Raw genomic sequence first — 55,157 nt, 5'->3', positions numbered from 1 at the left:
CGGGCGTCGTCGCGTCCTCGAGTTTGCAGCCGACGAAGGTCGCGACCTCCTCCCAGAAGGGGATGATGTTCTGTTTTCGATCTAACTCGACGCACAGTTCGACGTCCCGGAGATTGTATTCGAGCAGCCGCTCAGGGTCGTCCCCCCAGAGGTCCCCGATGTTGCCGGGATACCGCTCCTTGCCGACCCCGAGTTCTTCCTCGCCGACGGCGTCGAGACGGTACGAATCAAGTTCGGAGAACTGGGTCCGCTGGTACGCATAAAGGAGATCGAAGACGACCCGGCCCTTGATGTTCGGTCCACCCCAGCCCGAATCCCAGACCTCGTCGATGCGCGACAGCCGATCCGACTGGAGGGCCTCGTGTCGCGACGAGAGCCGGTCGATACGGTCGATCAGATACGGCGCGTCGAAGTCGTCGAAGTTCCACCCGGTCAGCACGTCCGGGTCGGTCTCGTCGATGTAATCGAGATAATCGACGAACATCTCGGCCTCCGCGTCGAACGATCGAATATCGACCGCGAGCTCGCCGTCGCCGATCGGCTCGTATCCGGGAACCGCATCGGGTGCGGCCGATCCGTCCGGGTCCTCGTAGAGCCAGATCACGTACTCATCACGGTAGGAATCGTGCGCCGTCAAACAGATGACCGTCTGCTCGCCGTCCTCCGGGAACCCGTGGCGGTCGTCGACCTCGATGTCGAGCGTGTGAACGCGGCTCTCGGCATCGATGTCGGTCGGCACGACTTCCGTGTGGTGGACTTTCAAACTCCCGTCGTCGAGCCGTCGGGCGGGCAGGCGAACACCGCTCGTGATGTCCTTGTCGATGAGTAGCCGGTTAGGAAAGAGGATGTCCGCCTCGTAGTGCTCGAACCGATCCCGGAGTTGCCCTACGTCGCGCGGCGTCTGGCCGAACACCTTCACCAGCGAATCCCCCCTGATCGACTCGTAGACGACGAGTTCCGAGTCGTCGTGGTCGCCGGTTTCGAGCCCGTCAGCCGCCCGATCGCCGTAGGTTTCGAGCCCGGTCAACCGCTCGTGGTCGAGTCGCGAATCGACGACATCGGCGTCCGTGAGCGGATCCTCGGCGTCGACGGCGAGGTCGAGCGTCGAGATCGGCGTATAAAAATATGGTCGAAACCCGTATACCCGAGCGTGGATTTGCCGATCAGCGCCGCTGTCCGTGGGAACCCGACCGAAGATGTGGAGGACGGGGTGCTCGTCGTCGCCGTGGCCGTCGACGGTGTAATCCACCTGCGTGACGGCGAACTCGACGGCACCGTCGGCGTCGGGAAACTCCTGCTCGGAGATCTCGATGACTGGCGCGTCGCCGTCGTCACCGCCCGCGACCGCCGCGGCTTCCGCCGCCGGCCTCTCACCGCCGCCGTCGCCCGAACCGCCGAAGTCCCCGAAGGTTCCCTGTTCCATGGGTTCATTGCTTGTCCCTCGGCGCTAAAAACCCCGGTGGTCCGGGGCGAGATATATAAATCAATCCCTGGGATCGGGACGCGTGTCACTCCCCGACACCGGGCCGGAGACTATATGCTGCGGCTTCATATCGCGGCTCAGTGACATACCGTGTCCGATACGAATACCACTAACCTCGAGGCGAGTCGCGTCGAGAGGGCGGGCGGGCCGGCGGTGATCGATGCGGTTCGAACGACGGAATCCTACGAAACGGACGACGGTATGGTCTTTTACGACGCCGAAAACCCGTTAGCGTGGATGCTCTCGGATCACGTCGTCGATCTCGACTCGTCCGCGTAACTTTTCGTGCCCAAGCCCGTCGGTTCATCCGTGAACTCGCTCGAAGAGGACGAATCGGACGCGTGGCCCGACGAACCGGACGAGTTCGACCCCGAAAACATCGGCCCCGAGATACCGGACACGGAGCCGACGCTCGATGAATCACTGAAGGCGACCGAGGGCGTTTCGGAGGAGCTCTTTCGAGCGTTCTGGGCGGCCGTTCTCCTCTTGAACGTCGCGCTTGCGGCCCTCTCGATCGGCGCGATGTTGATCTACTTCCGAAGCGACTACCGAACCGGTGGCCCGGTGTTACTCATCGGGATCGTCGCCGGGATAGCCACGTTCCGGTACTACTGGGGTGCAAAGACCGGGCGGTACGCGGACGACGATCCGTCGAACGAAGGAGCAACACCCGGACAGACCGACGAGAGGACAGAATGAGAGCAGTCGAACACGACGGGAAGGAGTACCTGCTGATAAAACGATCGAGTGACTCGAGCCTCGTCCGGGATCCCGAGACCGGTACCGAGCGCTATCTCCCCAACGACGAGTTGACCGTGAGTGGCGACTCACCGCTCGCGATCGCCGCTCGAAGCGTCGCCGAACCGCAACGTCGCATCGTGACAGCGGTTCACTCCGAACGACTCCTCGGATTGCTCGTCGAACTCGATACAGACGGTCCGCTTTCGGTCCGCGAACTCCTCGATAGGTACGACCTCTGTGAGTCCGATCTCCACGGCCACGTCTCGGAGCTTCGGGCGGCCGGGCTCGTTCGGGAGGCCGAACGCTTCGGCGAGCGTGGATACGCGACGACGGAACTGGCACGCGAGGGGCTCGACGCCCTACGGTAAGGCCTCGGCGATCGCCGAGCGCTCGATGCTCGATCGGTTCGTCGTCGGATCCTTCCTGACCGCGACCAGATCGTCCGCAGCGCCGACCAACTCCTCGTCGTGGCTGACGACGACGATCTGTTCGACGCCGTGCTCGGTCATGGATTCGATGAGTTCGACGAGTTTCGAGACGTGACCGGAATCGAGAAACACCGTCGGTTCGTCGAGGATGAGCGGCGGCGTCGGGGCCCGACCTTCGATCCCCTCCGAGAGGAGACGGTAGATCGCACAGCGAAGCGAGAGGTTGAACAGCGCCCGCTCGCCCCCGGAGAGTTGGTCGGGATCGAGTGGCGTTCCATCTTTTTGATACACCGTCAGTTCGTACTCGCCGTCGAGTTCGATCCGCGCGTACGAATCGTTCTGGTAGACGAGGTCGAACGTCTCGTTGAGCATCGTCTCCAACCGATCGACGTTGCGCTGTCTGAGTTCGCGTCTGAGTTCGCCGTACGTCTCTTGGAGCCGCGCCGCCTCGTCGTAGAGCGACTCCAGCCGCTCGACGGTCGATCGCAGTTCTTCGCGCTGTTCTTTGAGCGACGCCAGTTCGTCGAGCTCGTTTTTCACGGCACCGAGCCGGCTCTGGAGCTCGTCGCGTTGCTCCCGTTTGTCCTCCAAGAGCGGTTCGAACTCGGTGAGATACGACTTCGCCTTCCGCTTTTTCTCCACGGCCGTCTCGACGGCGGACTCGTCGAATTCGGTCTCGAGCTCCTCCCGCCGTTCGCGCTTGTCCGAGAGCCGTTCTCGTCGTTGATCGTTGAGTTCAGCCCTGTTCGCCCGTCGCTCGCGTAGCGTCTCGATCTCTCGTTCGGTGTCGTCGATCTCGTCGAAGAGTTCATCGATCCGTTCGAGTCGCTCCCTTCGTTCGTCGAGTCGCGCCTTCTCCCCGTTCAGTTCGCCGATGGATTCGCGGGCCGTTTCGGCCTCGCGCTCACGCTCGGTTGCCCGTTCTTCGAACTCCGAGGCGCGGGCCTCGTGGTCATCGGCCGCCTCTCGAAGTGATTCGATCCGCTCGACCGTTTCGGCCACCCGCTCACGGCGCTGCTCGATCAGCCGCAAGACGTTCTCGCGGTTCTCGATCAGCCGATCTAGTTCGGTCGCGGTCTCGCGTAGCTCGTCGGCGCGTTCGACGGTCCCTTCGAGCGTCTCGATCTCCGATTCGACCGCCTCGATCTCCGATTCGAGATCGGAGACGCGCTCGCGGTCGGCCTCGATCCCCTCGACGTGCGGGGAACCATCGATCGGCTGTCCGCACTCCGGACACTTACCCTCATCGAGCAGCCGTTCGGCTTCCTGCACCGACTCACGGGCGTTTTTCAACTCCGTTCGCAGTTCGGCGAGTCGCTCTCGTCGCGCGGAGAGGTCCTCGCGAACCGAGTCGTGATGCGCTTCGAGTTCGTCCCGCTCGGCCGGCGCCTCGTCGATCGTGACGCGAAGCGCCTCGATCCGTTCGTCGAGTTCTTCGATACGGTCGCGACGCTCGTCGAGTTCCGATCGTCCGGATTCGACTTCGGACTCGAGCCGATCCGCTTTCTCGCGTCTGTCCTCACTCTGTGTACGCAGCTCGACGGCGCGTTCTCTGGCGTTTTCGACGTCGTTCACGTGGTCTCTCGCCTCGAGCCGGCGCTCTTCGATCCGATCGCGTATCGAGTCGATCTCGTCTTCGATCGCCTCCAGACGCGCTTCGACGGCGTCGCTGTCCGGAGTGCCGAGTTCCGTCTCGGCGAGTCGTTCGTCGAGATCGGATTCGAGTGATTCGATGGTTTCCCGGAGCGAGCGAACGCGTTTCTCGATCGCCTCGCGCTCCCGTTCCGTCTCCGCGATCGTGGCGGTCAACTCCTCGATCTCCGTTTCGAGTTCGTCGATCTCCTCGCGGCTGGCCTCGTACTCCGAGAGCGTGTCTTCGGCATCTTCGAGCGCTTTTTCCGCCGCGAGACAGCCGCGCTCTTTCGTCTCGATCTCGTCCGTCACCGCCGATAGATCCGATTCCAGTTCGTTCAGTTGGCCGTGGAGGTCCGTTTTTTCCTTGTCGGCGATCGTTTCCTCGCGGTCGGCCAACAGCTCTCGCTTTCGGTCTCGGACCCGTTTGACCCCGACGCGGGCGTCGCTGGCCCGTTCCCGGTACGTTTCGAGCGTTCCGAGTTGGAGCAACTCGTCGATCATGTCCTGGCGTTCGCTCGGCGAGGCGTTGATGAGCTTGTTCACCTCGCCCTGTCGGACGTACGCGCAGTTGACGAACGCCTCGGCGTCCATCCGCAGTAACTCCTCGATGTGGGCCTCGACGTCGGTCACCTGTTCGATCGATCCGTTCGGTGTTTCGAGCACGCAGGTCGTCGTCTGCGCCGTTTCTCCCCTTATTTTCACCTCCCGATCGACACGATAATCACCACCAGCGTGCGTGAACGACAGCGCGACCGCCATGTCCTCGGCCCCGTTAGCGATCGCGTCGTCCAGCGTCCCGTCGATCGCCGAGGCGCCGTAGAGAGCGAAAAAGCAGGCCTCGAGGAGCGACGATTTTCCGCTCCCGTTGACGCCGTGGATGACGGTGACGCCCGGCCCGAGGGACAGATCGGTGTCCGCGTGGGATTTGAAGTTCCGGATACGGACGCGTTCGAACTTCATAGGTACTCACCCATCGAGGATTGACTGTCCGGTGATCCGTCTGTTTCCGGGGGCGAAGCGTCCGTAGCAGTGGACGATGCGGACGCGGATTCTGCGTCCGACCCTTCGTCCGCGTCGGACGCAGAATCGTGTTCGAGAGCCGGTTCCGGACCGGATGCCGCGTCATCCTGTGACACCCCAAACGAGTCCGGATCCGAGAGCAACTCGTCGACGCGTCGTTCGACCTCGCTCGCGACGTTCGAATCCGCGATCGAAGACGAGCGGATGGTCTCGTCGAGGTCGCGGGCGGCCCCGCTCAGTTCGATCTCTCGGAGTCGCTCTCTGACGGCCTCGTCGGGATTCGCAAAGGAGACGTCCACGTCCATCGTCTCGCTGGCGAGTTCGCGGCGGTCTTTCACCCGAGCCACGAGGGCACCTTCGTCAGTTGCGAACGATTCGATGCTGGCCGGAGAGACGGATTCGCCGTCTCCCTCCAGTGAGACGTGGACGACCGCGTCCTCGAGGTCGTACTCGCGAAGTCGGCCGTGTACGCGTTCGATACCCTCGTGTTCGCCGAGTTCCAGATCGACGAAGACGAAGGACCGCGTTTCGAGGCCCCGGCGGGAGATCCGCACGTCGCCGTCGAACTCGACGAGGTTGTACCCCCGTTCTTCGCGTTCGCCCGCGCTGGCTCGTTCCGTCGAACCGGGGTACGTGACCCAGACGTCCGAAACTTCCTGCGTCGTGGGGACGTGTTCGTCGCCCAACAGCACGGCGTCGAACTCGACGGATGCGGCTTCGAGGATCTCCGCGACGTTCCACTCGACGTTGCCGTAGTCGGGGACGAGCGGTTCGAACCGCCCGTGCGAGACGAGCGCCGCTGATTCCGCGTCGTGGGATTCGAATTCGTAGTCGAGGTCGTCCCGTTGGGCGCGCGGGACGAAGTCGAGCCCGTAAAAGGCGGTCTGTCCGACGACGACCGGTTCGTCACCGAGACGAGTCGCGAGCCCCATCACCTCGAAGAGGTCGAGCCACTGCGCCGATCGCTTGGCTTCGTGGTTGCCGACGACGGCGAGAAACGGAATCCCGGCGTCGGAGAGCGTTTCGAGCACCTCGAGCGTACCCAAGAGATCGGAGAGTCCCGGTCGGCGATCGTGAAACAGATCGCCGGCGTGGACGACCGCGTCGACGCCCGACTCGACCGCGTCCGATGCGACCTGCCGGAACGCGTCGAGAAAGTCAGCCTGCCGTGCTGGACTGTGGTACTGTCGATACCCGATATGGGTGTCCGCAGTGTGAAGCACCCGTGTCATTGGGGTGGACGTTCGCCGTCTGCTCTTAAATCGGTTCCGCGACCGCGGTGGAAGTGATCGTCGGTCGGTGAAGCGTCGCCCGCCGCCGCTCGCCGGAAGCGGCGGAAGGCCGCCAGTACTCGTCGGCCGCGTTCGCCGAGTTCGGGATCGTCCGTTGCATCGACGGCCGCGGCCAACTGGTCGAGGCCGCACCGATCGACGAAGCGGGCCGCGTCGCCGAGATCGTCGACCGACTCAGCGCCTCGCTCGATGACGGTGGCTGCGTCCGGACCAGCCAAACGGTTCAACGAAGCTTTCACTCGCGCCGTTTCCAGGGGATCTTCGGACACCACGATAAGCGGTGATGGCCGCGCGTTCGTATAAAAGCGTTCGTCGATTCGATCGGACGCTGAACGTTGAAGGTCACTCGATGGCGAGCGAATAGACGCGCTTTCGGGCGTCGGTGAATGAGAACCTTGCGTCCACGGCGTCTACCTCTTTGAGTCGCGTGAGGGCGTACCGGACCGTCCGGGGGGGTAACATCGTCTCGTCGGCGAGTTGGCTCTGCGTGAGTCGGTCGTTGTACTCGAGTACCTTCGCGACCAGTTTCGCACTCGGCGGGAGGTCGGTGACGGCGTCCCAACCCACCGTTCCGGCGTCCGGGTCGAATTCGGTTGCGCTCATTGTACCACCGTTTTTCATGAGAATGGATAATAGTTACTATGTATATATTACTTTTAGTTATCTGCCGGACGGTCGACGGGGCGACAGCTATCGGGAGACCACCCCGCAGAATGGCGTAACACGGCTACGACACGGAACGACGCGTGGCACGACCCGAAGCCTCTTATGAGTACGGACGCTACGAACCCGGTAATGACCGACACTGTGGACGACATCGACCTGCCGTACGGGGACGGTGCGTCACAGCAGCAAAAGGTGGAGGCGCTCGAGGAGCGTCTGGAGATTCTCGAACAGCAGAACGACGAGATGCGGGACAAACTCCTCGACGCCAACGCGGAGAACAACAAGTACCAACAGAAACTCGAACGGCTGACCCACGAGAACAAGAAGCTCAAGCAGTCGCCGCTGTTCGTCGCGACGGTCCAGGAACTGACCGGCGAGGGCGTCATCATCAAACAGCACGGAAACAACCAGGAGGCGCTCACCGAGGTCACGGCGGAGATGCGCGAGGAGCTCTCGCCCGATGCCCGGGTCGCGGTGAACAACTCGCTGTCGATCGTCAAACAGCTCGACAGCGAGACGGATGTCCGCGCACGGGTGATGCAAGTCGACCAATCACCCGACGTCACCTACGCCGACATCGGAGGTATCGACGAGCAGATGGAAGAGGTCCGCGAGACCGTCGAGATGCCGATCGAGAACCCCGAAATGTTCGACGAAGTCGGGATCGACCCGCCGTCGGGCGTCCTGTTGTACGGGCCGCCCGGAACGGGGAAGACGATGCTCGCGAAGGCCGTCGCCAACCAGACAGACGCGACGTTCATCAAGATGGCTGGCTCCGAACTCGTCCACAAGTTCATCGGCGAGGGGGCGAAGCTCGTCCGCGATCTATTCGAACTCGCCCGCCAACAGGAGCCAGCCGTCGTCTTCATCGACGAGATCGACGCGATCGCCGCCAAACGGACCGAGTCAAAGACCTCCGGGGACGCCGAGGTCCAGCGGACGATGATGCAGTTGCTCGCCGAGATGGACGGCTTCGAGGAGCGCGGCCAGATATCGATCATCGCGGCGACGAACCGCTTCGACATGCTCGATCGAGCCATACTCCGTCCCGGTCGATTCGACCGACTCATCGAAGTCCCCAAGCCGGAGTTCGAGGGTCGCAAGATGATTTTCGAGATCCACACGCGCGGAATGAACGTCGCCAACGACGTCGACTTCGAGGATCTCGCAGACCTCGCCGTCGGCGCATCCGGTGCAGACATCAAAGCGATCTGTACGGAGGCGGGAATGTACGCGATCCGCGACGATCGTCTCGAAGTCACCACCGAGGACTTCGAGCAAGCCTGGCGGAAGATCCAACAGACCGACGAGGACGAGGACGAGATCTCGAAGACGTTCGCTTGATTCGTCGATCCCACCGCCTCATCATTTTTCAGAGCCGAACGAACGCGGTCGCTGTACTCGCTGTCACACCACCAACGCTCGTGGCGGCGTCGATCCGAGGGACATCAGTCCGTATTCGTGACCGTGATCGGCACGGATCGTCACCCCCGAAGATGTCGTGAACCGCCACCCCCGGACCCCTCCGATGTTCAGTTATACGTCACGATTAATATTTATGTACGACCCCACAACTTTCGCGTATGCCCCACGGACAGGACATCGAAGGTGAGAACGATCCGGAATCGCTCTCGGAGTACGAATGCATGCAGTGCGGCAAACTCCTCGAAGCGAAAACCCACCCAGGCGAGTGTGAGTGCGGCGGGGAGTTTCAAAACCGCGCAAAGTCCCTCGAGTAGCGATCTGAACGGCACACGAACTCGCGGATTCCCGCCGGTCGGCCCCGTTTAAAACAGCGAGAAGACGAGATACGGGATCCCGAAGATCACCAGCGTCATTCCGAGGATAATGAGCACGTAGGCGGCGACGGTACTGCCCGCAGTAACGAACGAGGAGTGGCTAAGTTCCGATTTGAGTTCGGACGCGTTCATATCCGAGTGTGTGAACGCGGCCGCTTATACGTATCGCCTCGACGGGGAGTGCGACACGAGCGAGTGGTGTTTCATCGAGAATCCGCTCAGCCGAGGATTTCGGTGATCCGTCGCGGTTCACCCGAGAGACTCGGGTTCTTCTCGATCATCTGGAGAACCTCGTGGTCGGTCACGTCGGGGTAAGCCTTCTCCGTAGCCTCCTCGATGAGCGTTTTTTCCATTCGGAACTCGGTGCCCTCGTAGATGACGTCAACGCCCTCCTGATCGAACGAGAGAACAGTCATATCCCGAATTGGTCGTTACCGAATATAAGTACCACGAGTGGACGGAGCCGGCGTCAGACCCACGTCAGACGCCGCCGGAGGGGTTAAGACGCCTGCCGAACACACTCCGAGCGTGTTCGGGTCGGATCCACTCGAAGCGCTCGTGATCCCGGACGGGACGCACGTGAAAGAACACGACCTCGTCACGGACGGGGACGTGCTCGTCGGCGGTCAAAGCGTCCTCGAACTCGGAGTTCGCGGCGGGAGCGTCGTCGCCGGCGAGCGCGTCGCGTTCGGCGGCGATATCGAGGCAGAGGGCGACTGCCGACTCGACATGTGGTGTGAGGTTGAAGGCAACGTTCTCGTCGGCAGCGACGCCTACCTAGGCGAGCGAACCCACATCACGGGACAACTCATCGTCTCCGGGGACCTCGATATCGGTGACGACGTGGATATCGAACGCGGCTTCGAGGCGAACGGCTGGATCGTCATCCGAAATCCGATGCCGACGATCGTGTTTCTGTTCGTCTATCTCTCGCACTTGCTCCACATCGGCGAAGAGGAGGCCGCAGAGAAGGTGGCGGCCGAAGCGTTCGCCGACGATCGCGATACAGAGCCAGCGTGTATCCCGCGTGGATCGCGGGTGTCAGACGACGCCTGGCGCGTCTCGACGCCGGCGTCGATCGGCGAGGACTGCCGACTCCACGGGAACATTCGCGCCGCCGAGATCGCGGTCGGACGAAACACCGAAATCTTCGGGAGCCTCCGGTCGAAGGGATCGATCCGCATCGGCAGCGGAGCGGTCGTTCACGGCGACGTGACGACCAGAGACGGCGACGTTGCCATCGGCCCCGACGTCCGCGTTCGCGGCGACATCTCGTGTGACCGATGTGAGCTCTCCGAGGCCGCCGACGTCGATGGGACGATCCGGGCGCGTGAGGGGATTAGATTCGAGGACCCGCCGAGCCGAACGGTCGAAACCGATTCCGATCGAGCGGCGTCTCGGACACCGCCGACTCGGGGAGAAGACGGAGACGGAGAGAACGTGAGCGGCTCGGAGGTCAGCGACGGCGACGGCGACGACGACGGCGACGGCGAGTCCGATTCGAAAAAAGCCGCCTCACCCGCGATCGTTCCGATCGGCGACGGAGACCGTCCGAAGCCGAGGTCGGGTCCGAGTGTGACGGTGAAAACGGCGGCGGAGACGTATCCCGACGCCCATCCGATCGCCACGGTCGTCCCCCTCGACGAGAGTGACGTCGAGTGGGACGCGCTCGACGATAGACGGTCGAACGGGACCGAGGCGGACGACGACGTTACGGCGATCGTCGCCGACGCGGAAGTCGATCCGGAACGGGACGGACGGTAACAAGTCGGCTGCGACCGGGACACATATACGAGTGGCTCGGGTAGCCGAGGTATGCTTTCGGTCGCTCTCGCCGGCAAGCCCAATGCCGGCAAATCGACGTTCTATAAGGCCGCCACGCGGGCGGACGTCGATATCGGCAACTATCCCTTCACCACGATCGATCCGAACCGCGGCGTCAGCCACGTCCGGACCCGGTGTCCCTGTCTCGATCTCGAGGAACGCTGCGACGACGAGAACTGTCACGGCGGCAAACGCTACGTACCGATCGAACTGCTCGACGTGGCCGGATTGGTCCCGGGTGCTCACGAGGGGAAGGGCCTCGGTAACCAGTTTCTCGACGCGTTGACGAACGCCGACGTTATCCTCAACGTCGTAGACGCCTCGGGCGGCACGAACGAGGAGGGCGAGCCGGTCGAGGTCGGTTCCTACGACCCCGTCGACGACGTGCAGTTCATCGAGCGGGAGATGGACCTGTGGCTCGCCGGAATCGTCGATCGAAACTGGGAGACGATCGAACGACAGTCCCGTTCGCCCGACTTCGACATCGAGGCGTCGCTCACGGAGATGCTCACCGGAGTCGGGGCCAGCGAGCACGACGTGGCCACCATTCTCAGAGAGTTCGAGTACGACGACGATCCGATGGCCTGGGACGGCGACGACCGCGAGGAGCTGGCGCGCCTCGTCCGCGTCCAAACGAAGCCGATCGTCGTCGTCGCCAACAAAGCCGATATCGCACCCGCCGAAAACGTCGAGCGACTCCGGACGGCGGCCGAACGTGTCATCCCGTGTACGGCCGAGGGCGAACTCGCGTTGCGCGGCGCGGTCGAAGCGGGCGTGGTCGAGTACGATCCCGGCGATCAGATGTTCACCGTTGCGGGCGAGCTATCCGGGACACAGCGTGACGGCCTCGAACGCATTCGGACGGTCATGGCCGAGCGGGGTGGCACGGGCGTACAGACCGCGCTGGACGACGCGGTCTACGACCTCCTCGGTCGGATCACGGTGTATCCCGTCGAAAACGAGACCCGGTGGACGGACGGACAGGGAAACGTTCTGCCGGACGCGTTCTTGCTGCCGACCGGGGCGACGCCGAGGGATCTCGCCTTCGCCGTTCACTCGGATATCGGTGAGGGGTATCTCCATGCGGTCGACGGGCGGGAGAATCGCCGAATCGGGGAGGATCACGAACTCGAGGAGGGCGACGTTATCAAGATCGTCTCGACGGCGAGTTGATCGAGGAGGGCGTCCGACTCTCGGGAGTACAGTGACTACGGTCGGTGCTCCAGCGAACGGTAGCGGGCGAAGTTGACCGCGACGAAGAGCGCCATCGTCGTCGGGAGCGCGATCGTTATGCCGAACAGCGCGGCGTTTCCCGGTGTGACGGCCACGGTGAGGAGGATCGCCGCGGTCGAGACGACAGTCGAGACGGCAAGCACGATAACCCACACCGACTGTCGCAATAGGAGATCCGTCGGCTTGCGCGTAAAAAGTAACCTGTCGATAACGACCGCGAGGAAGGCGAGTGCGACGACGACGAGGCCGAGCGTGAACGCGATAGCAGCGAGAGACGGTCCGGTTTCGGGGGACGAGCGCGTGAGTGAAAAGAGCACAAAGAGCGTGATCGAGAGCCCGAGGTACAGGAGGATCCAGAGTCCGATCCCGGTCGTAATCCCCCGCCAGCGAATCGAGCCGTCGTTCATCGCTTTGGACGGGGAGGGGCAGGGAGTTAATCGTTTGCACCGGTGCGGTCGATCACGGGCGGCGGTCCGAGCGATGTGGCGGCATGCTTTTGTACATCTGGCTGAAAAGCCGCGTCGATGGCCGTTCTCGAAACGCTCGTCGTTGGCGCGCTCTTCGGACTCGCTCTCGCCGCACCACCGGGTCCTATGAACGCGATCATCGCCGAAGAATCGGTCCTTCGTGGGTGGAAAGCCGGGTTCAAAACCGGACTCGGAGCGCTGAGCGCCGACGTGTTGTTCTTCCTCTTGGCGCTGGCCGGCGTCGTCACGTTCGTCCGGGAGTTCCCGACGCTCCAAGCGGGAATGTTCCTCGTCGGTGGAGGGTTGATGTTGTACTTCGCCTACGGGGCGGCGCGGGCGGCGAGAGAGCAGTTCCAAAGCGCAGAGCCCACCCGGAGTCGCGGCTTCTGGAAGGCGTTCGTGTTGTCATTGAGCAACCCCTACCAGATTCTCTTTTGGCTCACGGCCGGCGTCGGACTGTTGACGCCCGGAAGAGTCGACGTCCTCTCGTATGCGAGTGACTCGCTGTCCGGTATCGTCGTCGTCGAGACCGGAAGCGCGGCGCTGGTCGTCGGCCTGTTCTGTGGCGTCGCCGGATGGATCGTGGGCTTTCCGGCGGCGCTGACGGCGGCGAAATCGAAGACCGAAGCGCTCGCGCCGATCGTCGCCTACGGAAGCGCAGTCGTCCTCGGCGGCTTCGGCGTCTACTTCGTTGCGAACGTGCTCTTATTTTAGATCAAAATCAGCGGGCTCGGCCGGTTCCATCCCGGCGATCTCGTCCTCGAGCCACTCTTTGAACCATCGGACGCGTTTGATCCGCTGGTGGGCCATGCTTTCTGCGGTCTCGGATCGGACCCGAGAGATGGCGTCCTCCCCGCGTTCGAGGACGCGGCCGACCATCTCGTTGGCGTCCATGTGGGTTCGCGATTCGTACCCCATCCGCAGAAGCATGAGCGTCGTCCCGTTCGCGCCGACCTTGTCCAGGAGGTCCGCCTCCATGAGACACCGGGTTTCCAGCGAGACGTTCGCCAGATCACCCTCGTAGGAGTGTTCGGCGACGGCGTTGCACACCTGCGTGATGAACGATTCGGGGTAGTCCGTCCGAGATCGGAGATACTTGCGGGCGACGCGGGCACCCGCCTCGGCGTGGACGTCTTGATCGGCCTCCAGTTTGGCGATATCGTGAAAGAGGGCGGCGACACGGGTGACGTCGACGTTCGCGCCTTCCTTCTCAGCGATTTCTGCCGCTAACTCGGTGACGTTGAGGATGTGATTGTAGCGGTACTCCGCCGAATGCCACGGGTACCACCGCATTCGGCCGCCCTCCTCTTCGCTCTCGATACTGGCGGCGAGGTAGTCGTACACGAACCGCTTCATGTCCTGGTACTCCTCCCCCGAGACCGGCGACTCCGCTATTTCGACACCCATGTACCCACCTCCACGGTGTGGAAAACGAACGTATCAGTCATCTTGTCGGTATGAAGGGTAGTTCGACTCTTTAGGTTTACGACACCGTCGGCGTTCAAAACGGACATGTGCAGGCTGATTCGCGATCTGTGCTCGAAGGGAGCCGAGAGCCGCGGCCAACGCGGCGGCGGGCTTATATTTACTCAACGCGTTTGCGTGAACGTATGATGCTTCCGACGCACGCGCTCGTGGGGATGGCGCTTGCGCTCCCGATCGCGATGTTGGCGCCTGATCTCGCTCCAGCGGCGCTCTTGGGCGGATTCCTCGGCGGGATACTCCCCGATCTCGATCTGTATGCGGGACACCGACGAACGCTTCACTTCCCGACGCTGTATCCCATCGCTGCCGTTCCAGCAGCCCTCTTAGCGTTCCTTTGGCCGACCACCGTCGCCATCGCGGTCGCGTTCGTACTCATCGGGGCGGCCGCCCACTGTCGGATGGACATCTACGGTGGCGGCTTGGAACTCCGCCCGTGGGAAGGAACCTCCGATCACGCTGTGTACGACCACGTCGCCCGCAAGTGGCTCCCGCCGCGCCGATTCGTCGCATACGACGGGTCGAAGGGGGATCTCGGGATAGCCACTCTGGTCGCCGCACCGCTGGTGGTGCTCGTCGAGTGGCCGTTCGTCGCATTGGTCGCGGGAGCGATCGGTATCGGGGTCGTGTACGCGCTCCTCCGCCGACGGTTGGCGGCGCTGGCGCCGGTCGTGTTCGGCCGGGTCCCGGACACGCTTTCGCAGTACGTCCCCGCCCGGTATCGAGACGATACGTCGGAACTGAGGCCCTGAAACAGCCGCCCTGCACGGCAGCGTCGCGGCTATCCGGTAGCTATCCACACGGTTTTCCGCCCGAATTGATCAAACGTCCACATTTGCGCGTCGACATTTGGTTTTATAATATCACGTGCGGAAACTGCTGTCATGGAGATTCGCGAAGCCACGGCTGAAGACGGTCCGGCAGTTCGCTCTATCGCCCTGCGGTCGATGGAAGCGTCGTACTCGCTGAGTCCGAGTACCATCGAAAGCGCGATCCAACAGTGGTACGGCGAGGAAAGCTTCGACGACCTCTTGTGGGACGACGACGTGATGCTGCTCGTCGTCGAACGCGACGGCGAGCCGGTCGCGTTCTCCGAGAGCGCACTGGTCGACGGCCGGGGGGATATCCATTGGATCCACGTCGCCGCGATGCACCGCGGTGAGGGGATCGGTCAGACCCTCTACGAGGCGACGCGCGAACGCCTCGAAACCGACGGCGCGGAGACGATCCGCGGGCTCGTTCTCGCGATGAACTCCGAGGGTAACCGCTTTTGGGAGGAACGCGGTCTGCGAAAAGTCGACGAAGGAACCGTCGAGATCGATGGAACGCCGTTCATCGAGAACGTCTATGTCGATGAGGACACGGCCGAACTCAAGCCGATCGTCGTCGACGGGCAGGAGCTCTACATCGACCGCGGTGACGCCGAACGCGGATCCGAGGGACCGTTTTATGCGGTCTACACCGACGAGGACCGCGAGAACCGCTATAGCTACTACTGCGGTAACTGCGAGACGCTCATCACGGCGATGGACACCATGGGTCGGCTCTCCTGTGACGAGTGTGGGAACCAGTTGAAGCCAACCCGGTGGGACGCCGCGTATCTGTGAGTTCGACGACGCGATATGAGTGGTCGGCGATCCCGAAGCGGAACCCTTGTTAGCGACCGCCCCGCCAGTATTCCCAATGAGTCTTGTCGATAGTCCCGCGGTCAAGCGACTCGCCGACTGGGACGGCGACCGCCTCGAACGACTCGCCGCGGCGCACGATACCCCGCTGTACGTCACCGACCACGACCAGATCCGCGAGAACTTCGCGCGGTTCGACGCGGCGTTCGAGTTCGCACACGTCATGTACGCGGTGAAGGCCAACACCGGACGAGCGGTCATCCGGACGCTGTACGACGCCGGAGCGGACATCGAGTGCGCCGCCGCGGGAGAGCTTTATCGGGCGCTGAAAGCCGGCGTCGCTCCCGAGGACCTCCAGTACACCGCGGTCAACCCGCCCGACGGCGACCTCGACTACGCCGTCGACCTCTGGGAAGAGACGCCCGAACTGACGATCACGGCGGGCGCGGAGATGACGCTCGATCGACTCGAGACACGTGGCTTCGACGGTCGTCTCGCGCTCCGCGTCAATCCGGGGATCGGTACCGGCCACCACGAGAAGGTCGCCACGGGCAAGGACGCGAAGTTCGGCGTCCCGTACGACGAAGTCCCGGACCTGGTCGAAGACGCGCGTGAACGCTTCGATTTCGTCGGGCTGCACGCTCACGTCGGCAGCGGCGTGCTCTCCGACGGCCTCGACGATCACCGGCGAGCGCTCCAAAAAGTGGCCGATCTCGCCGGACGCGTCGGCGATCTCGAATTCCTCGATCTGGGCGGCGGCTTCGGCGTTCCGTACCGTCCCGATGAACCCCCCCTAGATATCGGGGCGGCCGCGGAGATGATCCGGGAGGTGACCGCCGACGTGGACGCGACGATCGCGCTCGAACCGGGGCGCTACCTCGTCGCCGACGCCGGCGCGCTCCTCACCCGCGTCAACACTACCAAGCAGACACCGGAGACGCGCGTCGTCGGCGTCGACGCCGGACTGACGGCGCTGATCCGCCCGGCGATGTTCGACTCGTATCACCACATCAGAAACGTGACCGGCGGCGACCGCGAACCGGTCGAATCCAGCGTCGGCGGCCCGCTGTGCACCAGCGCCGACGTGTTCTGTACCGATCGGCCGATACCGCGTCCCGAGGCGAACGATCTGCTGGCGATCGGCAACGTCGGAGCCTACGGAATCAACCTCGCGAGCCAGTTTCACTCCCAGCCGAAGCCCGCCGAAGTCGCCATCGAGGGCGACGACGAGCGCGTGACGCGACGGCGGGAGACGTTCGAGGATCTGACGCGTCTCGAGGATGAAGCGCCCGGTGATCGATCCTAATCCGAAAGCCGACCTCGGATCGCTCACCGAGCGACACCGGAGGTGAGGACCCATTAATACGCTCCAGAACAAAGGGGGAGTATGTCGCTTTTCGACGCGCTTCGCGACGATCCCGAATCGGTCGTCTCGATCATCGAACACACGAACGTCGATCCGGCGGCGACCGAAGCCGAAATTCGAACGCTGTGCGAAGAGGTGCTCGAATACGGGTTCCGATCGGCGGTCGTCGTGCCGTATCACGTAGAACTCGCACAGGGGATACTCGGAGATCGGGCGAACGTCGTCGCAGTCATCGGTTTTCCGTACGGGATACAGAACTCCACGGCGAAGCGAGCGGAGGCCGACGCGCTGCTCGAACACGCCGACGAACTCGATATGGTGATGAATCGAACGGCCTTTGCGAACGGCGACGACGAGTCGGTCGTCGAGGACGTTCGGGCGGTGAAAGACGCGATCGACGATCGAACGTTGAAGTGCATCATCGAGTCGCCGACGTTATCTCCCGAGGAGATCCGACACGCGGCCACCCTCGTCGAGGAGGGTGGCGCGGAATTCGTCAAAACGGCGGTCGGATACGACGGGCCGACCGATCCCGTCGAGATCGAGGCGATACGCGGGGGGCTCGATTCGGACACCGAGATCAAAGCCTCGGGCGGGATCTCGAGTTTCGAGGAAGTGTTGGAGATGGTCGAGGCGGGGGCGACTCGAATCGGTGCTTCCTCCGGCGTCGAGATCTACGAATCGACTCGGTAGCGAAACGGGGCGCTATGAGAGTTCGTCCACCAGCTCGTCGCCGAAGCCGACGTACGTCGCCGGCGTCAGCGCGTGCAGCTCTTTTCGAACCGATTCATTTACTTCGAGGTCGTCGAACAGGTCGCGGAAGTCCTCGAGCGTGGCTCGCTGGCCGCGGGTGAGCGCCTTGATTCGCTCGTAGGCGTCGGTGTCGCCCTCCCGTCGGAGGATCGTCTGGACGGCCTCGCCGATCACCTCGGGGTTGGCCTCCAGTTGCTCGCGCATGATCTGCTCGTTCGGCGTCACCTTCGAGAGGCCCGTGGCGGCCTTCCGGTAGCCGATGAGACAGTGTGCGAGCGCCGCGCCGACGTTCCGTTTGACCGTCGAATCCGAGAGATCCCGCTGGAGCCGCGAGGTCGTGACGTAGTCGGCGAGGAAGGTCAGATCCGAGTTCGCTTTCGTCAGGTTCCCCTCGCTGTTCTCGAAGTCGATCGGGTTCACCTTGTGGGGCATCGTCGAGGAGCCGGTCTCGCCCGCGACCGCCTCCTGGCCGAGATACCGATCGGAAACGTATAGCCACACGTCGAGATCGAAGTCGCGAAGGACGTTGTTGACGCCTCGAAGCGCGTCGAAGACCGCCGCGAGGTCGTCGCAGGGGTTGACCTGCGTCGAGAGTGGGGTGTGTTCGAGCCCGAGGGATTCGACGAACGCCCGGGAGAAATCCCGCCAGTCCACGTCGGGATAGGCGGCACGGTGGGCCGCGTAGGTCCCCGACGCGCCCGCGAGCTTTCCGGAGAGATCGGCGGTCGCGGCCCGGAGTCGACCGAGCGCGCGACCGAGACGTGCAGCGTAGACGGCTAGTTCCTTGCCGTACGTCGTCGGGGTCGCCGGCTGGCCGTGGGTCCGAGCCAGCATCGGGACGTCGCGGTACGCCCGTGCGTCGGCCGCGAGGTCGTCCCGAAGGTCGCGGATCGACGGGACGAGAGCCGTCTCGACTGCGGGCTTGAGCAACAACCGGTGGGCGAGGTTGTTCACGTCCTCGCTCGTCAGCCCGAAGTGGACCCACGGGCCCTGCGTCTCCTCGTCGGGGAGGTGCAGTCGGATGAAATACTCGACCGCCTTCACGTCGTGATTGGTCGCGGCGTAGCCGGCGTAGCCCTCCGTTTCGAGCCGCTTTATCGCGTCGGCATCGTCGGCGTCGAAAGCGGTGTAGAGCTTCCGAAGCGACGATCGCGTCGCCTCGTTGATTTCCAGCGGCGTCGCGTCGAGATCCGCCAACGCGACGAGATACTCGACTTCGACGTGGACGCGCGCTCGCATGAGCGCGGCCTCGCTGGCGTATTCTGTGAGCGGTTCCGTATAGCGTTCGTATCGGCCGTCCAGCGGCGAAACGGCGTATAACGGCCCCCGATCTGTCATACGTGTGGCTCCGGAGAGCCGCTGAAAAAGGGTGTCGATCGTCGGTTCCGCGACGGCTTTCATCTCGACACAGATAATGCATTATCGTGTATATATAAAGACATCAAAAACACCTGTGCCGAAGAAATATGCACATGGCTGCACTATCAATCGCGCGCAACCGCAACTACTTTGCGTTGGGCGGAGTCGACTTCAGACATGAAACTCGCCGGTATGGCTTCGAACCGCGGTCAGAACCTGCTTCACATGGCCGACACCGCGCCGGGCGGAGCGGAGTTCTCGGTCGTCCTCTCGAACGAGGAGGGTGCTCCCGTCATCGGGGAGGCCACGAAACGCGGCATTCCGACCGAAGTCGTCGCGCGCGGCAACGAGGAATCACGGGAGGAACACGAACAGCGGATCGTCGAACGCCTCGAGGGATACGACGTCGACCTCGTCTGTCTCGACGGCTACATGCGGATTCTCACGGAGACGTTCCTCGAATTAGCCCCGCGGACGCTCAACGTCCACCCGTCGCTTCTGCCCTCGTTCCCGGGAATGGACGCCCACGAGCAGGTGCTGGAGGCAGGCGTCTCTATCACCGGCTGCACCGTCCACGTGGTCGACGAGACGGTCGACGGCGGTCCGATCGTCACCCAAGAGCCGGTTCCGGTGTACGACGGAGACGAGGCAGCCGATCTCAAACGGCGGGTCCTCCGCGAGGCGGAGTTCAGCGCCTATCCACGGGCAGTAAAGTGGTTCGCCGAGGATCGCGTGACGATCTCCGACGGGATCGTCACCGTGGACGGCGACGACGGCGGTCAGTTCCCCGCCCGCCGCCTCACCTGTGACGATCGCGGACGAGAGCTCCGATACGGGGAGAACCCACATCAAGACGCCGCGGTGTATCTCGACGAGGCCTGTGAGGAGGCGAGCGTCGTCCACGCAGACCAGTTGAACGAGGGCTCGAAGGCCCTGTCGTACAACAACTACAACGACGCGGACGGCGCGTTGAATCTCATCAAGGAGTTCGACGAGCCCGCGGCGGCGGTGATCAAACACACCAACCCGGCGGGCTGTGCGACCGCGGACGATCTCGCCTCCGCCTACGAGTCTGCCCTCGCGACGGACCCGATGAGCGCCTTCGGCGGCATCGTCGCGTTGAACCGCGAGTGTGACGCCGTTACCGCCGAGGCGATCACCGACTCGTTCAAGGAGGTCGTCGTCGCGCCCGGCTACACCGAGGCAGCCCTCGACGTCCTCTTCGAGAAGGAGAACCTCCGGGTGCTGGACGTCGGCGATCTCGACGAAATAACTGAACCGCTCGTCGAGAGCGACCTCGTCGGCGGCCGGCTCGTCCAAGAGCGCGATCTCCAGGCGATATCACCGTCTGATCTCGACGTCGTCACCGACCGGAAACCGACCGACGAGCAACTGGAAACGATGTGTTTCGCCTGGCAGACGATCAAACACGTCAAATCCAACGCGATCCTCTTCGCGAAGGGCACCGAGACGGTCGGCGTCGGGATGGGACAGGTCTCGCGCGTCGACGCCGTGCGGCTGGCGGCGCTCAAGGCCGATGAACACGCCGAAGGGAAGGATGCCGACGGCGCCGTGATGGCGTCGGACGCCTTCTTCCCGTTCCCAGACGGCATCGAAGCCGCCGCCGAAGCGGGCGTCGAGGCGGTCGTCCAACCCGGCGGTTCGGTCAACGACGAAGACGTCATCGCGGCCGCGAACGAACACGACATCGCGATGGCGTTTACCGGCCAGCGGGCGTTCAAACACTGAGTTATGCCTTCGACCGACCGAGCACCGTTCGCGACGATATTCTTCCGGCACGACGCGGCCGTCCTCCTCACCAGATACCACGGGTCGATCGAGGTGTTCGAGGGCGCGTGGGACGCGGTGACGGTTCCGATCAGCGGGACCTCGACGCCGATCCGGGACCGACTCCGGGCTCGTCCGGAGATACCATCCGACGCGACGCTGGTCGAGGTCGGTGAACCGTATTCGATACCCGCGTCGGATAACCACGACGTGGTCACGCTCCCGGTGTTGTTCGAGTGTCAATCGCGGGCGTTCGAGATCCCCGGAGCCGCGACCGACGCCGAGTGGATCCCGCCAACCGAGATACTCCGTCGGGAGACACGTCCCGGGCTCTGGGAGGCGTACGACCGCGTTCGGCCGACGCCGGAGACGCTGCGCACGGACACCGAACACGGCTCCGGATACATCTCGATTCGGGCCATGGAAGTCGTTCGCGACGCCGCGGGAGCGATAGCCGGCGGCGAGGTCCACTCGGACGACGAGTGGACCGCGATCGCCGGGGTCGCCGAGGAGGTACTGGCCGCACGACCGAGCATGGCGGCGGTGGCGAACCGTGTGAACCGGGTCCTCTGGCGTGCTTCGGACGATCGGCGCGCCGCCGCCGTCGAATCGCGCGCGATCGAGGAACTCGAGAGCGCACTGCGTGCGGACGAACGCGCCGCGAGGGAAGCGGCGTCGATCGTCGACGACGCGGTCGTTCTCACGTTGTCTCGGTCGGGGACGGTGTTACCTGCGTTGAGAGGTGGTCCCGAACGAGTGCTGATCGCCGAGTCCCGCCCCGCACGCGAGGGTATCGAGGTCGCCGAACGGGTCAGCGACTCGGGCACCGACGTGACGGTGTTCGTCGACGCGGCGATCGCACACGTGCTCGCCGAGGAGCGGATCGACGCCGTGGTGTTTGGCGCGGATACCGTACTTCGTGACGGCACCCTCGTCAACAAAGTCGGATCTAGAGGGGCGGCTATCGCCGCCGGGGGCGAGGAGGTTCCGGTGTACGCCGTAACGGCGACCGACAAGATCAGTCCGTCGCGGACGCCGACGTTCGAACGCGGCCCGGCTGAGGAGATATACCGAGGTGAGCACCGGATCGACGTCGCAAATCCGACGTTCGACGCGACGCCACCGTCCGAGATCACCGGCTTCGTCACCGAGGACGGTCTTTTCGAGCCGAGCGACGTGACCGAGTTGGCGGCCACTCACGCCGAACACGCGGTGTGGAATCGACCCTGAAACCAGCGGCAAAGAGCCCAACGCTCAAATCCTCGCGCGGAGAAGGGTGAGACATGAAGGTAAGCGTCGTGGGAAGCGGCTACGTCGGGACGACCCTGTCTGCCTGTCTCGCTGACATGGGACACGAGGTGACGGCGATCGACATCGACGAGGAGACCGTCGATCGGCTCAACGAGGGCGACGCGAGGATTCACGAACCGGGACTGGATCCGCTCCTCTCGGCGTACGCGGGGAACCGCCTCACAGCGACGACCGAGCACGACGCGGCGAGCGAAACGGACGTGACGTTCCTCGCGGTCGGCACTCCCTCGGATCCAGACGGCTCGATCGACGCGTCGATCCTGCTCTCGGCGGCCGAGGACATCGGACGGGCGATCGCCGATAAGGACGGCTACCACCTCGTCGTCGTCAAGTCGACGGTCCTGCCGGACGTGATCGACGAGGAACTGGTTCCCCGGATCGAAGCCGCTTCGGGAAAGACCGACGGCGAGGGGATCGGTATCGCCGTCAACCCGGAATTTCTTCGGGAGGGAAGCGCGGTACAGGACTTCATGGAGCCCGATAAGATCGTCGTTGGAACCGACGGCGACGAGCGCGCGCTCGATCTCCTCGCGGAGCTCTACCAGCCGCTCGTGAGCGACTGGGAGGTTCCGGTCGTCGAGACGGGCCGTCGGGAAGCGTCGATGATCAAATACGCCAATAACGCCTTCCTCGCGGCGAAGGTCAGTCTGATAAACGATATCGGGAACGTCTGCAAGTTGTTCGACGTCGACGCCTACGAAGTCGCAGACGCGATCGGTCTCGACGACCGGATCGGCGAGCAGTTCCTCCGCTCGGGCGTCGGCTGGGGCGGTAGCTGTTTCCCGAAGGACACCGCTGCGCTCGTCGCCGGGGCGAAAGCCGCCGGCTACGAACCGCTGATGATCCAGGCGGCGATCGAACTCAACGAACGTCAGCCCGAGCGACTGCTCGAACTGCTCGATCGACACGTCGACGTCGACGGCAAGCGGATCGCCGTGCTGGGCCTCGCGTTCAAGCCGGGCACCGACGACATCCGCGGAACGCGCGCGAAGCCGGTGGTCGAAGGGCTGCTCGCCCGCGGCGCGGATGTCGTCGCCTACGATCCGCTCGCCGCCGAGGCGATGGCCGAGGAGTTCCCCAAGATCGAGTACGCCGAGTCGGCCGCCGAGGCGCTCGAGGGCGCTCACGGCGCCGCGGTCGTGACGGACTGGCCGGAGCTCGCTGATCTCGACGAGGAGTTCGACGCGATGGCCAACCCCGTCGTGGTGGACGGCCGCCGAATCGTCGAGCGCAGAAACGGGATCGTCTACGAAGGGTTGACGTGGTGAGAAACCGGATGCACTATACGCGTCGGTAGCGAGCGATCGGTATGCGCCAGTTCGTCGTTCTCGCGCACGAGCTCACCGCCTCGGGAGCGGCCGATCTCAATCTCGACGATCTTCCGGGAACGGGCCGGCTCGACCTCCTCGCACGCTGTGTCACGAGCGGGCTATTGCTCTCATACGATATCCGCGAGGACGTCCGCGTCTACCTCGTCGCCGACGGCTACGTCGTCCGACTCGAGGGATCGGAGCTTCGAGGGATCAATCCCGACGAACGTTCGACCGCGGCGCGGATACGCGACGCCTTCGCCGCGCGCGAAGGGGCGATCGGTGCGATGGCCGCGACGCCGTCGCCCGGCGTCTCGATCAAACGCGGAGATATCGAGGCGGTTCTGGACGACCTCGGTGCCTCGACGCTCGTCGAACTCCACAGCGACGGACGCCCGATCGTCGATCTCGAACCCCCCGAAAACGCCGCGTTCGTTCTCTCCGATCACCGTGATTTCACCGACGAGGAGACGAATCTGCTAGAAGAGCGAGCCGACGAACGGGTTTCGATCGGCCCTCGGATTCTCCACGCTGACCAGACGATCACCGTCGCGCACAACTACCTCGACACGAACGGCTATCGAGACTACTGACAGCCGATCGCACGCGTGTGTCCGATATTCGGAAAGATTAAAAGATCCAACGGCTTTTGTTCGAGTGCGGGCCGGTGGGGTAGCTTGGTATCCTTCGGCCTTCGGGTGGCCGTAACCACGATTCAAATTCGTGCCGGCCCACTTTTCCCGCACTCTCGTTCCGGTAGCGGTGGCTTAATCAGGCCGTAACCGAAGTTCTCGCGAGCAGAGGGCATCGAAACGCAAAGCGGGTACGACACGGAGAGCCCCGCATCGGTCGTCCAGCAGTCTGGTGGATCCGCCCGTCATTCCGGGAGCACCGACGCATACGACCGGTGGTAACCGGATCGGCGTCGACCCGGGCCACCTCGCGTGGCCGGCACTATCCCGCGACGGAACCGTCACACTCTGGCCGAACGTTGCTCTGTCGGACCGATATGTGGAAGCGCACATCGGATTGCTCGGAGGTTAGCCACATGGTACCTTTGGCCCTCGCGTGAGTGGATACGGTCGATGAAGGTCGTCTCGAATCCCATCCGATACGCGAAGAAAGCGAAGATGATGGGAACGCACTACGTGCTGAAACAGTACCTCGAGAACAAACGCGTGGGAGCAGTCAGCGAGGAGTGGCTGCACACGATCCTCGACGATATCGATGCTACGGAGGTGTTCTGTCACGTCGGGCTTTCGGCGGTAAATGCCGCATTCGACGGGAATCCATACGAGTTCCTGCGGACCACGCTCGGTGAGCACTTCGAGACCGTAATGGTGCCCGGATTCACCGACTACTTCGAGCAGTCTCGGGTATTCTACAAGCAGTACTCGAAGCCGAAACACGGGACGTTCGCAAAACTCCTCTTGGAGGACGCAGAGTATCGAACGAACGACGCGATGCGTTCGTTCGTGGTCGACGGGCCGTATCGATTCGGAGATTGCGACGATTGGGACAGTTACGGGGACAACTCCTGTTTTGCGAAACTAGAGGCGGACAACGTCCCGATCCTCGACATTGGAACGCCGTGGTTCAAATCGTCGCAGATCCACTACATCGAGTATCAACACGACGTTCCATACATCGAGGACGTTTCGATGGACGGCATAGCCGTCACTGAGTCCGGAGCCGATCCGGTGGAGATTTCCCAGGCGTTCGGTGCACCGACGGAGAGGTTGGTGTGGAATCGCCGCAAGCTCCATCGAGATCTCGAAGCAGCCGGTGTCCTCGACCGATACGATATGCGTGGACTGCGGGTAATGGTCACGCGAACGCAGGATCTACGGGACGTCATCGGCCCCAAACTCGATCGAGACGGGTATTATCTGCTCACGTAGACGATTCACAGCTATGAGGCTCCGCTCACCCCACACCGAATAGCCACGAGTCTCACGACGGGATGTGGCTCAACAACGGAGACGGATCGAGGCGCTTCCGCGAGGCGGTCATCAAAAAGCCCCTCCAGAGGCGTGTGGCCGACGCGGACCGACTTGTACCCCATTTGGCGATCGAGTCGGTTCCGTCGACGGCGGTTCGGGGTCCTAGAATACATTAATATCCGGCCTAAAAGTACCTCAAGGCATGTCGGACATGTTACTTCGAAACGTCGGGGCGATTCTCAGCGGCTCGTTGACCGAGCCGACGATCGACGCGGGCTCGATCGACGTTCGCGACGGGGTGATCGAGGAAATCGGCGCGACGACGACGAGCGCCGAGACGGTGATAGACGTCCGGGGGACGACGGTCGCCCCGGGGCTCGTCGACGCGCACGTCCACCCGGTCGCCGGGGAGTACACGCCCAGACAGGATACCATCGGCTGGTGTGAGAGCTATCTCAACAGCGGCACCACCTCGATGGTGTCGGCGGGCGAGATTCACCATCCGGGGCGGCCGACGGACGCCGAGGGGCTCACGGCGCTCGCGACGCTCAACCGCAAATCGTACGACAACCTGCGTCCGAGCGGCGTGAAACTCCACGCGGGGACGTTGATCCTCTCCGACGATATGACCGTCGACGACATCGTGGCGGTCCACGAGTCGGGCGTCACTCAAACGAAGATCATCTTCGCGATTGAGGATCTCGACCACGCGCGGCGACTCGTCGATCGGGCCAAGGACCTCGGGATGGTGACCATGATGCACTCGGGCGGATCGAGCGTGCCCGGAACGCGGCCGATCGACGAGGAGATGTTCAAGGCCATTCGCCCGGACATCGCGCTCCATTTCAACGGCGGGCCGACGGCCCTGCCCGACGAGGAGTGGCGGGCGATCGTCGAAGACACCTCGATCGATCTCGAGTTGGTCGTCGCGGGCAATCAGCGAACCTCCCTCGAGATCCTCCGAACGATGGCCGACCGGGACGAACTCGACCGGCTCCAGATCGCGACGGACACACCGACCGGGACGGGCGTCGTTCCCTGTGGGATGTGGCTCGAAGCGGGCATCCTCGCGAGTCTGACCGAGGTGTCCGCTCCGGAGATACTCGCGCTGATGACGGGCGTTCCGGCCCGACGTCACGGTCTCGACGAGGGGCGGATTGAGGAGGGGCGACCCGCCGATCTCTGTCTCCTCGATGCCCCGCAAGGATCGGCCGCCGATGACGCCGTTGACGCGATCGAAAACGGGGATTATCCGGCCGTCGACACAGTGATCGTGGACGGCGAGGTGGCGGTCAAAACGAGCGCCAACACGGGCCCAGCAAAGCGACCCGCCGTCGTCGAGTGATCCATCGGGGGATCGGCCTCTGAGGGGTTTTCGAGTGCGGGTCACTGGGACACGACACCTCACTGGACCAACACCCATACGTTGTGGGTGAAACAGGGCGCGTAGAACACATCGTGGAGAGCCTCCGCCGAGGGAGGGGTGATACTCAAGACCCACGAAAACGGAGTGAACCTCGACGTCGTCGCCGAACGCGTGAAACAGCTCGATGGCGTTCGAACCGCCGCCCACGCAAGCGACGGCAGCCTCGGGAAGGGTCCCGATCCGATCTCGGCGATGAGTCGCGTCTTTCCGGCCCTCTTTGTGAGTATCGCCTGCCCGAGTGTGTTGTTGAGCTTGTGTTCGCCCCCGTGGAGGCGATCCTCGCGCTTGAGATAGGTGTCGGCGCCGTACCGCTCGCTGAGGTTCCGCGCGTGATACAGCGGCGTCGGCCGCCCGGCGAAGGCCTCGAGCTATCCGCGCAGCGCCGCTCTGAAATCGGCCGCCTCCCTGATCCCGTCGTAAGCGTCGGCGAGCTGTTGGAGCGGTTCGAAAAGCGGCTCTGGGGACGTGCCGGCCACCGTATCCGTCGAATGCACCGTTAGACACGTTCCCCCGGTGTTCACCATGGACCACTAAATATGTACTGTCAGCGCGGCTGCATCGCGCTATCGGTGGACAGTTCCGGCGTCAGCACGATTCGACGATGACGGCGCGGGGGTCCACCGGGCGTGATATATGTGAAAAGCAGAGTACCACCCGAAATAAACCCGGATTCCACACACGTCGCTTAAACGCTCTCGTAAAAAATCCAAAATGACCCCGAATTAATATATCAGGCTCGCGTGAACCACGACAGCAGCCATGTCCGGAGACACCACAGCCCACCTCGAAGCCGAGGGGGCGTACGAGGACGAGGTAATCGGCGAGACGCTGATCCCCCACCTGTTCGAGGAGAGCGCCAACCGGCATGCCGACCGCGACGCGCAGTGGTACAAAGGCGGCATCTACGAGCGCTCGCTGGTTCCCCACGTGGTGTCCGCCGCCCCGGCGGGTGAGTACGCGTCGCTGACGTACGCCGAGATGCGAGCGATCGTCCGCAACCTCGCGGCCGGCTTCCGCGCGTTGGGAGTCGAATCGAACACGAAAGTCGGCATCTACGCCAACACCCGCATGGAGTGGGCACAGACCGATCTCGCGTTGCTCGCTGCCGGCGGCGTCGTGACGACGGTGTACACCGAATCGTCGGCTGAACAGGCGCGATATCTGCTCGACGACCCCGGTGCGGAGGGCGTCGTCGTGGAGAACGCCGAACTCCTCGAACGAATCGTGGCGGTCGAGGACGATCTCGATCTCTCTTTCATCATCGTCATCGACGATGTCGGGGCTCACGACGACCGAGACGACGTCCACACGCTCGCGGAAGTCCACGAACTCGGAACGGAAGCGTTCGACGAGGCGACCTACAGGTCGTGGATCGACGAACGCGACCTCGACGACCTCGCGTCGTTGATCTACACATCCGGGACGACCGGCGAGCCGAAGGGGGTCCGGTTGACGCACCGAAACTTCAGATCGAACGTCAACGGCATCCGCAAGCGGTTTTCGGATCGACCGGACAAGCCCGAGGGGACGCCGTCGATCGACGAGACGGATCGCGTCCTCTCGTTTCTCCCGCTCGCGCACGTCTTCGAGCGCGTCTCCGGGCACTTTCTCATGTTCGGCAGCGGCGCGACGGTCGCCTATGCAGAATCGCCCGACACCGTTGGGGAAGACATCGTCGCCGTCAGTCCGACGAGCGCCTCCTCGGTGCCGCGGGTCTACGAGCGCATCTACGATAGCCTCCGCGAAGAAGCCCCACAAGCGGTGTTCGAGCGCGCGGTACCGATCGCCCGCGAGTGGGCGAACACCGACGATCCGGGTCCCGGGCTTCGAATCAAACACGCGCTCATGGACCGACTCGTCTACTCGTCGGTCAGGGAGAAACTCGGCGGCAACGTCGAGTTCTTCGTCAGCGGCGGCGGCAGCCTCTCGAAGCGGCTCGCCGAGCTGTTCGATGGGATGGGGATCCCGATTCTCGAAGGCTACGGCCTCACCGAGACGTCGCCGGTCGTCTCGGTCAATCCCCCGGAGGATTATCGACCCGGGACTCTGGGTCCGCCGCTTTCGAACGTCGAGGTCCGCCTCGACGAATCGATCGTCTCCGAGGAGCAAAAGGCGACCGCGACGGGGGCGATCGGTGAACTCTACGTCAGGGGACCGAACGTCACTGACGGCTACTGGAACCGACCCAGAGAGACTGAAAAGGCGTTCACCGACGACGGCTGGTTTCGGACCGGCGATATCATCGAAGAGACCGACGACGGCTACCTGATCTACCACGATCGGATCAAACAGCTCATCGTCCTCGATACGGGCAAAAACGTCGCCCCGCAACCGATCGAAGACGAGTTCGCCACGTCCGGTCGGATCGATCAAGCGATGGTGATCGGCAACGACGAGAAGTTCGTCGCGGCGCTTTTCGTACCGAACTTCGAGGCGGTCAGACGGTGGGCCGAGGCCGAGGGGATCGACCTACCGGACGATACAAACGCGATCTGTGAAGACGAACGCGTGATCGAGTACATCGACGAGGAGGTCGAAGCGGTCAACGCGATGCTCTCCGGGCACGAACGTATCAAGGAGTTCCGATTGGTCTCCTTCGAGTGGACCGCAGACAACGATCTGTTGACGCCGTCGATGAAAATAAAACGCCGCAACGTCCGCGAGGAGTTCGGCGAGCAGATCCGCGACATCTACGGAAACGAGGAGTAGCCCCTGTCGGCAAGCGGTGAAACGACCGACAGTTTTTATACCGTCGTTCCCGCAATTCGGGCACGATGGACCGACGCGACATCGGAGTGAGAACGCCGGATCCGGTAAAGCGGACCGTCCGGTACACCCCGATGAACCCTCGCCCGAGCCGTCGTTAACCGGTAGTTTACCGTCGCTTTTCACGGTTGATACACCGACATGGTACTCGATACAATCAAAGAGGACGTTCGAACCGCACGCACGAAGGATCCGGCCGCGACGAGCGCCGTCACCGTCGCGCTCCTGTACTCCGGAGTGCACGCCGTCTGGGGGTATCGGATCGCCAACTGGCTGTGGGAGCGTGGCTTTCACTTTTCCGCGCGCTTTCTCTCGCAGGTCGTTCGGTTTCTGACCGGCGTCGAGATCCATCCCGCGGCGGAGATCGGCCGACGGCTGTTCATCGATCACGGCGCGGGCGTCGTGATCGGCGAAACCGCCGAGATCGGTGACGACGTGCTACTGTACCACGGTGTGACGCTAGGTGGCGATTCGATGCGTCGCGAAAAGCGCCATCCGACGCTCAACGACGGCGTGACGGTCGGTGCAAACGCGACGCTTTTGGGCGACATCACCGTCGAGGAAGCGGCCTCGGTCGGGGCCGGCAGCGTCGTCGTCGACGACGTGCCGGCGAACGCAACCGTGGTCGGCGTTCCGGCCGAACCGATCGATGACGCGAGCCGATCCCAGCGCGTTTCCTCCCGATAAGTTTTCTCGGCTGCACACCGAGGTGGTACCGTGAGCTCCCCACACGACGTTCTCGAATCCGATCCCTACATCGGCCCACTGATCGAGCGGTACGGACGACTCGGACTCGATCCCGCGGAGGACATGTTTCAGCGACTCGTCGTCGCGATCCTTCGTCAGCAGGTATCGATGGCCTCCGCGGAGGCGACGAGAGAGCGGCTCTTCGAGACCGTCGAGATAACGCCCGAGACGCTCGTTACGACGGACGAAACAACGCTTCGCGAGTGCGGACTCTCGAGGCAGAAAGCGGGCTACGTTCGGAACGTCGCCGACGCGTTCGCCTCGACATACGATCGCGCGTACTTCGAGTCCCTCGACGACGAGGCGGTTATCGACGAGCTAACGACGATCAAAGGCGTCGGTGAGTGGACCGCGCGAATGCAACTTTTGTTCTCGCTCGGTCGCCCCGACGTGTTCCCAGTGGGCGATCTCGGCGTCCGGAAGGGAATGAGAGCGCTGTTCGGCGACGAGATGAGCCGTGGGGAGATGGTCGACCGAGCCGAACGGTGGGCGCCGTACCGAAGCTACGCGACCCTCTACCTGTGGCGGATGGACGAGGACGTCGCTACGGCAGTCGCGGAAGTCACGGAAGCGTAGTCACACCCCGAACCGAACCGAACCCAGACCAATGTGTCCGCACCGGTCACGAGTGTGACGATGAGTACGTCGATAGCTATCGCGGTCGTCGTACTCCTGACCGGTTTCGTCGCTGGCGTTGTGTTCGTCGGCATCGGCGTTCCGATCCCGGCACCGCCGACCGTCACCGGGATTCTCGGTATCACCGGTATCTATCTCGGACTCCAAAGGGTCGAGTATTTTGGACTCGGCCACGATCCGCTCTCCGCGCTCGGGTCGTAGACGCGGCTGCGTGAGTCGATCGAAAGTACCGATTCGGGCGTGAAGCCTATTTCCGTGGGCGTCGAAGCGCTCGTATGAGTACGTACAAACGCGTCAACTACCGCGAAATAGAACCGGTCTCGGGCGGGATGCACTTCCTCCGTGAACCGCTCGCCAGCGAGCGCGTCGGCGTGACGATCACCCGCTGTGAACCCGACTGGAACAGCAGACCGCACGACCACACGGAGAACGGTCACGAGGAGATCTACGTTCTCATCGAAGGCTCGGCAACAGTCGTCGTCGACGGCGAGGACGTCGAAATGGAGAGCGGTGACGCGATCTGGATCCCACCCGCTGCGACACGGCAGATTCGAAACGGTGAGGACGAAAGCGCGTTCGTGCTGGTGAGCGCGCCGGTTTCGATCGAACCGGGGGGTAGCGACGCGGAGTGGAGCACCGACGGATTTATCGGTTGAAAGGAACTTCGCTTCGTCGTCAGTACGAGCGGACTTTCGGCTCGTACTCCTTGTTTTCGCCTTCGAGGATGACCGGTTTGTAATAGAGCTCCGGCTTGCCGTCGTTCCACGAGATCATCGTGTGCTTGAGCCACTTGTCATCCTTGCGCTCTTGGTGGGCGCGCCGCCAGTGGGCACCGCGGAACTCGTCTCTCGCGAGCGCGCCGAGCGTGATCGTCTCCGCGGTGTCGATGAGGTTTCGGGTCTCGATCGTGTGGATCAGGTCGGTGTTGAACGTGCGTGACGGATCCGAAACGGCAACGTCTTGATACCGTTGGCGGCACTCCCGGATGACCTCGAGCGCCTTCTTCAGACCCTCTTCCTCCCGGAAAACGTTCACGTTCTGCGTCATCGCCTTCTGGAGATCCTCTCGGATTTCGGCGTGGTTCGTCCCATCGCGTTCGAGCATGTCCTCGACGCGTCGTCGCTCGAATTCGACAGCATATTCGACGACTTCCGTGGGCTCGACCAACGCGCCGTCCGCTGCGACGTCCCCGTCGCTCGCGTCGAGCGCGCCCGGTTCGACCGGCGTTTCGAGGCCGTCCTCGAACTCCGTCGCCGCCGACGGGCCGGTGGGCACTCTCGCCTCACCGAGATCGCGACCGGCAGCGTGGTGGCCGGCACGAGCGCCGAAGACGATGAGTTCCGGCAGCGCGTTGCCGCCGAGTCGGTTGGAACCGTGGACTGACGCGCACGCACACTCGCCCGCGGCGTACAGACCGGAGATACACGTCTCGCCGTGTTCGCTCGTCTCGATACCGCCCATGTGGTAATGTTGCCCCGGTTTGACCGGCATAGGCTCGACGACCGGATTGACGCCCTCGAAGTCCTCTGCGAGGTGGATGATGTTCTCGAGGCGATCGTAGATGCGCTCCTCGCCGAGGTGACGCATGTCGAGATAGACGTACTCGTCGTTGATTCCGCGACCTTCGTTCACCTCGGTCAACTCCGCCCGAGAGACCACATCGCGTGAGGCGAGTTCGCCGGCGTTGTTCGCGTATCCGCGTTCGAACATGAACCGCTCACCCTCGCTGTTATACAGGATACCGCCCTCACCGCGGACGCCCTCGGAGATGAGGACGCCGGTCGATGGGAGCGTCGTCGGGTGGAACTGGACGAACTCCATGTCTTCTACGGGGGCCCCGGCGCGATACGCCATCGCCGGACCGTCTCCAGTGTTCGCGACGGCGTTCGTAGTGTGGTCGTACACCTGACCGTCACCGCCGGTCGCGAGGATGACACCGTTTCTCGCCCGGAATCCGACGATTTCCCCGGATTTGATGTCGTAGGCGACGCAGCCGTGACACTCGCGGTCCTCGGGGTCGTCGTGGTCCGTGACGGCGAGTCGACTGACGTAGAACTCGTCGTACACCCGGATACCTCGTTTGACGACCTGCTCGTACATCGTGTGTAGCAGGTGGTGGCCGGTTTCTGCGCCGGCGTACGTCGTTCGCGGGAACGAGAGACCGCCGAACGGTCGCTGGGAGACCCGACCGTCGTCCTCCCGCGAGAAGGGCATCCCCCAGTGTTCGAGCTGAATGACCTCCTCGGGGGCGTCCTGTGCGAGCGTCTCGATAGCGGGGGCATCACCGAGATAATCGGACCCCTTCATCGTATCGTAGGCGTGGAGTTCCCAGTCGTCGCCGTCGCGCAACGCCGCGTTGATGCCTCCCTCGGCGGCACCGGTGTGTGAACGGACCGGGTGGAGTTTCGTGACCATCGCCACGTCCGCCCCTTCCTCGTCAGCCGCGATCGCGGCACGGAGTCCGGCACCGCCGGCCCCGACCACGATCACGTCGTGTTCGTGTATCGTCATTGTATTTAGTTGGGTCTTGATGATTATTAGCGTACTGCTACCAGAACTTGAGGTTGCTCTTGACTGCCTCGCGTTTCAGTTCCTGGATGTGCTCGGTCAGCGGGATATCTTTCGGGCACACCTCGGTACAGGAGAACTGTGTCTGACATCGCCAGACGCCGTGTTCCTGCTCGATGATGTTGAGCCGGTGTTCTTTCATGTCCGCGCCCTCCCGCTCGTCCATCGCGAAGCGGTAGGCCTTGTTGATCGCGGCCGGTCCGAGGTATTCGTTGTCGCCGGCGGCGATGTTACACGAGGACATACACGCAGCACACCAGATACAGCGCGTCGACATCTTGACTTTCTCGCGATTCTCCCGTGTCTGGCGCTGCTCTTCGCCGGACGGGAGTTCGTTCGTCTGAAAGTACGGTTCGACGGCCTCCATCTGGTCGTAGAAGTGCTCCATGTCGACGACGAGATCCTTGACGACCTCGGCGTGCGGCAGCGGTTCGATTCGAACCGGCCACTCGAGATCGACCATCTGGGTCTTGCAGCCGAGTCGCTGTCGACCGTTGACAAAGAGCGCGTCGGAACCGCAGATCGCCTGCCGACAGGAGTGACGGAAAGTGAGACTCGAATCGAAGTGATCTCGCGCGTAGATGAGCGAGTCGAGTATGGTCACCCCTTTATAAAAAGGCACCTCGAACGTATCGAACCGCGGGTCCTTTTTCCCCTCGACCTCGGGATCGTAGCGGAACACCTTGATTCGGACCGTCTCGTCTGCCTCTGAGAGGTCCGCCTCGGCGCGCTCCCGCATGTCGGCGCGCTCACGTTTGTCGGCCAGTCGCCGCTCTTGATGCTCCGACGATTCCTCCGTTTCAGTCTCCGTCTCCTGTTCTTGGATTTGCGTGCTCATGGTTAGAACAGCCCCGTCATGGCGCTCGCGACGCGGATTCCCTGAACGATGAGAAGCGTTCCGGCGACGACGAGCAGCCACTTGACGACGGTCTTTTGGGTGCCGTCGAGACCCTGGTTGACGAGGGCATTGTAGACGCCGTTGACGCCGTGGAACGCCCCAGCGATCAGGAACAACACCATCGTGATGAAGTAGCCGACCTGACTCATCCGAACCTGCGATCCGGCGAACGTGATGTCCGCCGCGTGGTTGACGAAGTGCAACAGCAGGAAGTGATACGCCAACACGACGACGAGGAACGCGGCCGTGATGCGCTGAAGCAGCCAGCGGGTTCCCTTCGGTTCGAACGACGAGTAGTGTTCAGCCACGTTAGAACGCCCCCAAAAGGAACGTCGGAATACTCGCGACCGTGATGGCCGCAGTTGCGATCATAGCGGCGTAAAACGCCTTGTCCTGTGCCTCTAGCCCAACACCGAGATCGACGAAGAGCAGGCGGACTCCGTTCAGAATGTGGAAGACGGCGACCGCAAGCAGTCCGACTTCGAGGAAGCGGACGACGAGCAGACTCTCAAGCCCCTGGAGCGTCTGAGTGTAGGTCGCTCCGTCCACCGTGGCGGTGCTCAGTACGGCTACGTGGGTGAACAGATAGCCGATGAGCACCCAGCCGGTGAACTTGTGGAAAATCCAGGCCCACATACCGGCGGAGAACTCCTGCCATCGCCCGAAGTCCTCTATCAGACCCCGGTCGTACGATTGACTCATGCAACGTACCGTCGGGCTTCCGGTGGTATAGTAGTTACTACCTGCGAACGCTTCACAGGCGGTAACCGGCAGGAACTGCCGGTGATCGGGGATCGTGATCGAAGCGCGCAAAACGAACGGTCGACACTCGAACCGGGCGTCGTTAGACGCGTTCGACCGAGTGACTCTGGCTCTGTCTGAACGCCCGAAGCGTCGGACCGTCGAGAGCGACCAGATGACACAGCGGGTTCCCCGGATAGACGAGTGGGTTCTCCGGAACGCCGATGAGAAGCCCGGTAAATGGCGCTTCGACGACGGTCACGTCCGTCTTGAACGGGTTCGTGATCGTACAGACACGGTCGCCCGATTCGACGAGCGAGCCGCGATCGTGGTGCATTTCGACCAGTCCGCCCGCGTCGGCCCGGAGCCACGTCTTCTCGTCGGAGCCGTCGATGATCGTCCGCCAGCCAGGCCACTTGACGGTCTCCGTCTCCAGCATTGCGAACTCCGCCATCACGGAGAGGACGCCCTCCAGCGCGGCGTCGATGAGGGGGCGCTGAAAGCGGTGCGCTTCGCCCAACTCGACCGTAACCGTCGACGCCCCCGCCTCGCTCGCTTCACGGCGAAGCGAGCCGCTTGGACCCTCGCCGTCGATGATGACGTTCGAGGCGAAGGCGTTCGCGACTCTGGCGACCGCCGGATCGTCCATGTCCGCCCGGACGTGAAGCATGTTGCTTCGCCCGCGTGTGGAGGTGTGGAAATCGAGGCCGATCTGACACGGCTCGATGAAGTTTTTGAACACCCTCGCCGCGATCCGCTTCGCGCTGGTCGAGGAGTCGTCGCCCGGGAACGATCGGTTCAGATCCCGGTCGTAGATGGGGAGATACCGCTGTTGGGCGATGAATCCGGGCACGTTGAGCACCGGGAGACAGATGAGCGTTCCACAAAGCTCCGAGTGATCCCACTCGTGGGCGACTTCCCGAACGATCTCGATCCCGTTGAGTTCGTCGCCGTGCGCTGCGGCCGTGAGGCAGAACGTGGGGCCGTCACGCTCGCCGTTGACGATCGTCACCGGGATCCGAACTGGATCACCGAGATACGTCTCGCTGACGGTGAAGCGGATGTTCGCGGTCTCACCGGGATCGACCGCCCCGCCGTCGTACGTGAATCTCGAAGTCACACCCGAGCCACGGCGGGCCACCCCTTTAACATCGCGGAACGCCATCGGGATACCAGTCGATAGATCGGCAGCGTTTTGCAGGAACCGATCCCAGATCGAGTATGTCGGATTCGCTCACCGTAGGCGTTCTCAGCCTGCACAGTTCCAAGGAGACGAAGGCGATTCTCAACGCCGTCGACGATCTCGGATACGACACGGCGTGGCTTCGCGCGGAGAACACCGCCGTCGAAATTAACGACGGCGATGTGACGCTGGAACCGGACGTCGACATCATCGTCAACCGGCTGCTGCTCTCGAAGGAAGAACAGCCTGCAGAGGCCCTCGGGCTGGCGACAATGCTCGATCGGCTCACTCCGATGTTGAACACACCGATGGCGACGATGACCGCGATGCACAAGTTCGCGTCGGGAACCGCCCTCGCCAAGGCAGGGCTCCCGGTCCCTAACGCAATCATGGCTCTTTCGGGGGAGATTCTGAACGCCCGTCGGGATCGCTTCGGCGAGGAAGTCGTTTACAAGACGGCGATCGGGACCCACGGCGGCGGGACCTGGAAACTCGACACGGACGATCCGGTCAACCCGATGGTCGGGGCCAGACAGGCGTTCTTACAGGAGCTCATCGAACACGACGAGATGCGTCACCACGATCTCCGGGTGTACGTCGTCGGCGAGCGCGTCGTCGGAGCGATGAACCGCTACGCACCGGAGGGAGAGTGGCGGACAAACGTCGCGTTGGGCGGCGAAGTCGAGGATATGACCGGCGAGTTGCCCGAGGAGCTCGTCACGATGGCAAAGCGTGCGACCGACGAGATCGGACTCGACTACGCCGGCGTCGACATCGTCGAGGGGGAGGACGGCTACCACCTGCTCGAAGTGAACCCGACGGCCGGCTTTCGTGGGCTGTTCAAAGCGACTGGGCGGTCGCCGGCACCGCACATCGCACGCCTCGCGATCGAGCGGGCTGGCGGCGACGTCGATCCCGAGCGCGTCCACGAACTGACGGCGAACCTCGACGACTCCCGACCGGCGTGCATGCCGCGTACCGAAAAAGCCCCGCCGACGGAAACGCCGGTCATCGGTTACGTCGAGGAAGTGATCGCGATGGGAACGAGCGGACAGCGGACCGTCATGGCGAAATCCGACACCGGAGCAACGCGGACGAGCATCGACGCCCACCTCGCCGCCGAGATCGGAACCGGACCGATCAAGGACATCGTCAAGATCAAATCCGGAAGCGTCAAATCCGGACGGTCGCGGCCGGTCGTCGATCTGGTCGTCGGGATCGGTGGGAGACAACACACCGTCACAGCGAGCATCGAGGACCGCGGACACATGGAGTATCCGCTGCTTTTGGGTCGGGACATCCTCGAACACTATCACGTCGACGTCAGGCGGCAGGCCGACGAGAGTGAGCCGCCGGCGCTCGACGACACGACGCTCGAGGAGTAACGCCCGACGGTTTTTATCCGGTCCGAGCGAAGCGGGCGTATGCAGACAGTCATCCTCGCTGCCGGCGAGGGAACGCGGATGCGACCGCTGACGGAAACGGTGCCCAAACCGATGCTTCCGGTCGCCGATCGACCGCTGTGTGCGCACACCGCTGAGGCGGCCGTCGAGGCCGGCGCGTCCGAACTTCTCTTCGTCGTCGGCTACGAGGCCGACGCAGTTCGCGAGTTTTTCGCCGACGAGTACCGCGGCGTCCCCGTGTCGTTCGCCGTCCAGCGCGAACAGCGCGGCACCGCGGACGCGGTGCGGGCGGCGAAAGACCGCCTGGACGGCCCGTTCGCGGTCCTAAACGGCGACAACATATACGACCCCGAGAGCGTCGCAGAGCTGTTCGGGGCCGCCCCGTCGATCGCTGCCATCGAGGTCGAAACGCCGGAGGACTACGGCGTGCTCTCGACGGACGCCGCTGGCGACCGCGTGACGGGAATCGTCGAAAAGCCCGACGAGCCACCGTCCACTCTGGCGAACGCCGGGGCGTACGCGTTCCCCGAGGCAGCGATCGGATGGCTCGACGTCGACGAGAGCGAGCGCGGCGAGTACGAGATCACGGACGTGGTGGCGAAAACCATCGAGGCGGAGGCGGTGACGCCGGTGACGCTCACGCGGTGGCTCGACGTCGGGCGGCCCTGGGAGCTGTTGGCGGCGAATGAGTGGCAGATCGGCGAGCTCGAGCGCCGCGTCGACGGCGAGGTTCGCGGCGATGCGGAACTCCGCGGCGACGTCGTGATCGAAGCTGGGGCGACGGTCGAACCGGGTGTCGTGATCGAGGGACCGGCGATCGTCCGTTCCGGAGCCGATATCGGCCCGAACGCCTACGTTCGCGGCGCGACGCTCGTCGGCGAGGACTGTCACGTCGGTCACGGCGTCGAGATCAAAAACAGCGTGCTCATGACGGGGACGAACGTCCCGCACCTGTCGTACGTCGGCGATAGCCTACTCGGACCGAACGTGAACTTCGGGGCCGGAACGCAGGTCGCGAACCTCAGACACGACGGCGAGAGCGTCGAACAGACCGTGAAGGGCGAACGCGTCTCGACTGGTCGCCGGAAGTACGGCGTCGTCGTTGGACCCGGGGCGAAAACGGCGATCAACACGAGTCTCGCGCCGGGCATCGTCCTCTCCGCGAACGCGCGAACGACCCCCGGGGAATCCGTTAGTCGCGATCGGTGAGCAGTAAACGAACAACCGGTTTGAGCGGGATCGATTGACCCGGGTTTTACCTTCACCGCACCGAACGGATAGATATGACGCTCGAAAAGCCGGATCTCGCCGGACAGACCGCCTTCATCACCGGGACGACCCGCGGTATCGGCAAGGCGATCGCGCTCGCGTTGGCCGAGCGCGGCTGTAACGTCGTTTCGACCGGGAAGACGAGCGAAGACGACGAGTACGGCGAGGACGAGGAGTTGGATGGAACGATAGAACGAACTGCCCGCGAGTGCGAGGCGTTTGGCGTCGAAGCGCTCCCGATCGAACTGAACGTTCGCGAAGGAACGAGCGTCGAGAACGCCGCCGAGAAAGCGATCGATCGGTTCGGCGAGGTCAACATCGTGATCAACAACGCGAGCGCGATCCAACTCGCGAACGTCGAGGACCTCCCCGCGGATCGGTTCGACCTCCTGACGGAGGTCAACGTCCGCGGCACGTATCTCGTCGCCCGAGCGTTTCTCGATCATCTCAAGAGCGTCGACGACGCGTGGCTCCTCGCGAACGCGCCGCCGGTTACGGTCGATCGCGCGCCCGGCGAAGCCCCGTACGCGTGGTCGAAGATGGGGATGTCGTTTCTCACGCTTTCGCTCGCGACGGAACTATCCGGCCACGACGTGGGCTGTAACGCCTTTTGGCCGGTGACGGCGATAGACACGCGCGCGACGCGCTACTTCGGGTTGGGAACCGAAGACGACTGGCGCTCGCCGGAGATCGTCTCGGATACCGTCCTCGAGATACTGCGCCGCGATCCCGCCGAGTACACCGGAAACGCGGTGTACGACGAGGAACTCCTCCGGGAGGCGGGCGTCGAGGACTTTTCGCGATACAACCTCACGGCTGGCGATCCGGCCCCGATGTCCGCACAACTTTTCGACCCCGAGTACGAGCGATCGGCGTGAGGCGGCGGGTTCCGCGCAAACATAATCGTTCATATGCGTGCCCCCGAACGGTGAGACAAGATGGTGGACCCGACATCGGATCTCTGCGAGGACGTAACGGAGGAGACCGCACCGCGGTGTGCAGCCTGTGGAACGCCGATCGTACACGAGCCGACGCACAAAGTCGTCACGCGCGTCGACGAAGGGATGGTAACCACGATACACTTCTGTGATGCGGACTGTCACGCGGCGTGGGACCAATAGGAGACGGTCAGTAGATATCGTCGATGTTCGGCTCGTGGTGGCTGTGTTCTTCTGCGGGGAACTCGCCCGATTCGACAGCGGCGGCGTAGGCGGCGATCGCGTCTTCCATTTCGCTACGGACGTCACCGAAGCGTTTCGAAAACGGTGCGATGCGCTCGGAGAGACCGATGACCTCATCGATGACGAGTACCTGCCCGTCACAATCGGGGCCGGCACCGATCCCGATCGTGGGGATCGACAGCGTTTCCGTAACCGTCGCAGCGAGGTTCGCAGGGATGTGCTCTAAGACGAGCGAGAACGCCCCGGCTGCCTCGTGTTCGCGGGCGAGATCGACGATTCGACGGGCGGACTCGTCGTCCGTCCCCTGTCTGAACAGGCCGATCTCGTTCTCGCGTTGGGGCGTCAACCCCAGGTGAGCCTGAACAGGAACTCCGAGGTTGGTGAGCATTCGCGTCAGTTCGATCGTGTGGGGACCGCACTCCAGTTTGATCGCGTCCGCGTTGGCTTCTTTCAGCATTCTACCACAGTGTTCGACTGCGTCGGCCTCGTCAGCGCCGAACGAGAGGAATGGCATGTCGGCGACGACGAGGGCGTTCTCAGTCGCTCTGGCGACCGCCGCTGTGGCGCTCGCGATCTCGTCGACGGTAACGGGGAGGGTCGAATCGTAGCCGAGACGGGTGTTTCCGATCGAGTCGCCGATGAGTGCGATGTCGATACCGGCCTCGTCGATCATTCGGGCGGTGGGCGCATCGTAGGCGGTGAGCATCGTGATCGGCTCGTGGCCCGCCTTCGCACGGATATCCTTCGCACGCATGATTCAGCCTGGGGGGCCGGCCGGGTTAAACACTCCCACTTGCACGTCGGCCACAGCGCCCGAAACCGTAATCGCTTACCGACCGACCCACTGAGGACAACTAATGCCCCCCCACGTCGAGACGACCGACCCGGACGGCGTCGATTACGGCTGGGTGATGCAGACGACGTTCGTGTTAACCATCGTCGTCGGCGCGCCGACCGTCGCGGTACTCTCGCTTTTCGTCGATCTCCCGTCGTGGGGACAGCGCGCGAACTTCGCGATCAGGACGGGAGCGGTCGTCTGGCTCTGCATCGGGATTCCGGTGTACCTGTACGCACGGACGCGCGTCGACAGGTCCGAACAAGCGTAGTCATGGCCGAACAAGCGTCATCACTCGCGGAGAAACGCGACGACCTCCGCACCGTCGGCATCGAGCCCGCCAGCCTGTGCGACGTCCGGCGAACCGCCCCCGCCGCCACCGAAGCGCTCGGTCAGGTCGTCGACGAGTTCTCCTGCGTCGACCGATCCGGCACCGACCGCAAGGCTGCCGTCGGGCGCGGCGAGGACGACCACGTCGACGCCGTCAGGGCGGTTTCGAACCGCATCCGAGAGGTCGTTCGCGTCCGCGTCGACGACGCCGGCCGCCCAGCGTAGATCGTCCCGTTCGAACGAGTCGTCGGCTATCTCGGAGATCCGGTGTTCGAGGAGTTGCCGCCGAAGCTCGTCGCGTTCGGTTCGAAGCTCGTCGCGTTCGGTCCGAATTCGGTCGGCTTCCGCGGCGATATCCCGAACGCTAATCCCGAGGGTTCGCGCCGCATCGAGCGCGGCGCGTTTTTCCACAGCCCGTCGGTCTATACCCGCAGGTCCGACAGCGAACTCGACGCGGGTCAGCCCCTCACCGGGATTCGATCGGTCGAGAACAGTTACGGGGCCGATATCTCGGGTATTCGTGACGTGCGTTCCGCCGCAGGCGGCCACGTCCCAACCGTCGATCTCGACGATCCGAACCGTCTCTCCGGTGAGTTCGTCCTCCGTTTTCGTGTTGAACGCGACGTCGTCTCGAGCGAGCGCCTCCGCGCGCGGAAGTCGTCGCCAGTCGACGTCTCGGGACTCCCAGACGCATCGGTTCACCAGTCGTTCGAGCTCTACGAGCGCCTCGTCGTCGATCGGAGACGACGTCCTGAAATCGACGCGGACTTTCTCCTCGTCGATTCCGAACCCGCCGTAGTCGAGGTCGTCGAAGAGCCGCCGACCGGCCCCATAAAGGGCGTGACTGGCCGTATGCGAACGCGCACAGTAGCGCCTGAAATCAGCGTCGACGGCGCCGAGAATCGTCTTCCCTGCGTCCAACGGCTCCTCGAGAACGTGGACCACAGTCCCATCGTCGTCGGTTCGAACGTCGAGAACCGTGCGACCGCCGAGCGTCCCGCGATCGGCGGGCTGTCCGCCACCCTCGGGGTAAAAGTACGTCTCCGAGAGGACGACGTCGGTGCCGCTGCGTTCGACGGTCGCCTCGAACTCGAGCGTCCCGGGATCGTCGGGTGCCTTCGAGAATGACATACCGGTACTCGAACGGCGTTATACAAAAAGGTCGCCGAGCTACTCGTCGGACAGTTCGATGTCGAATCGTTCTTCGAGAGCGTCGATAACCGAACCGCCGACGTTCGCGCGGGCTGCACGGCCCTGTTCGATCGCCACGAGATCGTCCTCGGCGGCGTCGAGTTCGGCCGCGAGTTCGTCGGTTTGTAGTCCCGCTTCCTGACGGGCCGCCTCGACGAGCCGTCCGTATCCACGAACGAGATACGGCAACGGATCGTCCTCGTAATCGGCGCCGCTCTCCCAGTCGGTCTGAACGGTTCTAGCGTCGTCGAGTCTGGCGGCGTTCTGTGCCGCCTTCCGGCGACGCTCGCGTTCGCTCGCCCGTCCGTCGTTTGCGGAGGCCGACGTCGCCGTCTCGCCGTGTTGGGCGCACTCAGCACAGACCTCGAGCGTCGCTCCGGCGACGGTCACAGTCTGCAGCGAGGCGCCATCAGCCCCACAGAGTTCACAGGCACCACCGGAGTCACCTCCGATACCGCCGGTGGAGTATTTGGCCATACGGGATATGAGCGTCGGAACGTACTTCAACCCCGCGTTCACGCGGTGTGAGTTCGTCACGCGGTACCGGAGAGTGTGAATCCGTCTCCACCGAGCCCGAAAACCGACAACCCTTTTAGCGACCCTTGGAAATGAATGAATGCGGAAAAACCACGATAGCACACGAGTGCGTGGGTAGCCAAGCCAGGCCAACGGCGCAGCGTTGAGGGCGCTGTCCTGTAGAGGTCCGCCGGTTCAAATCCGGTCCCACGCACTGCCAGCGGCTCACAGCCGCTAACTGTCAGTGCGGGTGCTCGAAGACAGCACCCACGCATAATTCTCACAGAACAACTCGGATAGCCTCGGCCGTTCGTCGCACGGTATCGTATACTCGCGTGGGATCAACAACACATATTCCCCAGCGACCAGTAAGAGAGGTATGACCATCGGCGATACGACGACTCGAGCGTGGGCTCGTGAACACGTCCCGGTGTTGACCGCTCTCCTGTCGATAGCATCGCTCGCGCTCGTCTTCGGTGCCGTCTTTCAGGTGATCCCGACGACGACCCTTCCCCGATTCGGAGCGCTTTTAGTGGCGATTCCACACCTCAATGCCGCAATCAGTCTGAGCGCGATCGGGACGATCCTCCTCGGCGTCCGCGAGATTCGACGCGGAAACGTCGATCGACACCGGGGGTTTATGCTCGCCAGTTTCGCCCTCTTCGCGGCGTTTTTGCTCCTGTATCTCTACCGCGTCACGCTCGTCGGGCCCAGCGACTTCCCGGGGCCGAACGCGGTGCGAACGTACATTTATCTGCCGTTTCTCGCGATCCACATCACTCTCGCGGTGATCTGTATCCCGTTCGTCTTCTATGCGCTCTTGTCCGCCGGAACGCGATCGGTGTCGGAGATTTACGGGACGAACCACCGACGGGCCGGCCGGGTAGCCGCGAGCCTGTGGCTCGTCTCCTTCTCGATGGGAATCGTGATCTACGCGCTGCTATACCACGTCTACTGACCGAGACGGGGCCAGGGATGGATCGAAGGGATTCGAGCTGCCAAGCGCTCAAAGCGTTTTGAGCGTCTGCAGATCGTGTTCGGTCCGCGCAAACTCCGAGAGTCGACGGCTCGCGTGACAACCGGGGCAGTGGAACGTTCGGGCGGGCTCCGGAAGCTCGTTGGGAGATTTTTGCCACGCCTTACCGCACTCGGGGCACAGGAGACGGACGTACGTTTCCATGTCCGACCTCACGACGGCAAAGTATGAAAACCTTTGTCACAGTATCAGCGCGAGGGACGGGTCTGGCGAGCGATCGTGACGACGATAACGTCGGTAAAAACGAGTGCGTAACCCCCGACCCATCTACGCTGTAGCCACTTCACCCGCTTCGAGGAGCTCTTTGTACCGATTCCGGATTGTCACTTCCGAGATGTCGGCGACCCCGCTGACATCGTTTTGCGTGACCTTCTCGTTGCAGAGCAACGCGGCGGCGTAGACGGCGGCGGCGGCGAGACCCACCGGCGACTTCCCCGAGAGGATCCCGTCACCACGGGCCGCATCGATGAGATCACGGGCGCGTCGTTCGACCTCGTCGGAGAGATCGAGATCACTCACGAACCTCGGGATGTAGCTTTCGGGGTCTGCGGGCTTGACCTCGAGATTCAACTCCCGAATGATGTATCGGTACGTTCGCGTCAGCTCCATGCGATCGACCCGCGACACACGCTCGATCTCGTCGAGGCTTCGTGGGACGCCGGCCTGTCGGGCGGCAGTGTACAACGCCGCCGTGGCGACGCCTTCGATGGAGCGACCTGGGAGGAGGTTCTCGCTGAGCGCGCGGCGGTAGATGACGCTGGCCGTTTCGCGGACGTTCTCGGGGAGCCCGAGCGCGCTCGCCATACGCTCGATCTCGCCGAGCGCCTGCTTCAGATTCCGCTCTTTGGAGTCACGCGTGCGGAAGCGCTCGTTCCACGTGCGCAACCGCTGCATCTTCTGGCGCTGACGGGTCGAGAGCTGTTTGCCGTAGGCGTCTTTGTCCTGCCAGCCGATGTTGGTCGAGAGCCCCTTATCGTGCATCATATTCGTCGTCGGCGCGCCGACGCGCGATTTTTGATCCTTCTCGGCGCTGTCGAAGGCGCGCCACTCGGGCCCGCGGTCGATCTCGTCTTCTTCGACCACCAGTCCGCACTCCGTACACACCGTCTCGCCGTGCTCCGAGTCCGCTTCAAGCCGGGCGCCACACTCGGGGCAGGTCGAGACGGACTCTGTACTGTCTACCTGTTCGGTCGATTCAGTCCGACTCTTCTCCGTGTACGTTCTGATTCCAGTGTCACTCATGATGGGTGGGTTACGTCCGACTCCGGAGGTGGAAAACCAAAGAATCCGGGGGCGGGCTGCTCCTACCCAAATGTTAGTCCGAAAGCTATTTAAATCTTTTGCATGTGTGTGCCCTCAAGACATCGAAATCGGACGTATTAGAGGGTATTGTGTGGTTCCGTGTGTCGTGCGTCACGGTACACCGAACAGGTATTGTTAATAAATATTTCTGTAGAAGGGGAAGTGTACCGACCGAGCCGCGCTACACAGTGAATAGATGACCATCGGTTGGGACGACGAACACGCCGATACGCGCGCCCGCATCCATCCAACCGTGGCCGTACGAGAACGACGCGAGAGCGTTCACTGGATCGTCCTGCGTGCGAAAATGTCGTCCGTCTTCGAGATACGACCGTGCCATCTCACGGAACTCGACTGCGGCCTCGTACAGCGGTGTTCCTTCCTGTGGTGCGATGTCGGCCGCTTCGAGGGCCGACGAGAGTAGCGTTTCGTACCGGTCGGTCTTCTCTTCGAGATCTGCGCTCATAGTCGCTCGTCGGCCGTGACGTACAAAACCGGATTGGCTTCGGGAGCGCTACTCGATGTCGACGTACTTGTCCTCCCAGTCGCGTCGGGCATCGATTTCTCGACGACCGCGCCGAGTGAGCGTGTAGAAGTTCGTTCGTCGGTCACGCTGACCTTTCTCGACCAGCCCCTTCTCGACGAGCGTATCGAGGTTCGGATAGAGCCGTCCGTGGTGAATCTCCTTCTCGTAATAATCTTCGAGTTCATCTTTGATCGCCAGTCCGTGTGGTTCTTCGAGACCGGCGATCACATACAATAGGTCACGCTGGAATCCTGTCAGGTCGTGCATCGGTAAGGTCTATACGTATGTTGCTGTCGTGGTAGGTTAAATATATCGGAACGATCGTGCGATCGGATGTGGCCGAATCGGGCTATAGCGCCATATAGCCAACTGATCTGGATCTACCGAGTGCGGCACACCATATCAGAGAGCTGTCTCGATGATGCGTATTCACGTGTACCGTCGTCTCAGATAGCGTAACATACAATCTGTTGGATGGATGAACCCCGTAGCGTAAATCGGTCGGAATTGATTTCCGTGATGAAGCAGTTCGGACGGTACTCTGTGCGGACGGGCCGCTATCGGTCGTGGTTCAGCGAGAGAGGAAAGCGACCGACCGGATGAAAAGGACCGGTCGGACGCTTGCCGCCCTGAATTGGTCCCCGCTGACGCTTCGGCCCTCCAAGCGAAGCGTCAACGTACACAAGTGGACTCCGACGTATAAATGTACCGGACCCGTACTGGCCTTGCTGAAATCCCGATCAGATGTACTCCTCTTCGAGCACCCAGCCAAGCGCTCGTTTATAATACGTGAACATCTGTCGCACACCCTCGTGGTTCATATCCTCGTCGTCCAGTTCCTGCTTCAAGAATTCGTACTGCTCGCGTATTTCTTCTTCATCGCGCATGTGAACGCTACGACGACCGCGCTCATCAAGGTTGGTGATCAAGCGAAATGTATCAACCCATCGACCGGAACGTCCAACTGCCGCCCGAGACAGCCTCGCGCATGGCGGCACACGCCATTGCTACCGGCGGGACAACGCGGATCGGCCCGGATTCGACATGCCCCCAGCGATCTGCGTTCACGTCGCAACGCGGATCGACGGCGTGGTCATCACGCACGGCACTGATACCCCCGACGAGACGGCTCGGTATTTCGATCTCACGTGCGAGTTGCCGGTCGTCGTAACGGGCGCCCAGCGCAGACCCGGCGAGTTGGGAAGCGACGAAGCGACGAATCTGTTGACTGCGGTCGAGGCCATCGCACACGAGCGGGTAACTGGTGGCACGTTCGAGGCTTTTAACGAGGGGCTACACACCGCTGTGACGGTCCGAAAGTCGCGCACCTGTACGTTGGGTAGGTTTCGATCACCCGAATCGGAGCCGATCGCCCGATTTACGCGGAAGCGGACGCACTGGTATCGCGAGCTCGAGGGATCAGCGGAGGCGTTTCCGATCCCCGAGGGACATCCGGGATCGGACGCGCCGGTTTCGACGACGCCGGGGCACGGGCTGACGGATTCGTCGTCGCCGGAACCGGTCTCGGAAACACGACTGCGGAGCTCGGCGACGCCGTCGCTGAGGCCTCGTGCCCGATCGTCGTAACCTCCCGGTGCCACGCTGGCCCGTCGGAACCGATCTACGGGACGACCGGAGGAGCGGCGACGCCCGCGTCGTACGACCACGTCCGATTCGCGCACTCGGCGCCGCGGGGCGCTCGGCTCGAGTTGATCCTCGCGCTCGCCGCTGACCGTGTCGACGGACACTTCGACGCGTTCGACCCGTAGCCGGGGGTATTTTCACTCGTGACACCCCAGTGTCGGTATGAAAATCCGCGGCCGACGGGAGTGCAAGGCGTGTGGAACCCAGTGGTCGTACTACGATACGGGCGAGGTGTTCTGTCCGTCGTGTGGGAGCCACCACAGCGTCGGCACCGGCGACGCACGGACGCTGCATACGGCGACGACGGCGACGCTGGATCTGACGCCGCTTCGGGGAAGCGTCGATTCGGAACCGATCGACAGACTCGCTGACCGTGCGAACGATCGAGCACGTGCGTTCACCCGCGGATACGGATTTATAGACGCCGGACGATTGCAGCCGCTCGACGACACGTATCTGGCAACGATGGAGCTTAAACACGTCGCCGCGTCGCTTCGGCGGCGGCTGACGGTCCCCGATGACGAGGGGTGGTATTTCAGCACGTTATTTAGAGCCGACGAGGGGGAGCGACCGAATGCGGAAGCGGTTCCGCAGTCCCTACGGGCCATCCGTGGACTCGCGTACGCGAACGCGGTTCGAGAATATCACGCCGATCTCCGGACGTACGTACAGGAACATCCGGACGAGGCCGTCGAGGGCGTATTAGCGCGGCTTGCCACACATATCAAACGGATTCGCGCGCTCGAGGGAGATGTGCCGCCTCGAGAAGCGGAGACGCTCGTTTCGGCTGCGCGTGCTCTCGGACGATATCTCATCGAGGGAGACGAGGGGGAGCTGGCGCTGGCCGAAGAGCGGCTCGACTCGCTCGGATAACGCGACCCGGCGAACCGCAAATACTGACGAACAGACGATACCTGCGACGAACTCACGTCCCGTGTCTCGCACACCTGCCTCGGCGGAACGCGGCCGGTTTCTCAGCGCATACGGCGGTTGGCAGCGTGTTCGTATTTAAACGTACGTCTCGAACAGTCGCCCGACGAGATCACGGTCGAACGTGTTCTCCGGAACGGTCTGGAACCACGCTATTTCGTCGATAACGGGGTCGGTGGGGCCGTCCGGGAGTTCGGGAGTCGAAGAGGGACGAGCCACGAACGTGACGAACCGGAACTCGTAGGAAGCCGTCGATCCGCGGCGGACGAACGTCTGTTCGGCGATCGCGGCGAGACCGATGAGTTCGACGTCGAGCCCGGTCTCCTCTCGGACTTCTCGGCGAGCGCCGGATTCTGGCGTCTCGGCGGCTTCGAGGCGGCCGCCGGGGAGCAGCCACGTATCGGTTTCGCGAACGAACAGCCCGCAACCGTCGTAAACGACGAGCGCTCCAACGCCCCATCCACCGTCGTCACCGCGGGCGATCGCCTTTTCGAATCGGTCCGGATCGATCTCCACGCGTTCGGCTTTTTTGTAGCAATCGCCGTATCGTGTCGTCAAGTCGTCGACCGACGGCATCAATCAGGGGAGATCGACGTCGACGTCGTGCTGTAGACCGGCCGCTTTCACCGTGTTGTACAGCAACATCGCACGCGTCATCGGTCCGACGCCGCCGGGGACGGGGGTAATCGCCCCAGCGATCCCCTCGACGGCATCGTAGTCGACGTCACCGACCAGTTCGTACCCCTTTTCAGTTTCGGCGTCCACCCGATTGACGCCGACGTCGATGACCGTCGTGCCGTCGCTGACCATCTCCGCGTCAATGATCTCGGGGATGCCGACGGCCGCGACGAGGATATCCGCACTTCGGGTCTTCTCGCCGAGATTCTCCGTGCGCGAGTGACAGACAGTCACCGTCGCGTTACCGTCGTCGGCTTTTTGAAATAGGAGGTTCGCGAGCGGCTTGCCTACGATGTTCGAACGCCCGACGATGACCGCGTCGGCGCCTTCGGTTTCGGTCCCACACGCTTCGAGCAGTTTCTGTATACCGTGGGGCGTGCACGGACGATAGCGGTCGTTTCCGGCGACCAGACGACCGACGTTTTCGGGGTGGAAGCCGTCGACGTCCTTCACCGGGTCGATCCGTCTGAGAACGCGCCGTTCGTCGACTTGGTCCGGGACGGGCATCTGGACCAAGATCCCGTTGATCGAGGAGTCGGCGTTGAGCTCGTCAATGGTATCGTAGAGCTCCTCGGCAGGCGCTTCGGGGTCGATTTCGATGTGGATCCCGTCGATGCCGACCTCCTCGCAGTCGCGCTGTTTCATCGAGACGTACGTCTCGCTGGCGGGGTCGTCGCTCATCAACACGGTCGCGAGCCCAGGTTCGACGCCCTCGTCTTTGAGCGTCGAGATGCACTCGGTTAGCGACTCGCGGATGTCGGCGGCGACGGCCTCGCCGTCGATGACCTCTGTCATTACCCAAGGGGGGCACGCCGAACGTATCAATGATTCGGGTTCGTGCGGTTAGCCGACGTGTCTACCCGAAATATACACACGTTCGTGCTTAGGAGGGGCAGTCCGCCGGCGAGACGTCACGCGGCTCGGATCCCTGCTGGACCGTACGCGTAGTTCCCGAATCGAGCGCGAAAAGCATCGCCTGTCCGCCGTATCCGTGCGTTTGGTCGTGTCCACGAACTACGACACAGTCGACGTCGTCGGGGATCGAAACCGTCGCTGAGCGGGTGAATTCCCGGGTTCCGTGCGGGTGGGTGAGGTCGCGTCGACCGAGTCGTTCACCGCCCATATCCTCCACTTGCCACCAGTTCGCGTAGCCGTCTTCCCCGTCGTCGTCGTGGAGGAGCGTCACGGAGAACTGGTAAGCCCCGTTGACCGATTCGACGTCGAGGGCCGTGACGTTCGCCTCTCGGAGGTCGAGATCATCGTAGACGGAACCGGACTGAGTCGCATCACCACTGCCCTGCTCGCTTGTGCCGTCTGCTGCGGGAGTCACCTCCACACTCACATCCGTACACCCGGCAATCGCGACACCGACAACCCCCCCGGCAGCCAAAAGCACCCCTCGTCGTCCCCCACTCACAGTTTTCCACCCAGCACCTTCGCGGCCGTCAGGATCGGGTCCCACGTGGTGTTGAACGGCGGGGCATACGCGAGATCGTAGTTCGATAACTCGTCAACGGTGATCGCTTCGGTGACCGCTCCGACCAGAGCGTGACTCCGGTGGACGGCCCCCTCCCCGTACTCGCTCACGAGGCTGCCACCGAGCACCCGCCCCGACTCGCGGTCGGCCGTCAGCGTCACGCGAACCGTTCCGCCCTCCGGATAGTATCCCGCTCGCGATTTCGCGTCGATCGTTTTCGAGACGGGGTCGAACCCCGCGTCGCGGGCCTCGTCGTGGTCCACAACTCCGGTTCGCGCCGCCTCGACCTCGAACGCTTTGACCGCGGCCGTGCCCGCGATTCCGCCGGCTTCGGACGGCGTCCCCGCCACCGTCTGTCCGATCGCACGGCCGTGTCTGTTCGCGGTCAGCGCGAGTGGAACGTAGGCCGGTTCGCCCGTCACGACGTGTTCGGCCTCCGCACAGTCGCCAGCCGCGTATACGTTCGGGACGTTCGTCTCTCGGTACTCGTCGGTCGCGATCGCGCCCGTCGGCCCGAGTTCGATCCCCGCATTCTCGGCGAGATCGGTTCGCGGACGAACGCCCGTTCCGAGGAGAACCATCTCGACGGGGACCCGTTCGTCGGCCGTCAAGACGGCCTCGACGGCGTCCGATCCCCCGATCGACTCGACTTCGGCGTTCAGGTAGACGGAGACGGACTGCTCCTCGAGATGCTCTGCGACCGCTTCGCTCGTCGCCCGACTGAACCCATTGAGCACGCGATCGTCGCGCTGGAAGAGGTGGACTTCGAAGTCGTTGGCGACCAACGCTTCTGCCATCTCGATGCCGATGTATCCCCCGCCGACGACGCCGACCGGCCCGCTGCAGTTTTCGAGATACTGGCACGCGGGACCGCGATCGGGCTGGTCGCTCGGTGATGACTCACGCGATCGGGCGACGAACTCGCGGAGTTCCTTCCCGTCGGTCATCGACCCGAGCGTGTAGACGCCGTCGAGGTCGATCCCGTCGATCGACGGGTCGACCGCCGCCGCTCCGGTCGCGATGAGCAGATGGTCGTACGGTTGGATCGTCTCGCCGTCATCGCTCCGGGCGGTGACCGTTCGGGCGTCGGGATCGATCCCGATGACCTCGTGGCCCGTTCTGAGGTCGATATCGCGCTCCTCGCGGAACTCCTCGGGGGGGACCGACACGAGTTCGTCGAGCGTTTGGATCTCACCTTTGATGTAGTACGGCAGCCCGCACGCGCCATAAGAGACCCACCGACCTTTCTCGAAGACGACAACGTCGAGATCGGGTTCATCACGTTTCGCCTTGCTTGCCGCCGACATACCGGCTGCGTCGCCGCCGATGACGACGAACGTCTCGTCCATGCGAACGACGACGATCCGGGATTATAAAAAGTCAAAGTCCGTGTGCGTCGAGTGCACCCGAAGGGACGCGCCTCGATGGACGACTATTGGAATTCGACGAGCGATCCGTCGCGGTCGTACAGCGGATACTCGGCGCACAGCTCCTCGACCTCGGCCGCGGCCTCGGCCTTTAGCTCACCGTCGTCGGGATGGTCGACGACGCGGTAGATGATGTCCGCGACCTGCTCACAGGCCCCTTCGTCGAAGCCGCGAGTGGTGAGAGCGGGCGTCCCGGCGCGGATACCCGAGGGGTTGAACGGCGATCTGGTTTCGCCGGGAACGGTGTTCTTATTCAGGACGATACCGACCTCCTCGAGGGCTTCCTCGGCGACGGTGCCGGTCGTGTCGGGGTGCGAATCTCGGAGATCAATCAACACGAGATGGGTGTCGGTGCCGCCCGAAACCAGCGATAAACCGTGTTCTTGCAGCCGCGAGCCGAGCGTCTCGGCGTTGTCGACCACCTGTTGGGCGTACGCCTCGAAGTCCGGCGATAGCGCCTCCTTGAAACCGACCGCCTTACCCGCTATGTTGTGCATCAGCGGCCCGCCCTGCACGCCGGGGAACACCGCGGCGTCGATCGCGTCGGCGTACTCCTCGTCGCACATGATGATGCCGCCGCGACCGGCTCGGATCGTCTTGTGCGTCGAGCCGGTGACGAAGTCGGCGATACCGACCGGCGATCGGTGGACGCCCGCTGCGACGAGACCCGTGATGTGCGCTATATCGGCGAGGTGGTAGGCGTCGACGGCGTCGGCGGCTTCTTGAATCCGCTCGAAGTCGACCTCGCGCGGATACGCGGAGTACCCGGAGACGATGATGTCCGGCTCGGACGCTTCGGCCTGTTCTTTCATCCCCTCGTAGTCGATGTAGCCGGTATCGGCGTCGACCTCGTACTGTTCGACCTCGTAGGTTTTGCCCGTGAAGTTCGCCGGATGGCCGTGGCTGAGGTGGCCGCCGTGTTCGAGTTCGAGCGAGAGGATCTTATCGCCCGGTTCGAGCATGGCGAGGTAGACGCCCATGTTCGCCTGCGTTCCCGAGTGGGGTTGGACGTTGACGTGTTCGGCACCCCACAGTTCCTTCGCGCGCTCGAGAGCGAGCGATTCGACGGCGTCGGCGGGACCACAGCCGGCGTAGTACCGCTCGCCGGGGTAGCCCTCGGCGTACTTGTTCGTCAGTTCGGAGCCTTGCGCCTCGAGAACTGCCTCAGAGACGTGGTTTTCGGAGGCGATCATCGCCAGTGTGTTCTCCTGGCGGTCGAGTTCGCCTTCGAGGGCATCGGCGACCGCGGGATCGGTCCGACGGACCTGCTCGTAGCTCATGTGCGTGAAACTGGGGAACGCCGGGACAAGAAGCTACCCGTTCGCGATGACCGGACTCCGATCGCAGTGATCGTCGAGTATGTCGAATGTCACTCACGGAACGGGCGGGGTTCGCTCGCTGTATGAAGATAGACACTCTCTTCGATCGCGTTTCCCGAAACACGTTCAAAACGGCGATTCAGGCTGTAAAAGTTAAATACGTCCGATGATATATTTGTACCTACGCTGATGAAATCAAATGTCATGGAGCGAACCGTGGCAGACGTGCTCGGGGAGGCACTCGCCGCGGCGGACGACGGGCTGTTCGTCGTCGCTCCGGACGCGGAAACGATCAAGCGGCTCGTTCAGGTCGTAGACGAAGCGTCCCCATCCGTCCGCCTCCTCGCCGAACCGACGGCACTCAAGACGGTGATGGATGATTTCCTACTGGCGAGTCGGGCCGCCGACCGCGTCGACGCGGGCGTTCTCGAGATCCGAAACTACGACGAGGGAGCCAACGCGCTCGTGGTGACCGACGACTCGGTGATGGCCGTCGTCAACGCCGATGGCCACGTCGCCGGATTGACGACGAACGACGAGGCGTTCATCGAGAGCGCGAACGCTCGGTTCTCCGAGGCGTGGCGGAACGCTGAGCCGTACGTCCTCAGGACGCCGCCGCTTTCGAAGGTTCGAGAGACTCTCGAAGCCGAGCTCGGCGCGCGGACCGCCGAGGATTTCGACGCGGTTCTCTCGGCGCTCGACGCGGACGATGGCGGGAGGAGCGATCTCGACGAGGTGACCGTCTCGTTGCTCGTCGCCGCGAAGAACGAGGACCTGTTGTACGATATCTCGAAGTGGGGCGAGGACGTCGGCATCGCCTCGAAAGCCACGTTCTCGCGGACAAAGACCAGAATGGAAGAGCAGGGAGTTATCGAGACCGAGAAAGTCCCGATCGACGTCGGCCGCCCACGACTCCGATTGAAGCTCGGCGACGAGCGTCTCGAAGACGTCGATACCGAGGCCTTTGCTCGCGTCGCACGGGCGATGCTCGCCGCCTGAGGCCGATACAACCCGTTCGATTCGGTCGGCGTGGCCGTGGTGAATCGCCAGACGTAGTTTGATTCACGGGGTTAGAGACTGCTTGATGTTGTGAACGGCACACATCAGGACGAGTTCACGAAATTCACCGTACCAAGTTCGCGCACGCACGGCGTCGCCGAGCGTGCGCTTGATTGTGGAGAAGACGGTCTCACACATCGCTCGCTGGCGGTATCGAGGCCCATCGATCCGCGCGTTGTGCGCGTGATCGATGGGCCGGAACTCACGATGTTTGATCAGCGGTCTCACGCCCTCTTCGCGGGACCACCTGCGCCCGGAATCATTTCACCTGGGAGAACCACTTTCCCCCGGGACCGGGCCGGGTGAACGGAGTGCCCGTGATTAGATTCCCGGTCAATCCGCGCGATCTGATCGCCCACCAGAAGATCTCGGAGAAGATAGCTCACGGGATCGAGCTCACCCTGGCCGAGGAAGAATCCTGGCTCGACAACGGGGTCACCAGCGACGGGCTGATCCGTCACCTCCGGGAGAACAGCTCCCGTTTCGACTCGGTGATCTTCGCCCCCTATCTCTTCGGTCTCACCTACCGGGGGGTCACCGCCGT

61 protein-coding genes, 2 tRNA genes and 3 pseudogenes (1 of these 66 running past the window's edge) are annotated in these 55,157 nt (G+C 63.1%); 36 read left to right on the top strand and 30 right to left on the bottom strand.

The genetic code is table 11. The annotated features are described in order from the left end of the window. Positions 1-1,423, bottom strand: the 5' portion of a protein-coding gene (locus R6U53_RS02215; RefSeq protein WP_410320739.1) for a DNA-directed DNA polymerase. Its footprint begins 1,391 nt before the window's first position; the window shows 1,423 of its 2,814 coding nt (coding positions 1-1,423); its start codon is at positions 1,421-1,423; the stop codon falls past the left edge of the window. A 150-nt stretch (positions 1,424-1,573) separates the two neighbouring features. Between R6U53_RS02215 and R6U53_RS02210 the strand changes: the two genes are divergently transcribed. Genes R6U53_RS02210 through R6U53_RS02200 form a run of 3 tightly spaced genes read left to right on the top strand, consistent with a single transcriptional unit; the run spans position 1,574 to position 2,592 of the window. Beyond that, a complete protein-coding gene (locus R6U53_RS02210) occupies positions 1,574-1,762 on the top strand; it encodes a hypothetical protein (protein WP_410320738.1) in 189 nt (62 codons plus the stop codon). A gap of 30 nt (positions 1,763-1,792) precedes the next feature. Beyond that, on the top strand, positions 1,793-2,182 hold the full coding sequence (locus R6U53_RS02205) for a hypothetical protein (protein ID WP_410320737.1): 390 nt from the start codon (positions 1,793-1,795) through the stop codon (positions 2,180-2,182). After that, a complete protein-coding gene (locus tag R6U53_RS02200; protein ID WP_410320736.1) occupies positions 2,179-2,592 on the top strand; it encodes a hypothetical protein in 414 nt (137 codons plus the stop codon). Before R6U53_RS02205 ends, R6U53_RS02200 begins: the two co-directional genes overlap by 4 nt. Here the strand turns inward: R6U53_RS02200 and rad50 are convergent. The 4 genes from rad50 to R6U53_RS02180 form a co-directional block, all read right to left on the bottom strand. Further along, on the bottom strand, positions 2,584-5,247 hold the full coding sequence (gene rad50, locus R6U53_RS02195; protein WP_410320735.1) for a DNA double-strand break repair ATPase Rad50: 2,664 nt from the start codon (positions 5,245-5,247) through the stop codon (positions 2,584-2,586). The two genes, R6U53_RS02200 and rad50, sit on opposite strands and share 9 nt — an antisense overlap. Further along, entirely contained in the window at positions 5,244-6,539 is a 1,296-nt protein-coding gene (mre11, locus tag R6U53_RS02190; RefSeq protein WP_410320734.1) for a DNA double-strand break repair protein Mre11, read from the bottom strand. Before mre11 ends, rad50 begins: the two co-directional genes overlap by 4 nt. Then, positions 6,536-6,826 carry a hypothetical protein gene (locus tag R6U53_RS02185; protein ID WP_410320733.1) on the bottom strand — a complete coding sequence of 97 codons (291 nt, stop codon included), beginning with the start codon at positions 6,824-6,826 and terminating at the stop codon, positions 6,536-6,538. The genes mre11 and R6U53_RS02185 overlap by 4 nt, the downstream gene beginning before the upstream one ends. A 115-nt stretch (positions 6,827-6,941) precedes the next feature. Next, positions 6,942-7,202, bottom strand: coding sequence for a MarR family transcriptional regulator (locus R6U53_RS02180; protein ID WP_410320732.1), 261 nt, complete (start codon positions 7,200-7,202; stop codon positions 6,942-6,944). 192 nt (positions 7,203-7,394) lie between these two features. Between R6U53_RS02180 and pan1 the strand changes: the two genes are divergently transcribed. Both pan1 and R6U53_RS02170 read left to right on the top strand, forming a co-directional pair. Then, complete coding sequence (gene pan1, locus R6U53_RS02175; protein ID WP_410320731.1) at positions 7,395-8,609, top strand: proteasome-activating nucleotidase Pan1; 1,215 nt, start codon at positions 7,395-7,397, stop codon at positions 8,607-8,609. Positions 8,610-8,848: 239 nt separating this feature from the next. After that, the gene (locus R6U53_RS02170; protein ID WP_137275671.1) at positions 8,849-9,004 is read left to right on the top strand and encodes a rubrerythrin-like domain-containing protein; all 156 of its coding nucleotides are present in this window, start codon (positions 8,849-8,851) and stop codon (positions 9,002-9,004) included. A 48-nt stretch (positions 9,005-9,052) separates the two neighbouring features. Here the strand turns inward: R6U53_RS02170 and R6U53_RS02165 are convergent, their stop codons facing one another. Further along, positions 9,053-9,196, bottom strand: a complete 144-nt coding sequence (locus R6U53_RS02165; protein ID WP_410320730.1) for a hypothetical protein — start codon at positions 9,194-9,196, stop codon at positions 9,053-9,055. A gap of 86 nt (positions 9,197-9,282) precedes the next feature. Beyond that, positions 9,283-9,480: a DUF5800 family protein gene (locus tag R6U53_RS02160; RefSeq protein ID WP_410320729.1), complete on the bottom strand. Its 198-nt coding sequence runs from the start codon at positions 9,478-9,480 to the stop codon at positions 9,283-9,285. A 112-nt stretch (positions 9,481-9,592) separates the two neighbouring features. Between R6U53_RS02160 and R6U53_RS02155 the strand changes: the two genes are divergently transcribed. After that, a complete protein-coding gene (locus R6U53_RS02155; RefSeq protein WP_410320728.1) occupies positions 9,593-10,828 on the top strand; it encodes a polymer-forming cytoskeletal protein in 1,236 nt (411 codons plus the stop codon). 51 nt (positions 10,829-10,879) lie between these two features. Continuing rightward, the gene (locus tag R6U53_RS02150; RefSeq protein ID WP_410320727.1) at positions 10,880-12,061 is read left to right on the top strand and encodes a redox-regulated ATPase YchF; all 1,182 of its coding nucleotides are present in this window, start codon (positions 10,880-10,882) and stop codon (positions 12,059-12,061) included. 35 nt (positions 12,062-12,096) lie between these two features. Here the strand turns inward: R6U53_RS02150 and R6U53_RS02145 are convergent, their stop codons facing one another. Further along, complete coding sequence (locus tag R6U53_RS02145; protein ID WP_410320726.1) at positions 12,097-12,528, bottom strand: hypothetical protein; 432 nt, start codon at positions 12,526-12,528, stop codon at positions 12,097-12,099. Positions 12,529-12,645: 117 nt separating this feature from the next. Here R6U53_RS02145 and R6U53_RS02140 point away from each other — a divergent pair, with 117 nt between their 5' ends. After that, entirely contained in the window at positions 12,646-13,302 is a 657-nt protein-coding gene (locus R6U53_RS02140) for a LysE family translocator (protein ID WP_410320725.1), read from the top strand. Here the strand turns inward: R6U53_RS02140 and R6U53_RS02135 are convergent. Continuing rightward, entirely contained in the window at positions 13,294-13,995 is a 702-nt protein-coding gene (locus tag R6U53_RS02135) for an HD domain-containing protein (RefSeq protein WP_410320724.1), read from the bottom strand. The genes R6U53_RS02140 and R6U53_RS02135 overlap by 9 nt on opposite strands. Positions 13,996-14,198: 203 nt before the next feature. Here R6U53_RS02135 and R6U53_RS02130 point away from each other — a divergent pair, with 203 nt between their 5' ends. The 4 genes from R6U53_RS02130 to deoC all read left to right on the top strand — a co-directional run bounded on the left by R6U53_RS02130 (position 14,199) and on the right by deoC (position 17,754). Next, on the top strand, positions 14,199-14,822 hold the full coding sequence (locus R6U53_RS02130; RefSeq protein ID WP_410320723.1) for a metal-dependent hydrolase: 624 nt from the start codon (positions 14,199-14,201) through the stop codon (positions 14,820-14,822). 132 nt (positions 14,823-14,954) lie between these two features. Beyond that, complete coding sequence (locus R6U53_RS02125) at positions 14,955-15,677, top strand: GNAT family N-acetyltransferase (RefSeq protein WP_410320722.1); 723 nt, start codon at positions 14,955-14,957, stop codon at positions 15,675-15,677. 76 nt (positions 15,678-15,753) lie between these two features. Next, positions 15,754-17,001, top strand: a complete 1,248-nt coding sequence (gene lysA, locus R6U53_RS02120) for a diaminopimelate decarboxylase (RefSeq protein ID WP_410320721.1) — start codon at positions 15,754-15,756, stop codon at positions 16,999-17,001. A gap of 81 nt (positions 17,002-17,082) precedes the next feature. After that, positions 17,083-17,754 carry a deoxyribose-phosphate aldolase gene (gene deoC / locus R6U53_RS02115; protein ID WP_410320720.1) on the top strand — a complete coding sequence of 224 codons (672 nt, stop codon included), beginning with the start codon at positions 17,083-17,085 and terminating at the stop codon, positions 17,752-17,754. Positions 17,755-17,766: 12 nt separating this feature from the next. Here deoC and purB read toward each other — a convergent pair whose 3' ends face one another. Beyond that, positions 17,767-19,152 (bottom strand): adenylosuccinate lyase, encoded by a 1,386-nt coding sequence (purB, locus tag R6U53_RS02110; RefSeq protein WP_410320719.1) that lies wholly within the window; start codon positions 19,150-19,152, stop codon positions 17,767-17,769. A gap of 198 nt (positions 19,153-19,350) precedes the next feature. Here purB and purH point away from each other — a divergent pair, with 198 nt between their 5' ends. From purH to R6U53_RS02075, 7 genes are all read left to right on the top strand, one after another. Continuing rightward, positions 19,351-20,922, top strand: a complete 1,572-nt coding sequence (gene purH / locus R6U53_RS02105; RefSeq protein WP_410320718.1) for a bifunctional phosphoribosylaminoimidazolecarboxamide formyltransferase/IMP cyclohydrolase — start codon at positions 19,351-19,353, stop codon at positions 20,920-20,922. Positions 20,923-20,925: 3 nt separating this feature from the next. Then, positions 20,926-22,191 (top strand): initiation factor 2B, encoded by a 1,266-nt coding sequence (locus R6U53_RS02100; RefSeq protein ID WP_410320717.1) that lies wholly within the window; start codon positions 20,926-20,928, stop codon positions 22,189-22,191. 53 nt (positions 22,192-22,244) lie between these two features. Then, complete coding sequence (aglM, locus tag R6U53_RS02095; protein WP_410320716.1) at positions 22,245-23,540, top strand: UDP-glucose 6-dehydrogenase AglM; 1,296 nt, start codon at positions 22,245-22,247, stop codon at positions 23,538-23,540. A 41-nt stretch (positions 23,541-23,581) separates the two neighbouring features. Beyond that, positions 23,582-24,175 (top strand): tRNA (pseudouridine(54)-N(1))-methyltransferase TrmY, encoded by a 594-nt coding sequence (trmY, locus tag R6U53_RS02090; protein ID WP_410320715.1) that lies wholly within the window; start codon positions 23,582-23,584, stop codon positions 24,173-24,175. A 68-nt stretch (positions 24,176-24,243) separates the two neighbouring features. Then, positions 24,244-24,316: transfer RNA gene (locus tag R6U53_RS02085), tRNA-Pro, on the top strand. Between the two features lie 351 nt (positions 24,317-24,667). Next, the gene (locus R6U53_RS02080; protein WP_410320714.1) at positions 24,668-25,483 is read left to right on the top strand and encodes an AAC(3) family N-acetyltransferase; all 816 of its coding nucleotides are present in this window, start codon (positions 24,668-24,670) and stop codon (positions 25,481-25,483) included. A gap of 244 nt (positions 25,484-25,727) precedes the next feature. Next, positions 25,728-26,870 carry an amidohydrolase family protein gene (locus R6U53_RS02075; protein WP_410320713.1) on the top strand — a complete coding sequence of 381 codons (1,143 nt, stop codon included), beginning with the start codon at positions 25,728-25,730 and terminating at the stop codon, positions 26,868-26,870. Between the two features lie 254 nt (positions 26,871-27,124). On the opposite strand, the pseudogene R6U53_RS02070 reads toward R6U53_RS02075, so the two are convergent. Continuing rightward, positions 27,125-27,455 (bottom strand): annotated as a pseudogene (locus R6U53_RS02070) (tryptophan synthase subunit beta); the annotation flags it as partial. A gap of 255 nt (positions 27,456-27,710) precedes the next feature. Between R6U53_RS02070 and R6U53_RS02065 the strand changes: the two are divergent. The 5 genes from R6U53_RS02065 to R6U53_RS02045 all read left to right on the top strand — a co-directional run bounded on the left by R6U53_RS02065 (position 27,711) and on the right by R6U53_RS02045 (position 31,756). After that, a complete protein-coding gene (locus R6U53_RS02065; protein ID WP_410320712.1) occupies positions 27,711-29,660 on the top strand; it encodes an AMP-dependent synthetase/ligase in 1,950 nt (649 codons plus the stop codon). Positions 29,661-29,858: 198 nt separating this feature from the next. Then, the gene (gene cysE / locus R6U53_RS02060; protein WP_410320711.1) at positions 29,859-30,404 is read left to right on the top strand and encodes a serine O-acetyltransferase; all 546 of its coding nucleotides are present in this window, start codon (positions 29,859-29,861) and stop codon (positions 30,402-30,404) included. 30 nt (positions 30,405-30,434) lie between these two features. After that, entirely contained in the window at positions 30,435-31,040 is a 606-nt protein-coding gene (locus R6U53_RS02055) for a DNA-3-methyladenine glycosylase family protein (RefSeq protein WP_410320710.1), read from the top strand. Between the two features lie 60 nt (positions 31,041-31,100). Next, a complete protein-coding gene (locus R6U53_RS02050) occupies positions 31,101-31,301 on the top strand; it encodes a XapX domain-containing protein (RefSeq protein ID WP_410320709.1) in 201 nt (66 codons plus the stop codon). A 74-nt stretch (positions 31,302-31,375) separates the two neighbouring features. Then, complete coding sequence (locus R6U53_RS02045; RefSeq protein ID WP_410320708.1) at positions 31,376-31,756, top strand: cupin domain-containing protein; 381 nt, start codon at positions 31,376-31,378, stop codon at positions 31,754-31,756. A gap of 19 nt (positions 31,757-31,775) precedes the next feature. Here the strand turns inward: R6U53_RS02045 and R6U53_RS02040 are convergent, their stop codons facing one another. From R6U53_RS02040 to R6U53_RS02020, 5 genes are all read right to left on the bottom strand, one after another. Continuing rightward, entirely contained in the window at positions 31,776-33,605 is a 1,830-nt protein-coding gene (locus R6U53_RS02040) for an FAD-binding protein (RefSeq protein ID WP_410320743.1), read from the bottom strand. 43 nt (positions 33,606-33,648) lie between these two features. Beyond that, positions 33,649-34,506, bottom strand: a complete 858-nt coding sequence (locus R6U53_RS02035) for a succinate dehydrogenase/fumarate reductase iron-sulfur subunit (RefSeq protein WP_410320707.1) — start codon at positions 34,504-34,506, stop codon at positions 33,649-33,651. 2 nt (positions 34,507-34,508) lie between these two features. Next, entirely contained in the window at positions 34,509-34,874 is a 366-nt protein-coding gene (locus R6U53_RS02030) for a succinate dehydrogenase hydrophobic membrane anchor subunit (protein ID WP_410320706.1), read from the bottom strand. Between the two features lies 1 nt (position 34,875). Next, positions 34,876-35,268: a succinate dehydrogenase, cytochrome b556 subunit gene (gene sdhC / locus R6U53_RS02025; RefSeq protein WP_410320705.1), complete on the bottom strand. Its 393-nt coding sequence runs from the start codon at positions 35,266-35,268 to the stop codon at positions 34,876-34,878. Between the two features lie 142 nt (positions 35,269-35,410). Further along, positions 35,411-36,472 (bottom strand): succinylglutamate desuccinylase/aspartoacylase family protein, encoded by a 1,062-nt coding sequence (locus R6U53_RS02020; protein ID WP_410320704.1) that lies wholly within the window; start codon positions 36,470-36,472, stop codon positions 35,411-35,413. A 56-nt stretch (positions 36,473-36,528) separates the two neighbouring features. Between R6U53_RS02020 and R6U53_RS02015 the strand changes: the two genes are divergently transcribed. The 4 genes from R6U53_RS02015 to R6U53_RS02000 all read left to right on the top strand — a co-directional run bounded on the left by R6U53_RS02015 (position 36,529) and on the right by R6U53_RS02000 (position 40,283). After that, the gene (locus tag R6U53_RS02015; protein WP_410320703.1) at positions 36,529-37,875 is read left to right on the top strand and encodes a RimK family alpha-L-glutamate ligase; all 1,347 of its coding nucleotides are present in this window, start codon (positions 36,529-36,531) and stop codon (positions 37,873-37,875) included. 39 nt (positions 37,876-37,914) lie between these two features. Beyond that, complete coding sequence (glmU, locus tag R6U53_RS02010) at positions 37,915-39,102, top strand: bifunctional sugar-1-phosphate nucleotidylyltransferase/acetyltransferase (protein ID WP_410320702.1); 1,188 nt, start codon at positions 37,915-37,917, stop codon at positions 39,100-39,102. Between the two features lie 74 nt (positions 39,103-39,176). Continuing rightward, a complete protein-coding gene (locus R6U53_RS02005) occupies positions 39,177-40,040 on the top strand; it encodes an SDR family oxidoreductase (protein ID WP_410320701.1) in 864 nt (287 codons plus the stop codon). 60 nt (positions 40,041-40,100) lie between these two features. Beyond that, the gene (locus R6U53_RS02000; RefSeq protein WP_410320700.1) at positions 40,101-40,283 is read left to right on the top strand and encodes a hypothetical protein; all 183 of its coding nucleotides are present in this window, start codon (positions 40,101-40,103) and stop codon (positions 40,281-40,283) included. A 7-nt stretch (positions 40,284-40,290) separates the two neighbouring features. Here R6U53_RS02000 and panB read toward each other — a convergent pair whose 3' ends face one another. Further along, positions 40,291-41,100 (bottom strand): 3-methyl-2-oxobutanoate hydroxymethyltransferase, encoded by an 810-nt coding sequence (gene panB, locus R6U53_RS01995; RefSeq protein WP_410320742.1) that lies wholly within the window; start codon positions 41,098-41,100, stop codon positions 40,291-40,293. Positions 41,101-41,200: 100 nt separating this feature from the next. Between panB and R6U53_RS01990 the strand changes: the two genes are divergently transcribed. Further along, complete coding sequence (locus R6U53_RS01990) at positions 41,201-41,449, top strand: DUF5822 domain-containing protein (protein ID WP_410320699.1); 249 nt, start codon at positions 41,201-41,203, stop codon at positions 41,447-41,449. A gap of 20 nt (positions 41,450-41,469) precedes the next feature. Here R6U53_RS01990 and R6U53_RS01985 read toward each other — a convergent pair whose 3' ends face one another. Further along, a complete protein-coding gene (locus R6U53_RS01985; RefSeq protein ID WP_410320698.1) occupies positions 41,470-42,639 on the bottom strand; it encodes an alanyl-tRNA editing protein in 1,170 nt (389 codons plus the stop codon). Between the two features lie 39 nt (positions 42,640-42,678). Continuing rightward, the gene (locus R6U53_RS01980; protein WP_410320697.1) at positions 42,679-43,176 is read right to left on the bottom strand and encodes a multiprotein-bridging factor 1 family protein; all 498 of its coding nucleotides are present in this window, start codon (positions 43,174-43,176) and stop codon (positions 42,679-42,681) included. A gap of 168 nt (positions 43,177-43,344) precedes the next feature. On the opposite strand from R6U53_RS01980, the gene R6U53_RS01975 reads away from it, so the two are divergent. Together R6U53_RS01975 and R6U53_RS01970 are read left to right on the top strand one after the other, a co-directional pair. Beyond that, a tRNA-Leu gene (locus tag R6U53_RS01975) sits at positions 43,345-43,429 on the top strand. A 165-nt stretch (positions 43,430-43,594) separates the two neighbouring features. Beyond that, positions 43,595-44,173: a DUF420 domain-containing protein gene (locus R6U53_RS01970; protein WP_410320696.1), complete on the top strand. Its 579-nt coding sequence runs from the start codon at positions 43,595-43,597 to the stop codon at positions 44,171-44,173. A gap of 48 nt (positions 44,174-44,221) precedes the next feature. Here the strand turns inward: R6U53_RS01970 and R6U53_RS01965 are convergent, their stop codons facing one another. From R6U53_RS01965 to R6U53_RS01945, 5 genes are all read right to left on the bottom strand, one after another. Then, positions 44,222-44,395 (bottom strand): hypothetical protein, encoded by a 174-nt coding sequence (locus R6U53_RS01965; RefSeq protein WP_410320695.1) that lies wholly within the window; start codon positions 44,393-44,395, stop codon positions 44,222-44,224. A gap of 123 nt (positions 44,396-44,518) precedes the next feature. Further along, on the bottom strand, positions 44,519-45,493 hold the full coding sequence (locus R6U53_RS01960; RefSeq protein ID WP_410320694.1) for a transcription initiation factor IIB: 975 nt from the start codon (positions 45,491-45,493) through the stop codon (positions 44,519-44,521). Between the two features lie 241 nt (positions 45,494-45,734). Next, positions 45,735-46,019 carry a DUF357 domain-containing protein gene (locus tag R6U53_RS01955; protein WP_410320693.1) on the bottom strand — a complete coding sequence of 95 codons (285 nt, stop codon included), beginning with the start codon at positions 46,017-46,019 and terminating at the stop codon, positions 45,735-45,737. Positions 46,020-46,067: 48 nt separating this feature from the next. Continuing rightward, on the bottom strand, positions 46,068-46,346 hold the full coding sequence (locus R6U53_RS01950) for a PadR family transcriptional regulator (protein WP_410320692.1): 279 nt from the start codon (positions 46,344-46,346) through the stop codon (positions 46,068-46,070). A gap of 473 nt (positions 46,347-46,819) precedes the next feature. Beyond that, complete coding sequence (locus tag R6U53_RS01945) at positions 46,820-46,966, bottom strand: hypothetical protein (protein WP_410320691.1); 147 nt, start codon at positions 46,964-46,966, stop codon at positions 46,820-46,822. A gap of 157 nt (positions 46,967-47,123) precedes the next feature. Between R6U53_RS01945 and R6U53_RS01940 the strand changes: the two are divergent. The 3 genes and pseudogenes from R6U53_RS01940 to R6U53_RS01930 all read left to right on the top strand — a co-directional run. Then, positions 47,124-47,477: pseudogene (locus R6U53_RS01940) on the top strand (asparaginase domain-containing protein); the annotation flags it as partial. After that, a complete protein-coding gene (locus tag R6U53_RS01935; protein ID WP_410320741.1) occupies positions 47,429-47,848 on the top strand; it encodes a hypothetical protein in 420 nt (139 codons plus the stop codon). The pseudogene R6U53_RS01940 and the gene R6U53_RS01935, both read left to right, overlap by 49 nt. A gap of 37 nt (positions 47,849-47,885) precedes the next feature. Then, positions 47,886-48,596, top strand: a complete 711-nt coding sequence (locus R6U53_RS01930; protein WP_410320690.1) for a TFIIB-type zinc ribbon-containing protein — start codon at positions 47,886-47,888, stop codon at positions 48,594-48,596. A 135-nt stretch (positions 48,597-48,731) separates the two neighbouring features. On the opposite strand, the gene R6U53_RS01925 is transcribed toward R6U53_RS01930, so the two are convergent. The 5 genes from R6U53_RS01925 to glyA all read right to left on the bottom strand — a co-directional run bounded on the left by R6U53_RS01925 (position 48,732) and on the right by glyA (position 53,515). After that, the gene (locus tag R6U53_RS01925) at positions 48,732-49,229 is read right to left on the bottom strand and encodes an NUDIX hydrolase (RefSeq protein WP_410320689.1); all 498 of its coding nucleotides are present in this window, start codon (positions 49,227-49,229) and stop codon (positions 48,732-48,734) included. Positions 49,230-49,232: 3 nt separating this feature from the next. Next, on the bottom strand, positions 49,233-50,126 hold the full coding sequence (locus R6U53_RS01920; protein WP_410320688.1) for a bifunctional methylenetetrahydrofolate dehydrogenase/methenyltetrahydrofolate cyclohydrolase: 894 nt from the start codon (positions 50,124-50,126) through the stop codon (positions 49,233-49,235). An 88-nt stretch (positions 50,127-50,214) separates the two neighbouring features. Beyond that, the gene (locus tag R6U53_RS01915) at positions 50,215-50,661 is read right to left on the bottom strand and encodes a hypothetical protein (RefSeq protein WP_410320687.1); all 447 of its coding nucleotides are present in this window, start codon (positions 50,659-50,661) and stop codon (positions 50,215-50,217) included. Positions 50,662-50,744: 83 nt separating this feature from the next. After that, entirely contained in the window at positions 50,745-52,157 is a 1,413-nt protein-coding gene (locus R6U53_RS01910; protein WP_410320686.1) for an FAD-dependent oxidoreductase, read from the bottom strand. 83 nt (positions 52,158-52,240) lie between these two features. Continuing rightward, positions 52,241-53,515 (bottom strand): serine hydroxymethyltransferase, encoded by a 1,275-nt coding sequence (gene glyA / locus R6U53_RS01905; RefSeq protein WP_410320685.1) that lies wholly within the window; start codon positions 53,513-53,515, stop codon positions 52,241-52,243. A 228-nt stretch (positions 53,516-53,743) separates the two neighbouring features. Between glyA and tbsP the strand changes: the two genes are divergently transcribed. Then, entirely contained in the window at positions 53,744-54,553 is an 810-nt protein-coding gene (gene tbsP / locus R6U53_RS01900) for a transcriptional regulator TbsP (protein ID WP_410320684.1), read from the top strand. A gap of 63 nt (positions 54,554-54,616) precedes the next feature. Here tbsP and R6U53_RS01895 read toward each other — a convergent pair. Further along, positions 54,617-54,853 (bottom strand): annotated as a pseudogene (locus tag R6U53_RS01895) (transposase); the annotation flags it as partial. Positions 54,854-54,930: 77 nt separating this feature from the next. Between R6U53_RS01895 and R6U53_RS01890 the strand changes: the two are divergent. Further along, positions 54,931-55,157, top strand: a 227-nt coding sequence (locus R6U53_RS01890; protein ID WP_410320683.1) for a hypothetical protein, incomplete at its 3' end; no start/stop codon positions are given.

The sequence above is a fragment of the Natronomonas sp. genome, assembly GCF_046483325.1.
Taxonomy (GTDB): domain Archaea; phylum Halobacteriota; class Halobacteria; order Halobacteriales; family Haloarculaceae; genus Natronomonas.
This window is presented reverse-complemented; position numbering and strand designations above follow the sequence as displayed.

Bases quoted from the DNA above. Each gene is read 5' to 3' on its own strand.
- R6U53_RS01985 (WP_410320698.1), bottom strand. From the start codon at position 42,639: ATGTCATTCTCGAAGGCACCCGACGATCCCGGGACGCTCGAGTTCGAG.
- R6U53_RS01955 (WP_410320693.1), bottom strand. From the start codon at position 46,019: ATGAGCGCAGATCTCGAAGAGAAGACCGACCGGTACGAAACGCTACTC.
- R6U53_RS01990 (WP_410320699.1), top strand. From the start codon at position 41,201: ATGCCCCCCCACGTCGAGACGACCGACCCGGACGGCGTCGATTACGGC.
- R6U53_RS02015 (WP_410320703.1), top strand. From the start codon at position 36,529: ATGTCGGATTCGCTCACCGTAGGCGTTCTCAGCCTGCACAGTTCCAAG.
- R6U53_RS02145 (WP_410320726.1), bottom strand. From the start codon at position 12,528: ATGAACGACGGCTCGATTCGCTGGCGGGGGATTACGACCGGGATCGGA.
- R6U53_RS02005 (WP_410320701.1), top strand. From the start codon at position 39,177: ATGACGCTCGAAAAGCCGGATCTCGCCGGACAGACCGCCTTCATCACC.
- R6U53_RS02020 (WP_410320704.1), bottom strand. From the start codon at position 36,472: ATGGCGTTCCGCGATGTTAAAGGGGTGGCCCGCCGTGGCTCGGGTGTG.
- purB (WP_410320719.1), bottom strand. From the start codon at position 19,152: ATGACAGATCGGGGGCCGTTATACGCCGTTTCGCCGCTGGACGGCCGA.
- R6U53_RS02050 (WP_410320709.1), top strand. From the start codon at position 31,101: ATGAGTACGTCGATAGCTATCGCGGTCGTCGTACTCCTGACCGGTTTC.
- R6U53_RS01945 (WP_410320691.1), bottom strand. From the start codon at position 46,966: ATGCGCGATGAAGAAGAAATACGCGAGCAGTACGAATTCTTGAAGCAG.
- rad50 (WP_410320735.1), bottom strand. From the start codon at position 5,247: ATGAAGTTCGAACGCGTCCGTATCCGGAACTTCAAATCCCACGCGGAC.
- R6U53_RS02160 (WP_410320729.1), bottom strand. From the start codon at position 9,480: ATGACTGTTCTCTCGTTCGATCAGGAGGGCGTTGACGTCATCTACGAG.
- R6U53_RS01930 (WP_410320690.1), top strand. From the start codon at position 47,886: ATGAAAATCCGCGGCCGACGGGAGTGCAAGGCGTGTGGAACCCAGTGG.
- R6U53_RS02130 (WP_410320723.1), top strand. From the start codon at position 14,199: ATGATGCTTCCGACGCACGCGCTCGTGGGGATGGCGCTTGCGCTCCCG.
- mre11 (WP_410320734.1), bottom strand. From the start codon at position 6,539: ATGACACGGGTGCTTCACACTGCGGACACCCATATCGGGTATCGACAG.
- R6U53_RS01960 (WP_410320694.1), bottom strand. From the start codon at position 45,493: ATGAGTGACACTGGAATCAGAACGTACACGGAGAAGAGTCGGACTGAA.
- R6U53_RS01920 (WP_410320688.1), bottom strand. From the start codon at position 50,126: ATGACAGAGGTCATCGACGGCGAGGCCGTCGCCGCCGACATCCGCGAG.
- pan1 (WP_410320731.1), top strand. From the start codon at position 7,395: ATGACCGACACTGTGGACGACATCGACCTGCCGTACGGGGACGGTGCG.
- R6U53_RS02000 (WP_410320700.1), top strand. From the start codon at position 40,101: ATGGTGGACCCGACATCGGATCTCTGCGAGGACGTAACGGAGGAGACC.
- R6U53_RS02150 (WP_410320727.1), top strand. From the start codon at position 10,880: ATGCTTTCGGTCGCTCTCGCCGGCAAGCCCAATGCCGGCAAATCGACG.
- aglM (WP_410320716.1), top strand. From the start codon at position 22,245: ATGAAGGTAAGCGTCGTGGGAAGCGGCTACGTCGGGACGACCCTGTCT.
- R6U53_RS02075 (WP_410320713.1), top strand. From the start codon at position 25,728: ATGTCGGACATGTTACTTCGAAACGTCGGGGCGATTCTCAGCGGCTCG.
- R6U53_RS02165 (WP_410320730.1), bottom strand. From the start codon at position 9,196: ATGAACGCGTCCGAACTCAAATCGGAACTTAGCCACTCCTCGTTCGTT.
- R6U53_RS01970 (WP_410320696.1), top strand. From the start codon at position 43,595: ATGACCATCGGCGATACGACGACTCGAGCGTGGGCTCGTGAACACGTC.
- trmY (WP_410320715.1), top strand. From the start codon at position 23,582: ATGCGCCAGTTCGTCGTTCTCGCGCACGAGCTCACCGCCTCGGGAGCG.
- R6U53_RS01910 (WP_410320686.1), bottom strand. From the start codon at position 52,157: ATGGACGAGACGTTCGTCGTCATCGGCGGCGACGCAGCCGGTATGTCG.
- R6U53_RS01925 (WP_410320689.1), bottom strand. From the start codon at position 49,229: ATGCCGTCGGTCGACGACTTGACGACACGATACGGCGATTGCTACAAA.
- R6U53_RS02125 (WP_410320722.1), top strand. From the start codon at position 14,955: ATGGAGATTCGCGAAGCCACGGCTGAAGACGGTCCGGCAGTTCGCTCT.
- glmU (WP_410320702.1), top strand. From the start codon at position 37,915: ATGCAGACAGTCATCCTCGCTGCCGGCGAGGGAACGCGGATGCGACCG.
- sdhC (WP_410320705.1), bottom strand. From the start codon at position 35,268: ATGAGTCAATCGTACGACCGGGGTCTGATAGAGGACTTCGGGCGATGG.
- R6U53_RS02045 (WP_410320708.1), top strand. From the start codon at position 31,376: ATGAGTACGTACAAACGCGTCAACTACCGCGAAATAGAACCGGTCTCG.
- R6U53_RS01965 (WP_410320695.1), bottom strand. From the start codon at position 44,395: ATGGAAACGTACGTCCGTCTCCTGTGCCCCGAGTGCGGTAAGGCGTGG.
- tbsP (WP_410320684.1), top strand. From the start codon at position 53,744: ATGAAATCAAATGTCATGGAGCGAACCGTGGCAGACGTGCTCGGGGAG.
- deoC (WP_410320720.1), top strand. From the start codon at position 17,083: ATGTCGCTTTTCGACGCGCTTCGCGACGATCCCGAATCGGTCGTCTCG.
- R6U53_RS02140 (WP_410320725.1), top strand. From the start codon at position 12,646: ATGGCCGTTCTCGAAACGCTCGTCGTTGGCGCGCTCTTCGGACTCGCT.
- glyA (WP_410320685.1), bottom strand. From the start codon at position 53,515: ATGAGCTACGAGCAGGTCCGTCGGACCGATCCCGCGGTCGCCGATGCC.
- R6U53_RS01950 (WP_410320692.1), bottom strand. From the start codon at position 46,346: ATGCACGACCTGACAGGATTCCAGCGTGACCTATTGTATGTGATCGCC.
- R6U53_RS02035 (WP_410320707.1), bottom strand. From the start codon at position 34,506: ATGAGCACGCAAATCCAAGAACAGGAGACGGAGACTGAAACGGAGGAA.
- R6U53_RS01980 (WP_410320697.1), bottom strand. From the start codon at position 43,176: ATGGCCAAATACTCCACCGGCGGTATCGGAGGTGACTCCGGTGGTGCC.
- R6U53_RS02180 (WP_410320732.1), bottom strand. From the start codon at position 7,202: ATGAGCGCAACCGAATTCGACCCGGACGCCGGAACGGTGGGTTGGGAC.
- lysA (WP_410320721.1), top strand. From the start codon at position 15,754: ATGAGTCTTGTCGATAGTCCCGCGGTCAAGCGACTCGCCGACTGGGAC.
- cysE (WP_410320711.1), top strand. From the start codon at position 29,859: ATGGTACTCGATACAATCAAAGAGGACGTTCGAACCGCACGCACGAAG.
- R6U53_RS02065 (WP_410320712.1), top strand. From the start codon at position 27,711: ATGTCCGGAGACACCACAGCCCACCTCGAAGCCGAGGGGGCGTACGAG.
- purH (WP_410320718.1), top strand. From the start codon at position 19,351: ATGAAACTCGCCGGTATGGCTTCGAACCGCGGTCAGAACCTGCTTCAC.
- R6U53_RS02170 (WP_137275671.1), top strand. From the start codon at position 8,849: ATGCCCCACGGACAGGACATCGAAGGTGAGAACGATCCGGAATCGCTC.
- R6U53_RS02200 (WP_410320736.1), top strand. From the start codon at position 2,179: ATGAGAGCAGTCGAACACGACGGGAAGGAGTACCTGCTGATAAAACGA.
- R6U53_RS02135 (WP_410320724.1), bottom strand. From the start codon at position 13,995: ATGGGTGTCGAAATAGCGGAGTCGCCGGTCTCGGGGGAGGAGTACCAG.
- R6U53_RS02080 (WP_410320714.1), top strand. From the start codon at position 24,668: ATGAAGGTCGTCTCGAATCCCATCCGATACGCGAAGAAAGCGAAGATG.
- R6U53_RS02100 (WP_410320717.1), top strand. From the start codon at position 20,926: ATGCCTTCGACCGACCGAGCACCGTTCGCGACGATATTCTTCCGGCAC.